The 49,374-nt window shown below is 72.6% G+C and carries 46 protein-coding genes; 28 read left to right on the forward strand and 18 right to left on the reverse strand.

What is annotated here, in order from left to right; all coding sequences use genetic code 11:
* From ACZ53N_RS25040 to ACZ53N_RS25055, 4 genes are all read left to right on the forward strand, one after another.
* Positions 1–243 (forward strand): cytochrome d ubiquinol oxidase subunit II (locus ACZ53N_RS25040; protein WP_469143028.1); only part of this gene is annotated, 243 nt, incomplete at its 5' end.
* 137 nt (positions 244–380) lie between these two features.
* Positions 381–4,166 carry a thiol reductant ABC exporter subunit CydD gene (cydD, locus tag ACZ53N_RS25045; RefSeq protein ID WP_469143029.1) on the forward strand — a complete coding sequence of 1,262 codons (3,786 nt, stop codon included), beginning with the start codon at positions 381–383 and terminating at the stop codon, positions 4,164–4,166.
* A gap of 79 nt (positions 4,167–4,245) precedes the next feature.
* On the forward strand, positions 4,246–5,934 hold the full coding sequence (locus ACZ53N_RS25050; RefSeq protein ID WP_469143115.1) for a GAF domain-containing sensor histidine kinase: 1,689 nt from the start codon (positions 4,246–4,248) through the stop codon (positions 5,932–5,934).
* Positions 5,935–6,032: 98 nt separating this feature from the next.
* Complete coding sequence (locus ACZ53N_RS25055) at positions 6,033–7,196, forward strand: M23 family metallopeptidase (protein ID WP_469143030.1); 1,164 nt, start codon at positions 6,033–6,035, stop codon at positions 7,194–7,196.
* A 187-nt stretch (positions 7,197–7,383) separates the two neighbouring features.
* On the opposite strand, the gene ACZ53N_RS25060 is transcribed toward ACZ53N_RS25055, so the two are convergent.
* Entirely contained in the window at positions 7,384–8,259 is an 876-nt protein-coding gene (locus ACZ53N_RS25060) for a Cof-type HAD-IIB family hydrolase (RefSeq protein ID WP_469143031.1), read from the reverse strand.
* 218 nt (positions 8,260–8,477) lie between these two features.
* Here ACZ53N_RS25060 and ACZ53N_RS25065 point away from each other — a divergent pair, with 218 nt between their 5' ends.
* From ACZ53N_RS25065 to pspAB, 3 genes are all read left to right on the forward strand, one after another.
* The gene (locus ACZ53N_RS25065; protein ID WP_469143032.1) at positions 8,478–9,377 is read left to right on the forward strand and encodes an LLM class flavin-dependent oxidoreductase; all 900 of its coding nucleotides are present in this window, start codon (positions 8,478–8,480) and stop codon (positions 9,375–9,377) included.
* Positions 9,378–9,568: 191 nt separating this feature from the next.
* Positions 9,569–10,471 (forward strand): zinc metalloprotease HtpX, encoded by a 903-nt coding sequence (gene htpX, locus ACZ53N_RS25070; protein ID WP_469143033.1) that lies wholly within the window; start codon positions 9,569–9,571, stop codon positions 10,469–10,471.
* A gap of 38 nt (positions 10,472–10,509) precedes the next feature.
* Positions 10,510–11,100, forward strand: a complete 591-nt coding sequence (gene pspAB / locus ACZ53N_RS25075; protein ID WP_469143034.1) for a PspA-associated protein PspAB — start codon at positions 10,510–10,512, stop codon at positions 11,098–11,100.
* A gap of 133 nt (positions 11,101–11,233) precedes the next feature.
* On the opposite strand, the gene ACZ53N_RS25080 is transcribed toward pspAB, so the two are convergent.
* From ACZ53N_RS25080 to ACZ53N_RS25095, 4 genes are all read right to left on the reverse strand, one after another.
* Positions 11,234–12,223 (reverse strand): MerR family transcriptional regulator, encoded by a 990-nt coding sequence (locus ACZ53N_RS25080; protein WP_469143116.1) that lies wholly within the window; start codon positions 12,221–12,223, stop codon positions 11,234–11,236.
* A 138-nt stretch (positions 12,224–12,361) separates the two neighbouring features.
* Positions 12,362–13,279, reverse strand: a complete 918-nt coding sequence (locus tag ACZ53N_RS25085; RefSeq protein ID WP_469143035.1) for a metal-dependent hydrolase — start codon at positions 13,277–13,279, stop codon at positions 12,362–12,364.
* Positions 13,280–13,373: 94 nt separating this feature from the next.
* Positions 13,374–15,164 carry an SDR family oxidoreductase gene (locus ACZ53N_RS25090; protein WP_469143036.1) on the reverse strand — a complete coding sequence of 597 codons (1,791 nt, stop codon included), beginning with the start codon at positions 15,162–15,164 and terminating at the stop codon, positions 13,374–13,376.
* On the reverse strand, positions 15,161–16,051 hold the full coding sequence (locus tag ACZ53N_RS25095) for a M24 family metallopeptidase (protein WP_469143037.1): 891 nt from the start codon (positions 16,049–16,051) through the stop codon (positions 15,161–15,163). The genes ACZ53N_RS25090 and ACZ53N_RS25095 overlap by 4 nt, the downstream gene beginning before the upstream one ends.
* A gap of 324 nt (positions 16,052–16,375) precedes the next feature.
* On the opposite strand from ACZ53N_RS25095, the gene ACZ53N_RS25100 reads away from it, so the two are divergent.
* Genes ACZ53N_RS25100 through ACZ53N_RS25115 form a run of 4 tightly spaced genes read left to right on the forward strand, consistent with a single transcriptional unit; the run spans position 16,376 to position 19,897 of the window.
* The gene (locus tag ACZ53N_RS25100) at positions 16,376–17,347 is read left to right on the forward strand and encodes an ABC transporter ATP-binding protein (protein ID WP_469143038.1); all 972 of its coding nucleotides are present in this window, start codon (positions 16,376–16,378) and stop codon (positions 17,345–17,347) included.
* A complete protein-coding gene (locus ACZ53N_RS25105) occupies positions 17,337–18,236 on the forward strand; it encodes an ABC transporter permease subunit (RefSeq protein WP_469143039.1) in 900 nt (299 codons plus the stop codon). The genes ACZ53N_RS25100 and ACZ53N_RS25105 overlap by 11 nt, the downstream gene beginning before the upstream one ends.
* Complete coding sequence (locus ACZ53N_RS25110; RefSeq protein WP_469143040.1) at positions 18,233–19,144, forward strand: ABC transporter ATP-binding protein; 912 nt, start codon at positions 18,233–18,235, stop codon at positions 19,142–19,144. The genes ACZ53N_RS25105 and ACZ53N_RS25110 overlap by 4 nt, the downstream gene beginning before the upstream one ends.
* 33 nt (positions 19,145–19,177) lie before the next feature.
* Positions 19,178–19,897: an ABC transporter permease subunit gene (locus tag ACZ53N_RS25115; RefSeq protein ID WP_469143117.1), complete on the forward strand. Its 720-nt coding sequence runs from the start codon at positions 19,178–19,180 to the stop codon at positions 19,895–19,897.
* 300 nt (positions 19,898–20,197) lie between these two features.
* On the opposite strand, the gene ACZ53N_RS25120 is transcribed toward ACZ53N_RS25115, so the two are convergent.
* Positions 20,198–21,460 (reverse strand): CynX/NimT family MFS transporter, encoded by a 1,263-nt coding sequence (locus tag ACZ53N_RS25120; protein ID WP_469143041.1) that lies wholly within the window; start codon positions 21,458–21,460, stop codon positions 20,198–20,200.
* Positions 21,461–21,522: 62 nt separating this feature from the next.
* A complete protein-coding gene (locus ACZ53N_RS25125) occupies positions 21,523–22,233 on the reverse strand; it encodes a FadR/GntR family transcriptional regulator (protein WP_469143042.1) in 711 nt (236 codons plus the stop codon).
* 360 nt (positions 22,234–22,593) lie between these two features.
* On the opposite strand from ACZ53N_RS25125, the gene ACZ53N_RS25130 reads away from it, so the two are divergent.
* Complete coding sequence (locus ACZ53N_RS25130; RefSeq protein ID WP_469143043.1) at positions 22,594–23,301, forward strand: rhomboid-like protein; 708 nt, start codon at positions 22,594–22,596, stop codon at positions 23,299–23,301.
* Here ACZ53N_RS25130 and ACZ53N_RS25135 read toward each other — a convergent pair.
* From ACZ53N_RS25135 to ACZ53N_RS25175, 9 genes are all read right to left on the reverse strand, one after another.
* On the reverse strand, positions 23,243–24,052 hold the full coding sequence (locus ACZ53N_RS25135; RefSeq protein ID WP_469143044.1) for an HAD family hydrolase: 810 nt from the start codon (positions 24,050–24,052) through the stop codon (positions 23,243–23,245). The two genes, ACZ53N_RS25130 and ACZ53N_RS25135, sit on opposite strands and share 59 nt — an antisense overlap.
* 112 nt (positions 24,053–24,164) lie before the next feature.
* Positions 24,165–25,442 (reverse strand): serine--tRNA ligase, encoded by a 1,278-nt coding sequence (gene serS / locus ACZ53N_RS25140; RefSeq protein WP_469143045.1) that lies wholly within the window; start codon positions 25,440–25,442, stop codon positions 24,165–24,167.
* A 671-nt stretch (positions 25,443–26,113) separates the two neighbouring features.
* Positions 26,114–27,043, reverse strand: a complete 930-nt coding sequence (gene pheA / locus ACZ53N_RS25145) for a prephenate dehydratase (RefSeq protein ID WP_469143046.1) — start codon at positions 27,041–27,043, stop codon at positions 26,114–26,116.
* 249 nt (positions 27,044–27,292) lie between these two features.
* Positions 27,293–28,612, reverse strand: a complete 1,320-nt coding sequence (gene efeB / locus ACZ53N_RS25150; RefSeq protein WP_469143047.1) for an iron uptake transporter deferrochelatase/peroxidase subunit — start codon at positions 28,610–28,612, stop codon at positions 27,293–27,295.
* On the reverse strand, positions 28,612–30,537 hold the full coding sequence (locus ACZ53N_RS25155) for a copper resistance CopC/CopD family protein (protein WP_469143048.1): 1,926 nt from the start codon (positions 30,535–30,537) through the stop codon (positions 28,612–28,614). The genes efeB and ACZ53N_RS25155 overlap by 1 nt, the downstream gene beginning before the upstream one ends.
* 6 nt (positions 30,538–30,543) lie before the next feature.
* Complete coding sequence (locus ACZ53N_RS25160) at positions 30,544–31,023, reverse strand: copper chaperone PCu(A)C (protein WP_469143049.1); 480 nt, start codon at positions 31,021–31,023, stop codon at positions 30,544–30,546.
* The gene (locus ACZ53N_RS25165) at positions 31,020–31,676 is read right to left on the reverse strand and encodes an SCO family protein (protein WP_469143050.1); all 657 of its coding nucleotides are present in this window, start codon (positions 31,674–31,676) and stop codon (positions 31,020–31,022) included. Before ACZ53N_RS25165 ends, ACZ53N_RS25160 begins: the two co-directional genes overlap by 4 nt.
* 138 nt (positions 31,677–31,814) lie before the next feature.
* A complete protein-coding gene (locus tag ACZ53N_RS25170; RefSeq protein ID WP_469143051.1) occupies positions 31,815–32,549 on the reverse strand; it encodes a YcnI family copper-binding membrane protein in 735 nt (244 codons plus the stop codon).
* Between the two features lie 100 nt (positions 32,550–32,649).
* Complete coding sequence (locus ACZ53N_RS25175; protein ID WP_469143052.1) at positions 32,650–33,471, reverse strand: hypothetical protein; 822 nt, start codon at positions 33,469–33,471, stop codon at positions 32,650–32,652.
* A 223-nt stretch (positions 33,472–33,694) separates the two neighbouring features.
* Between ACZ53N_RS25175 and ACZ53N_RS25180 the strand changes: the two genes are divergently transcribed.
* From ACZ53N_RS25180 to ACZ53N_RS25250, 15 genes are all read left to right on the forward strand, one after another.
* Entirely contained in the window at positions 33,695–34,171 is a 477-nt protein-coding gene (locus ACZ53N_RS25180) for an ATP-binding protein (RefSeq protein ID WP_469143053.1), read from the forward strand.
* A 461-nt stretch (positions 34,172–34,632) separates the two neighbouring features.
* Positions 34,633–34,890, forward strand: coding sequence for a hypothetical protein (locus ACZ53N_RS25185; protein ID WP_469143054.1), 258 nt, complete (start codon positions 34,633–34,635; stop codon positions 34,888–34,890).
* 91 nt (positions 34,891–34,981) lie between these two features.
* Positions 34,982–36,121: a class V lanthionine synthetase subunit LxmK gene (gene lxmK / locus ACZ53N_RS25190; protein WP_469143055.1), complete on the forward strand. Its 1,140-nt coding sequence runs from the start codon at positions 34,982–34,984 to the stop codon at positions 36,119–36,121.
* Positions 36,118–37,080 carry a T3SS effector HopA1 family protein gene (locus tag ACZ53N_RS25195; RefSeq protein ID WP_469143056.1) on the forward strand — a complete coding sequence of 321 codons (963 nt, stop codon included), beginning with the start codon at positions 36,118–36,120 and terminating at the stop codon, positions 37,078–37,080. The genes lxmK and ACZ53N_RS25195 overlap by 4 nt, the downstream gene beginning before the upstream one ends.
* 71 nt (positions 37,081–37,151) lie before the next feature.
* Positions 37,152–37,346, forward strand: a complete 195-nt coding sequence (locus ACZ53N_RS25200; RefSeq protein WP_356457782.1) for an LxmA leader domain family RiPP — start codon at positions 37,152–37,154, stop codon at positions 37,344–37,346.
* 68 nt (positions 37,347–37,414) lie between these two features.
* Positions 37,415–37,594 (forward strand): LxmA leader domain family RiPP, encoded by a 180-nt coding sequence (locus ACZ53N_RS25205; RefSeq protein ID WP_469143057.1) that lies wholly within the window; start codon positions 37,415–37,417, stop codon positions 37,592–37,594.
* A 2-nt stretch (positions 37,595–37,596) separates the two neighbouring features.
* Positions 37,597–37,776 (forward strand): LxmA leader domain family RiPP, encoded by a 180-nt coding sequence (locus ACZ53N_RS25210; RefSeq protein ID WP_130878494.1) that lies wholly within the window; start codon positions 37,597–37,599, stop codon positions 37,774–37,776.
* Between the two features lie 218 nt (positions 37,777–37,994).
* A complete protein-coding gene (locus ACZ53N_RS25215) occupies positions 37,995–38,969 on the forward strand; it encodes a methyltransferase (protein ID WP_469143118.1) in 975 nt (324 codons plus the stop codon).
* A complete protein-coding gene (locus tag ACZ53N_RS25220) occupies positions 38,962–39,861 on the forward strand; it encodes an ABC transporter ATP-binding protein (protein ID WP_469143058.1) in 900 nt (299 codons plus the stop codon). The genes ACZ53N_RS25215 and ACZ53N_RS25220 overlap by 8 nt, the downstream gene beginning before the upstream one ends.
* On the forward strand, positions 39,858–41,051 hold the full coding sequence (locus ACZ53N_RS25225) for an ABC transporter permease (protein WP_469143059.1): 1,194 nt from the start codon (positions 39,858–39,860) through the stop codon (positions 41,049–41,051). Before ACZ53N_RS25220 ends, ACZ53N_RS25225 begins: the two co-directional genes overlap by 4 nt.
* A 69-nt stretch (positions 41,052–41,120) precedes the next feature.
* Complete coding sequence (locus ACZ53N_RS25230) at positions 41,121–42,926, forward strand: ABC transporter ATP-binding protein (protein ID WP_469143060.1); 1,806 nt, start codon at positions 41,121–41,123, stop codon at positions 42,924–42,926.
* A gap of 20 nt (positions 42,927–42,946) precedes the next feature.
* Positions 42,947–43,939 (forward strand): LLM class flavin-dependent oxidoreductase, encoded by a 993-nt coding sequence (locus tag ACZ53N_RS25235; RefSeq protein WP_469143061.1) that lies wholly within the window; start codon positions 42,947–42,949, stop codon positions 43,937–43,939.
* The gene (locus ACZ53N_RS25240; RefSeq protein ID WP_469143062.1) at positions 43,940–44,575 is read left to right on the forward strand and encodes a flavoprotein; all 636 of its coding nucleotides are present in this window, start codon (positions 43,940–43,942) and stop codon (positions 44,573–44,575) included.
* A complete protein-coding gene (locus tag ACZ53N_RS25245; RefSeq protein ID WP_469143063.1) occupies positions 44,572–45,498 on the forward strand; it encodes a hypothetical protein in 927 nt (308 codons plus the stop codon). The genes ACZ53N_RS25240 and ACZ53N_RS25245 overlap by 4 nt, the downstream gene beginning before the upstream one ends.
* Before the next feature lie 60 nt (positions 45,499–45,558).
* The gene (locus ACZ53N_RS25250; protein WP_469143064.1) at positions 45,559–48,069 is read left to right on the forward strand and encodes a M16 family metallopeptidase; all 2,511 of its coding nucleotides are present in this window, start codon (positions 45,559–45,561) and stop codon (positions 48,067–48,069) included.
* A gap of 44 nt (positions 48,070–48,113) precedes the next feature.
* On the opposite strand, the gene ACZ53N_RS25255 is transcribed toward ACZ53N_RS25250, so the two are convergent.
* Entirely contained in the window at positions 48,114–48,428 is a 315-nt protein-coding gene (locus ACZ53N_RS25255; RefSeq protein WP_469143119.1) for a transcriptional regulator, read from the reverse strand.
* A complete protein-coding gene (locus ACZ53N_RS25260) occupies positions 48,425–48,901 on the reverse strand; it encodes a hypothetical protein (RefSeq protein ID WP_469143065.1) in 477 nt (158 codons plus the stop codon). Before ACZ53N_RS25260 ends, ACZ53N_RS25255 begins: the two co-directional genes overlap by 4 nt.
* A gap of 96 nt (positions 48,902–48,997) precedes the next feature.
* On the opposite strand from ACZ53N_RS25260, the gene ACZ53N_RS25265 reads away from it, so the two are divergent.
* Positions 48,998–49,255, forward strand: a complete 258-nt coding sequence (locus ACZ53N_RS25265) for a hypothetical protein (RefSeq protein WP_469143066.1) — start codon at positions 48,998–49,000, stop codon at positions 49,253–49,255.
* Positions 49,256–49,374 lie beyond the last annotated feature (119 nt).

Below are 49,374 nucleotides of genomic sequence, written 5' to 3' on the forward strand. Positions count from 1 at the left end.
GCCTTCGCGCTGATCTTCCTCGCGCTCTTCCCGGACGTGATGCCGTCGTCCCTCGACCCGGCCTGGAACCTCACGGCGGCGAACGCGTCCTCCAGTCCGTACACGTTGAAGATCATGTCGTGGGTCGCGGTGCCGATGACGCCGCTGATCATCGGCTACCAGGCGTGGACGTACTGGGTCTTCCGCAAGCGGATCGGCACCCAGCACATTCCGGCTGCCGCCGTCACCGGCGCCGCCCACTAGGCCGTGTCGTGTCGTCCCGCACCACCGCTGCGCGGCGGTGTCCTCAAACGCCGGACGGGCTTGATTCGGCTGAGCGCGGCCCGGTCCCGCACGGCGCGCGGCGCCGCAAGCCGCACCGATTCGAGGAGTGATCGCGCATGAAGCCCGTCGACCCCCGACTGCTCAGGTACGCCGCCGCGACCCGCTTCTTCCTGGCCGCCTCCGTCGTGCTCGGACTGGCGGGGGCCGGGCTGGTCATCGCCCAGGCGATGCTGATCGCCGAGGTGGTGACCGGGGCCTTCCAGCACGGGCGCGGCACGGGTGACCTGGCCACGCCGCTCGTCCTGCTGGCGGCCGTGGCCGTCGGCCGGGCGGCCGTGTCCTGGCTCACCGAGCTGGCCGCGCACCGCGCGAGCGCGGCGGTCAAGTCCGAGCTGCGCGGGCGGCTGCTCGCGCACGCGACCCGGCTCGGGCCGTCCTGGCTCGCCACGCGGCGCACCGGCGAGCTGACCGCGCTCGCCACGCGCGGGGTGGACGCCCTCGACGACTACTTCGCCCGCTATCTGCCCCAGCTCGGCCTCGCGGTCGTGGTGCCGGTCGCGGTGCTCGCCCGTATCGTCACCGCCGACTGGGTCTCGGCACTCGTCATCGTCCTCACGCTGCCGCTCATCCCCCTCTTCATGGTCCTCATCGGGTGGGCCACCCAGTCCCGGATGGACAAGCAGTGGCGGCTGCTGTCCCGGCTCTCCGGGCACTTCCTCGACGTCGTCGCCGGACTGCCCACCCTCAAGGTCTTCGGGCGGGCCAAGGCGCAGGCCGAGTCGATCCGTGCCATCACGGCCGACTACCGGCGTGCGACGCTGCGCACGCTGCGCCTCGCCTTCCTCTCCTCCTTCGCCCTGGAACTGCTGGCCACGGTGTCGGTCGCGCTCGTCGCGGTCGGGATCGGCATGCGGCTCGTGCACGGCGAACTCGACCTCTTCACCGGTCTGATGGTGCTGGTCCTGGCGCCCGAGGCGTATCTGCCGCTGCGGCAGGTGGGCGCGCAGTACCACGCGGCGGCGGAGGGGCTGGCCGCCGCCGACGAGGTCTTCGCCGTCCTGGAGACCGAGCCCGCCCCGGCCGGTACCCGGCCCGCGCCGGACGCCCGGGGTGCGGCGCTGAGCGTCGAGGCGCTCGTGGTGCGGCACGCGGGGCGGGCCGAACCGTCGCTGCCGGAGGTCTCGTTCGACGTGCGGGCCGGGGAGACGGTCGCGCTCGTGGGGCCGAGCGGCGCCGGCAAGACGACCCTGCTGAACGTGCTGCTGGGCTTTTCGCGGCCCACGGCCGGGCGGGTGTGCGTGGGCGGTGCGGATCTGTCATCGCTCTCCCCCGAAAGCTGGCGGGACCAGGTGGCCTGGGTCCCGCAACGACCCCGTCTGTTCGCCGGTACGGTCGCCGAGAACGTCCGCCTGGCGCGGCCGGACGCCACGGACGCGCAGGTGCGGGACGCGCTGCGTGCGGCCGGTGCGCTCGACTTCGTCTCCATGCTGCACCACGGCACTGACACCCGCCTCGGCGAGGACGGCGCCGGGCTCTCCGCCGGGCAGCGCCAACGCCTCGCGCTGGCACGGGCGTTCCTCGCGGACCGTCCTGTGCTGCTGCTCGACGAGCCGACGGCGAGCCTGGACGGCGAGACGGAGGCCGCCGTGGTGGAGGCCGTCCGCCGACTGGCCGTCGGCCGCACGGTGCTGCTGGTCGCCCACCGTCCGGCGCTGCTGGCCGTGGCCGACCGTGTGGTCCGCCTGCCGTTGGCCTCCGGCCCGGTTGTGGACCCCGAGGCTGTCGGTATCCGGTGCGGGTCGGTCGCTGCCGGAACTCCGGCGGGGGCGGGTCCGACTGCGTCGGGTGGACAGGACGGCGGCGTGTCTCTCCCGGCTTCGCGGACGGTTTCACCGGAGGCGACGGCTGGGCCCGCGTCCACCGCCAGGGACGGCGGGGCCGGCCCCGGGCCGGAGGCCGACCACCTGACGGGGGCGGGTCCGGCCGCTCCGGCCGACCACGGCGGTGACGCGGCTCGCTCCACCGATGCCCGGGCAGGCGCCGGGATCCCCGCGCCGCACGGCGAGCACGGCCCGGCCTCCCGGGCGGGTGCCCCCGAAAGGGCAGCCGCGCCCGACGAGCCCGGGACCGGGCCGCAGGCCCGGCCCCTCGCCCGGGTGCGGGCCGCCGGCAGGCCCTGGTGGGGGCGGTTCGGGCTGGCGCTGTTGCTCGGGAGTCTCGCGCTCGGGAGTGCCGTCGGGCTGATGGGGGTCTCCGGGTGGTTGATCTCGCGGGCCTCCCAACAGCCGCCCGTGCTCTATCTGATGGTCGCCGTCACCGCGACCCGCGCGTTCGGGATCGGCCGGGCCGTCTTCCGCTACGCCGAGCGCCTGGTCTCGCACGACGCCGTGCTGCGCGCCCTGGCGGGGCTGCGCGTCGAGGTGTACCGGCGCCTGGAGCGGCTGGCACCGGCGGGGCTGCGGGAGACGCGCCGCGGCGATCTGCTGTCCCGGCTCGTCGCGGACGTGGACGAGCTGCAGGACTACTTCCTGCGCTGGCTGCTGCCGCTCGGTGCGGCTGTCGTCGTCGGTGCCGTCTCGGTGGGGTTCACCGCGTGGCTGCTGCCCGAGGCGGGCGCGGTGCTCGCCGTCGGGCTGCTGGCCGCCGGGGCGGCCGTGCCCGCGCTGTCGGCGGCGGTGGCCCGGCGCGCCGAGCGGCGGCTGGCGCCCGCGCGCGGTGCGCTGGCGACGCAGGTGGTCGATCTGCTGGCCGGAGCACCGGAGTTGACGGCGGCGGGAGCGATGCCGTCCCGGCTGGCCGAGGTCAAGCGCGCCGACGGGGAGCTCACCGGCATCGCCCGGCGCGCGTCGGCGGCCGGGGCGCTGGGCGCCGGGCTGTCCGCCCTCGCCTGCGGGCTGACCGTGGCCGCCGCGGCCTGGGCGGGTGTGCGGGCCGTGCACGACGGCCGGCTCGGCGGGCTGTGGCTGGCGGTCGTCGTGCTGCTGCCGCTGGCGGCCTTCGAGGCGGTGTCGGCGCTGCCGCTCGCGGTGCGCCACCGGCAGCGTGTGCGCCGCTCCGCCGAGCGGGTGTACGAGGTGCTGGACGCCCCCCTGCCCGTACGGGACGGCTCGCGGCCCGCGCCGGATGCGCCGTTCCCGCTGCGCGTGAGGGAGTTGACCGCCCGCTATCCGGGGCAGGACGTGCCGGCCCTGGACGGGCTGTCGATGGAGCTGGTGCCGGGCCGCCGGGTCGCGGTCGTGGGCCGGTCCGGTTCGGGCAAGACCACGCTCGCGCAGGTGCTGCTGCGCTTCCTGGACGCCGAGTCCGGCGCGTACACCCTCGCGGGCGAGGACGCGGCCGCCATGGACGGCGACGCCCTGCGGCGGCTGGTGGGGCTGTGCGCGCAGGACGCGCACCTCTTCGACAGCTCGGTCCGGGAGAACCTGCGGCTCGCGCGGCCGGACGCGGACGAGACGGAGCTGCGCGCCGCGCTGCGGGCCGCGCGGCTGCTGGAGTGGGTGGATTCTCTGCCGCGGGGGCTCGACACGCTGGTCGGCGAGCACGGGGCGCGGATGTCCGGTGGCCAGCGGCAGCGGCTCGCGCTGGCCCGGGCGCTGCTCGCGGACTTCCCCGTGCTGGTGCTGGACGAGCCGGCCGAGCACCTCGACCTGCCGACCGCCGACGCGCTGACCGCCGATCTGCTGGCGGCCACCGAGGGGCGTACGACGGTGCTGATCACGCACCGGCTGGCCGGGCTGGCGGCGGTCGACGAGGTGATCGTGCTGGAGCGGGGGCGGGCGGTGCAGCGGGGGGCGTACGAGGAGCTGGCGGCGGCCGACGGCCCGTTCCGCCGGATGCTGGAGCGGGAACGGATGGCGGACACCAGCGGCAACGCTCTTTCCCTGACAAATGGGACTTACTAGGCTCAGGGGCATGGCAGCGACGGAAGAACCCCCCGCGGACTCCGCGGGCACCCCCGGCGGTCGGGAGGCGCCGCGGCGCATGGACCCCCTGGAGATCGCCACCGAGGCCACCCGCAGCCTCCAGGGCATGTCCACGGAGCTGAGCGCGCGCGTGCCGCAGCTGCTGGAGGCGATGCGCTCGGTCGGCACCGGGCTGGAGCTGCACAGCGTCCTCGACCGGATCGCCGCGACCGCCGCCGACCTCGCCGACGCCGAGTACGCCGCCATCGGGGTCATCGACTCCACGGGTGAGGGGCTGGCCGACTTCATCACCTACGGCGTCACCAAGGAGCAGCACGAGCGCATCGGTGCCCTGCCCGACGGCCACCACGGGCTGCTCGGCGCGCTCATCCACCAGCCCGCGCCCGTCATGCTCCAGGACCTGGCCAATGACCCGCGCTCGTCGGGTTTCCCGCCGGAGCACCCGTCGATGCGGAACTTCCTGGGCGTTCCGATCCGCGTCGAGGACGAGATCTTCGGCAACCTCTATCTTACCGAGAAGCGCGGCGGCCGCGAGTTCAGCATCGCGGACCTGCACATGGTGAAGATCCTGGCGACCGAGGCGGGCATCGCGATCGGCAACGCGCGCGTGTACGAACAGGGCCGCCAGCGGATGCGCTGGATCGACGGTTCGGTGGCCGTCACCACGGCCCTGCTGGCGGGCAACGACGCCGAGGACGCGCTCGCGGTCGTCGCCGAACAGGCCCGTCGGCTCGCGGACTCGGCGGCGGGGATCGTGCTGCTGCCGGACGGCGAGGGCGGGCTGGAGATGGTGGCGGTCTCCGCCGACGAGCCGGCCGGGCTGCTGGGCACGGTGATACCGCCGCACAGCCCGGTCGTCTCGCAGCTCCTCGCGGGGGAGCCGGTGTTCATCGACGACTCGGCCACCGACCCGCGCATGATCACGGAGGTCGCGCCCCGGTTCGGGCCGAGCATGCTGCTGCCGCTCAAGAGCGGCGACCGGGTCCTCGGCACGCTCGCGACGCCACGCGCGCGTGGCCGACGGAAGTTCACCGACGCCGAGCGCACCCTGGCCGGACAGTTCGCCGCGCAGGCGGCCCTCGCGCTCGTCATGGCCGAGGCACAGCGCGACCGGGAGCGGCTCGCCGTCTTCGAGGACCGCGACCGGATCGCCAGGGACCTGCACGACCTGGTCATCCAGCGGCTGTTCGCCACCGGACTGATGCTGGAGGGCGCCGCGCGCAAGGCCGTCGTCCCACAGGTGCGGGAGCGGATCGGTCAGGCGGTCGACGAGCTGGACGTGACCATCCAGGAGATCCGTACCGCGATCTTCGCCCTGCAGCAGGGCCCCGGGGAGGCGCCCGCCGGGCTGCGCACCCGGGTGCTGCGGGAGATCGGCACGGCGGCCGTGCCGCTCGGCTTCCAGCCGTCCGCGAACTTCGTCGGACCGGTCGACGCGAAGGTCGGCGAGCTCACCGGCAAGAACCTCATCGCGGCGCTGCGCGAGGCCCTCTCCAACGCCTTCCGGCACGCCCGCGCCTCCCGTATCGAGGTGGTCGTCGACGCGACGGCCACCCTGCCGGACGGGCGGGGCGCGGTCCGGCTGACCGTCGCCGACGACGGGGTCGGCATTCCGGAGGGCGGCCGGCGCAGCGGGCTGCGCAACCTCGCGAAGCGGGCCGAGTCCCTGGGCGGCTCCAGTACGTACGGTCCGGGGATCGGCGAGGGGGGACGCGGCACGCGGGTGGTGTGGGAGGCGCCTCTGTAGGCCGTCCTCGCGATCGGTGCCGCCTTGTAGCGGTATCGGCTCCCCCGAACGGGCCTCTGCGGGGGCGTGCCGGTGGCGGGCGGGCAACGATCGCGTTCATGCGACGCCCATATCGCCCTTCCCGTCGGCCTCACCGGGCCCATTGGGCCCATTGGACCCGTTGGAGCCAGTGGACGACCTACCGGCACCGTCGCGCGGTGCTGTGCGCGCTCTGCGTGGCGGTCTGTACCTCGCCGGCCCCGGACGCCTCGGCCGCCGCCAGGCCACCGGACCGGCTCGTACGCGTCAGTTCCGAGGTGTTCCGCCTGGCGGAGGAGGCGGGGCGGGCCCGGCAGCGGTACGAGACCGGGGTGCGGGAGGCGAAGGAGCAGACGGCGGGCGCCCGCCGGGTCGCCCGGCAGCTGCGTCAGCAGCGGATCGTTTCCTCGGCGCTGCGCGCGGACGCCGGGGCGGCGGCCCGCGCGCAGTACCGCACGGGCGGTTTTACGGCCGTCAAAGCCCCCGCCGCGGCCTCGGACGACCCGATGGAGCTGCTGGACCGCCAGTCGGCCGCCGAGCGCCGCCGGAAGCTGCTGGCGGCATCGCTGGGAGAGACCGACCGAAAGAGCCGGGAGCTGGCGGCCCGGGAGCGGGCGGCGGCGGCCTCCTGGCCCGCCGCCGAGGAGGATCTCGCGCGGCTGCGCGCGGAACGCCGGGTGGCCGACAGACGGCTGGCGGCGGCGCGCGGCAAGCTGGACGCCATGGCCCGGGCCGCCATCGCCCGCGGCCGGTGCGAGCCGCTCGACCGGGAGAAATTCACCGCCGCGGCGGGCGCCTACGGCCCGGCCGCCGTGGACACGGCGGGGGCGGCCGAGGAGGCGGAGTGGGCGCGCCCGGTGCTGGCGTACGAGCTGTCGGCCGGTTACGGCAACTCGGGCGCGAGCTGGGCGCGCGGCCACACCGGGCAGGACTTCGCGGTCCCCACCGGCACCCCCGTGCGGTCGGTCGGGGCGGGGACGGTGGTCTCCGCCGGCTGCGGCGGACCGTTCGGCATCAGCCTGGTGATCCGCCACGACGGGGGCTGGTACTCGCAGTACGCGCACCTGTCGGCGTCGTTCGTGGCACCGGGGGAGCAGGTGCTCACGGGCCAGTGGATCGGGCTGTCCGGGACCACCGGGAACTCGACCGGCCCGCACCTGCACTTCGAGATCCGTACGAAGCCGGGGTACGGGTCCGCTGTCGACCCGGTGGCGTGGCTGCGAGCCCGGGGTGTCCGGTTGTAGGGCGGGCCCTCGGCTGCTGCGGGCTGTCCGGCCGCCTGCGGCGGCGAGCGCCCTGCGGGCGCGTCCTCAAATGCCGGACGGGCTGGATTCGGCTGAGGTCAGCCACATCAAGCCCGCCCGGCGTTTGAGGGCACCGCCGCGCAGCGGAGGTGCGCACGCCACAGCCCATCGGGCGAGGCCGCACCCGTTAGGGGAGACCGTGCAGGATCTGTTCGATGACGGCCGCGACGCCGTCCTCCGTGTTGGCCGCCGTGCGGTTCGTGGTGGACGCGAGCACCTCGGGGTGGGCGTTGGCCATCGCGTACGAGGTGCCCGCCCAGGTGAGCATCTCCAGGTCGTTCGGCATGTCGCCGAACGCCACGACCTCCTCGGGGGATATGCCGCGCTCGGCGCAGCACTGGGCCAGGGTGCTGGCCTTGCTGACGCCGAGGCCGCTGATCTCCAGCAGGGCGGTGGGGCTGGACCGGGTGAACGAGCCGTGCGCGCCGCCCGCCGTCCGGGCCCGGGCGAGGAAGTCGTCGGGGCCGAGGTCGGGGTGGTGGGCTAGCAGCTTGAGGATCGGGCCGTCGGGGGCGTCGCCCGAGGAGCCGTTCGCCAGCAGCTCCTCGGCGGAGTCGATGACCGAGCCCGGGTCGAGGTAGAAGGGCGGGTACCGCGTCTCGTAGAGGATGCCGTTGGTGTGCTCCACGGCGAAGGACACGCCGGGGACGGCGGCGCGCACACTCTCCACGGTGGCCAGGGCATCGGCCCGTTCCAGCGGGCGGACCTCGACGAAGCGGCCCCCGTCGTGCAGATCGACGACCGCGGCACCGTTGGCGCAGATGGCCAGGCCGTGGCCGTGCACGTGGTCGCTGACGACGTCCATCCAGCGGGCCGGGCGGCCGGTGACGAAGAAGACGTCTATGCCTGCCGCCTCGGCGGCGGCCAGTGCGGCGACGGTGCGGTCGGAGACCGTTTTGTCGTCGCGCAGCAGGGTGCCGTCGAGGTCGGTGGCGATCAGCCGGGGCGTGGCGGCTGGCCGGCGGAGGGCCGGGGTCTCGGGCTGCTCGGTCGCTGAAGTCACGGTCCCATTCTCGTTGACAGACGGGCGGGATGGCGCACAAGTGTGCGTTTGGCCCGGCGGACAGCGTCAGGGTGTGCCTCCGCTGCGTGCGTGCCCTCAATCTCCCCCAGCTACCGCTGGGAGGTGCCCCCAGCGGGCGGGCTGCGGTGCGCTTGAGGAGAGACGGCGGGCAAGGCCCCACATTCATGGTCGGCCGGCCAGGCCGTAGGCTCGGTTCCATGCGACTGAGCACCGTGATCCTTCCCGACCGCCGCTGGTCCGAGGGCGGCCGCGAGACCTGGCAGCGAGCCGAGGAACTGGGCTTCCACACCGCTTACACCTACGACCATCTGTCCTGGCGCACGTTCCGTGACGGGCCCTGGTTCGGTGCGATACCGACCCTGACGGCTGCCGCGACCGCGACGTCGCGGCTGCGCCTCGGCACGCTCGTCACCTCCCCGAACTTCCGGCACCCGGTGACGCTCGCCAAGGAGCTCATTTCCCTGGACGACATCTCGGGTGGCCGCGTCACGCTCGGCATCGGGGCGGGCGGCTCCGGTTTCGATGCCACGGCCCTGTCCAAGGACGGCGAGGGCGCGTGGACGCCCCGCGAGCGCGCCGACCGCTTCGCGGAGTTCGTGCCGCTGCTGGACCGGCTGCTCTCCGAGGACGTCGTCACCGCCCCGGGCGAGCACTACTCCGCCTTCGAGGTCCGCAACATCCCCGGCTGCGTGCAGCGGCCCCGGCTGCCCTTCGCGGTCGCCGCGACCGGCCCGCGCGGTCTGAAGCTCGCGGCCCGGCACGGTCAGGCGTGGGTGACCACGGGTGACCCGAAGGTGTCCGAGACGGGCACCCCCGCCCAGTCCCGGGAGGCCATCGCCGGGCAGATCGCGAAGCTCGGCGCGGCCTGCGCCGCCGAGGGCCGGGACGTCGCGGAGCTGGAGAAGGTGATGCTCACGGGCTTCACCCCGGACCGGCCGCTGTCCTCCTTCGACGCCTTCGTCGACTTCGCGGGCAAGCACGCCGAGCTGGGCTTCGACGAGATCGTGGTGCACTGGCCGATCGCGGACTCGCTCTTCGCGGCGGACGTCGCCGTCTTCGAGAAGATCGCCACCGAGGGGCTCGCACAGCTGGGCTGACGGGGTCGGGGCGGGCGCGCCTGGGGGGAGCCCCGGAGGCGTCCGCAGGCGTCCGCGGGGCGTCGCGGGGCGTCGCGGGGCGGGTTTCGGCCCGCTCCGGACGCCTTTACTCCACCAATATCCGGCAAAGAGGGAGAATCGGGGCAGAGGTACTTTCCGCGGGCACCCGCCCGCAGAGCCCTGGAGGCCCCATGCCAGGCACCCGATTCACCCCCGACCGGGGACTGACCACCCGCATGGTGACCACGATGTTCCTCATCGGGCTGCTCTACGTGGTCTTCGTCGGCGTGCTGCTGGCGCTGCTGCGCGGGGCGTGGCCGATCATTCTGCTCCTGGCCGGCGGCCTGTTCATCGCGCAGTTCTGGTTCAGCGACCGGATCGCCGCCTTCGGCATGGGCGCCCGCGAGGTCACCCCGCAGCAGGCGCCCGAGCTGCACGGGGCCGTGGACCGGCTGTGCGCGCTCGCGGACATGCCCAAGCCCCGGGTGGCCATCGCCGACAGCGATGTGCCGAACGCCTTCGCCACCGGCCGCAACCAGAAGAACGCGCTGGTGTGCGCCACGACCGGGCTGTTGCGCAGACTCGAGCCCGAGGAACTGGAGGGCGTCCTGGCGCATGAGCTGTCCCATGTCGCGCACCGCGACGTGGCCGTCATGACCATCGCCTCCTTCCTGGGCGTCCTGGCCGGGATCGTGACCCGGATCGGGCTGTGGGGCGGCTTCCGTCAGTCCAGCGGCCGGGACAGCAGTGCCGCCATTCTGGTGGTCCTGATCCCGCTGATCAGCGCCGTCGTCTACGCCATCAGCTATCTCCTCACCCGGATGCTGTCCCGCTACCGCGAGCTGTCCGCCGACCGCGCCGCCGCACTGCTGACCGGCCGCCCCTCGGCGCTCGCGTCGGCGCTCACCAAGGTCACCGGGCAGATGGCCCGGATCCCGACGCGGGACCTGCGCAAGGCCGAGCCCTTCAACGCCTTCTACTTCGCGCCCGCCTTCTCGAAGGAGGGCATGGGCCGGCTGCTGTCCAGCCACCCGACGCTGGAGCAGCGGCTGGACCAGCTCGGCCGGATCTCGGCCCAGCTCGGCCGGGCCTGACCGGCACCGCCGTCCGCCGACCCGCGAAAGGAGCGCCTGTGGGTTTCCTGGACACCATCCTCGGCCGCAGCAAACCGGTCCGCCCCGACCTCGACCGGCTCTTCGCCCTGCCGTCCGCCGCCGTCACCCTCCAGGCGGGCGCCGGGTTCACTCCGACCGGTCTGGGCTCGGTGTGCTTCGCGAGCGTGGAAGGCGGGGCGTTCCAGCGGCTCCAGCAGGATGTACGGGCCCTGCTGGACGCCGACACGGGGCGCGGCGGGGTTCCGGTGGAGTTCAGGCAGGACGGCTACGGCTACACGTGGCTGCTCGCGCGGCAGGGGGAGGGGCAGGAGGGCATCGCCGCCCTGGTCAACGACTTGCACGCGGTCAATACGCTGCTCCAGGAAGGCGGCTTCGGCCCGCAGTTGCTCTGCTCGCTGCTGGGCTTCCGCGACGCGGAGCGGCGCCCGCTCGCGCTCGTCTACCTCTACAAACGGGGGACGTTCTATCCCTTCGCGCCGCTGCCGGGCGCGGGTGAACGGCGGGACAACGCACTGGAGTTGCGGGTCCGGGCGCTATTGGGCGACGACCTGCCGATCGAGGAGGATCTGAGCCGCTGGTTCCCGGTGTGGGGCGCGCCCGGCCTGTGAGCGCGCGCGGTGTCCGCTGCGCGGTGCTTTGACCTCTGCCGGGTGCGGCGCCGTTTCCCGCTGCGCGGGGCGGTGTCCGCTGCGCAGGCGGACACCGCCCCGCGCAACGGCCCCCAAGATCCGCCGGACAGGCTCAGTGGCGGGTGGCGAGTGCGTCCATGGTGCGGGCGCGGACCTCGCGCTCGGCGGCCGCTGCGATGAACGCGGCGATGTGCTCCGCGCCGACCAGCTCGCGGACGGCCCGCACGGTCGCGGCCGGCAGCGGCACCGGCTCGGCGACGGAGTCAGGAGCGGCATCGGGGCCTGGGGCAGGGGCGGGCGAGGTGGTCGCGGGTGCGGAGTCCGGAGCTTGGGGTATCGCGGCCTCTCCCAGGTGGTGGCGGAGATAGCGGGTGGCCAGGGCGCGCATGGCGCGGGCGAGTTCGGCGTCGACGGTCTGCTGGGCGAGGGGGCGCAGTCGGCGTACGAGCGAGGCGGCTTCCGTGGCCTCCGCGTCGGTCGGGGGGTGGTCGAGGTACTGCTGGAAGACGTACTCGGTGGTGAAGTCGAGGAACCGGCCGGCGATGTGCTCGACCTGCGCGCGCAGCTCCCGCAGATGGCCCGAGATGGCGAGCAGCGGCACCCCGGCGGCGTGCAGCTCGGCGGCGACGGCCAGCTCCTGCGGGCTCGGGACGAGGAATTCGTCCGGGGTCTCCGGCAGGCGGACCAGCACGCCGAGCTCCACCGCGTCCTCCACGGCCGCGTCGTCCCGGGTGCCGCCGAACTTCTCGTTCAGCTCGGCCCGTGTCATCCGCGCGGCTTCCTCGTCGGACCAGGGCCGCTCGACCTCGGCGACCAGACCCAGGACGCCGCCGAGCCCGCGCCCCGCGTCCCAGGCCTCCAGCAGCTCCTTGATGCTGGCCAGGGTGTAGCCCCGGTCGAGGAGGCCCGCGATCTGGCGCAGCCGCGAGAGGTGGGTGTCGCGGTAGACGTTCGCCCGGCCGCGCCGCTCCGGCCTCGGCAGCAGCCCGCGGTCCTGGTAGCCGCGGATCGTGCGGACCGTGGCGCCGCTGTGCCGGGCCAGGTCCTCGATCCGGTACTCGGCGGGACGCGGCGGCTCGGGCCGTGGCCTGGGTCGGTTCACCGGAGCGGACGTCTTCGACGGCTCGGGTCGTCCCGGAAGGTCCGGCTGCCGAGGCTGCTGCTGGGCCTGCTGGGCCTGATGTGGCTGTTGGGCCTGCTTGGGCTGCTTGCTCAAAGGGGCTGGCTCCTTACGAACTCCTCAGGCCAGGGCGGAGCGTCCGATCGCGCCCGCCGCGGCCCGTGCCGCGGGTGAGGTCGCCAGGTAGTCGACGGCCCTGCGCAGCGACCCCTCCTTCGAGGGATGGTACGACCGTCTGAGGTAGCGGGGGACGGCCGAGCCCAGCTCTCCCCAACGGGGCAACAGGCCTTTGGCCACGGCCCGGTTGTGATGGCGGAGTGTGTACCGCAGGCGACCCGCGAGCGGCGGGTCGTTGCGTATGAGATAGCGGGTGCCCCACCCCCATAGGTAGAACAGCACGGGTGCGGTGACCGCCATGCCCAGCACCCGGCGGGCGTAGCGCCCCGCGCCCTCCCCCGCGCAGTGCTCGTACATGTCGAAGGCCACCGCGCGGTGCTCGACCTCCTCCGCCCCGTGCCAGCGCAGCAGGTCCAGCATCACCGGGTCCGGGCCGGCCCGGTCCAGCCCGTCGGCGTGCAGGATCCAATTGCCCATGACCGCCGTGAACTGCTCCACCGCCGCGATCAGCGAGAGCCGGAAGAGCAGCCACTCGCGCTCGGAGAGCGGAAGGCCGAAGGGCGGGGTGTCGCCGAGCAGCCGGTCGAAGAAGAAGTCGATGTGACGGGTGTACGGGGTGGTGTCCAGGCCCTGTCGGGCGAGATGGTCGAGGACGTACGCGTGCTGGACGCTGTGCGTGGCCTCCTGGCCCATGAAGCCCTTGACGTCCCTGAGCAGCGCCTCGTCCCGGACGAGCGGCAGGGCCTCCTTGAAGACCTTGACGAACCACCGCTCACCCGCGGGGAGCAGCAGATGCAGGACGTTCATGACGTGGGTGGCGGTGGGCTCGTCCGGTATCCAGTGCAGCGGGGTCTCCCGCCAGTCGAACGAGACCCGTCTGGGGGCTATCCGATGACTGCCGACCTGGTGGGGGTGGGGCATCTCGGTCCTCTCCTTTGCTGGGGCCTCTGCTGGGGCCTCTGCTGGGGCCTGTGGTGGGCCCTGTGGTGGGCCCTGTGGTGGGGGTGCGGCTCGGTCACAGCCGGGGCTCGATCCGGGCGAGGGCGCGCAGGGCCCGGGGCGAGAGCCGGGACAGCAGCTTCAGGCCCCGGGCCTCCGGGGTGACCGCGACCACGGCCTGGTCGTGGAACACGGCCCGCAGGATGGCGTCGGCGACCTTCTCCGGGGGGTAGTTGCGCCTGCCGTACGCCCGCGCGGTCCGCTCCCGGCGGCGCTGCTGCTCCTCCTCCGGGACACCGGTGAAGCGGGCCGTCGCGGCGATGTTGGTGTTGACGATGCCGGGGCAGATCGCGGAGACCCCGATGCCCTGCCCGGCCAGCTCGGCGCGCAGGCATTCGCTGAGCATCAGGACGGCGGCCTTGGAGGTGCTGTAGGCGGGCAGGGCCCGGGAGGGCTGGAAGGCGGCGGCGGAGGCGGTGTTGACGATGTGGCCGCCCTGGCCGCGCTCGGCCATCTGCCTGCCGAAGGTCCGGCAGCCGTGGATGACGCCCCACAGATTGACGTCGAGGACCTTCTTCCAGTCCTCGGTGGTGGTGTCCATGAAGGAGCCGGAAAGCCCGATCCCGGCGTTGTTGACCAGCACGTCCACCACGCCGTACTCGGCGGCGACCTTGGCGGCCAGCTTCTCCATCGCCTGCTCGTCGGAGACGTCGACGACCTCGCTCCACGCCTCGGCCGCGCCGAGCAGCCGGGCCATCTCGGCCGTCCGGGCGGCACCCGCCGCGTCCCGGTCGACGGCGACGACCCGCGCGCCCGCCTCCGCGAACGCGAAGGCCGTGGCCCGGCCGATGCCGCTCGCGGCGCCGGTGACCAGCACCAGATGCCCGCCGAAGCGTTGCGCGTACGGCCCGGTGGGCGCGGGTCGGCGGGCCGGGGCACCTTCCTCCTGGGCGGTGACGAACTCCGCGATCCAGGAGGACACCTGGTCGGGCCGGGTGCGCGGCACCCAGTGCTTGGCGGCCAGGGTGTGCCGCACGAGCCGCGGCGCCCAGCGCTCCAGATCGTCGTAGAGCCGCTCGGACAGATAGGCGTCACCGGTCGGGACGATCAGCTGCACCGGCACATGGGCGAACGCGTCCGCGCGCGGACGGCGCATTCGGGGCAGCACGTTGTCGCGGTACAGCCAGGTGCCGTGGGCCGCGTCGACCGGCAGCGAGGCCGTGGGGTACGGGCCGCTGGGCAGCTTCTCCAGCCGCGCCACCATCTTGGGCCAGCGCCTGCCGAGCGGACCGCGCCAGAGCGCCTCGGGCAGCACGGGGGTGTGCAGCGCCCCCACGTACCAGGACCGGGAGCCCTGACCGAGGAGTTGGGCCATCCGGCGCGGGGTGGGCCGGGCGACGCGGTCGTTGATCCAATGGCCGAAGTGGTCCAGCGACGGCCCGGAGATGGTGGTGAAGGAGGCGACGCGCCCCTCGGTGCGGGGGACGGTCACGAACTCCCAGCCCTGCACGGACCCCCAGTCGTGCCCCACGAGGTGCACCGGCGCGTCCGGACTCACCGCGTCCGCGACGGCCAGGAAGTCGTCGGTGAGCTTCTCCAGCGTGAAGCCGCCGCGCAGCGGCCGCGGCGCCGTGGACCGGCCGTGGCCGCGCACGTCGTACAGCACCACGTGGAAGCGGTCGCGCAACCGGCCGGCCACTTCGGTCCACACCTCCTTGCTGTCCGGATAGCCGTGCACCAGCACGACCGTGGGCCGCGAGGCGTCACCCAGCTCCACGACGCACAGCTCGACGCCGCCCGTCCGTACCCACCGCTCGCGCGCGCCTTCGAGACCCGCGCCACCCGTGACGTCCGTGCTGCTGCTCATGCGGCCTTCTCCTCCTGCCAGCGCCGCACGTGCGGCAGATCGTCGTCGAGCCAGAAGGCGCTCTCCTCGGGGTCCCGGGAGTCGGTGACCACCAGGAGCTCCTCGAACTTCGCGCCCGTGCCCCGGAATCCGAGGTGGGGTTCGACCGCCCACAGGCCGGGCGTCGGCGGGTGGTCGGAGAAGCGGTACGGGCTCCACAGCGGCGACCAGCCCTCGCGGTGCCCGTGGACGGCGTCGGACGCAAGCCCCTTGAGCGACTGGGTGCCGAACCCGAGCACATGCGGCGACCAACGGCGCTCGCGGACCCGGCCCACCTTGTGCGCGATCACGCCGAACGGGTACGCGCGGTGCCGGTTGGCGTAGCCCTGGTGGGCCATGAGCCGGTCCACGTCCTCGTAGATCTCCCGCAGGGGGCGCCGCTCGCGCACCTCGCGCAGGATCAGCTCGCGGTGGGCCTCGAGATCGGCCAGCAGCCGGTCGTGCAGCGGATGGAGACCGAGGCAGCCCGAGTAGCCGATGTCGGCGGTGAAGCCCTGGTGGATCGGCGCCATGTCGAGGATGAACGGCATGCCCGGCTCCAGCCGCCGCCCGGTGGGGAAGAACTGGAGCGGCACCCGGAAGCCGGTGAAGGCCGTGCGGTCCCCGAACCATGCGAAGGGCAGATGGAACCAGTCCCGCACCCCGTGCCCGCGCAGCCACTCCCGCTGCATCCGGGTGGCGTCCCGCTCGGTCATCCCCGGTGCGAGCTGGGCGGCGACCTCCTCCGCGCAGGTGTACGCCAGGCGCTGCACCGCCCGGAACCCGCGCAGCTCCGCGGCCCCGATGCCCGCCGACCGCCCGGGGCTGTGCCCCCGCCCCTCGACCCGTCCCGCCGCGACAGCCGCCATGCCCACCCGTCCGTCCCTGTGCCGGGCACGGGACCCGGACGGTGAAATCCGGGGACGCGCCCGTGAGTTGACCACGTCCGAAAGTTGACAATGATGAATGTGACAATGTCCGGCGGCTGCGTCAAGGGGCTCGCCCGTGCCTGTGGAAAACCCGCGCACCGCCCGCACGGCCGCTTTCTCCCGCCCCTCACGCACCGCCCGGCACCCGGAGAGCGCCCCCTCCAGGAGTACCGCTCCCCTACGGGCACGTCAGACCCGAGGACTACGCCCATCCAGCCATCTGGTCTGACGACTCCTGTGGCGTGCGCCACTAACGTCGAACACGTGACTGTGATCGCCACCGAAAGCCTCAGCAAGCGGTTCCCCCGGGTGACCGCTCTTGACCGGCTCTCCGTCGACATCGCCCCGGGAGTGACCGGCCTGGTGGGCGCCAACGGAGCCGGCAAGTCCACGCTGATCAAGATTCTGCTCGGGCTCTCCCCGGCCACCGAGGGCCGCGCCGCCGTGCTCGGCCTCGACGTCGCGACCGAGGGCAGCGCGATCCGCGAGCGGGTCGGCTATATGCCCGAGCACGACTGCCTGCCGCCCGACGTGTCGGCGACCGAGTTCGTCGTCCACATGGCGCGCATGTCCGGCCTGCCGGCCACCGCCGCCCGCGAGCGCACCGCCGACACCCTGCGCCACGTGGGGCTCTACGAGGAGCGGTACCGCCCCATGGGCGGCTATTCGACGGGCATGAAGCAGCGGGTCAAGCTGGCCCAGGCGCTCGTCCACGACCCCCAGCTGGTCCTGCTGGACGAGCCGACCAACGGCCTCGACCCCGTCGGCCGCGACGAGATGCTCGGCCTGATCCGGCGGGTCCACACCGACTTCGGCATTTCGGTCCTGGTCACCTCGCACCTGCTCGGCGAGCTGGAGCGCACCTGTGACCACGTCGTGGTCATCGACGGCGGCTCGCTGCTGAGGTCCTCCTCCACCAGCGACTTCACCCAGGCGACCGGCTCCCTCGCCGTGGAGGTCACGGACACGGACGCCTGCCCGGACGGCGTGGCAGCGCTGCACGCCGCGCTCACCGGGGCGCGGCTGACGGTCCAGCCCGCGGGCCGGGCCCCGGACGGCTCGCCCGCCTCCGGGCGGGTGCTCCTCGTGGACGTCGTCGACGAGAGCACCTACGACACGGTCCGCGACGCCGTCGCCGAGCTCGGCCTCGGCCTGGTCCGCATGGAACAGCGGCGCCACCGCATCGCGGAGGTCTTCCGCGACGAGCAGAACGGAGGCGCCCCCGATGCCGCCTGAGACCACCGCCGCCCCGGCGCAGGACGTCATTCACAACATCGGCTACCGCAACTACGCGGGCCCCCGGCTCGGCCGCGCCTACGCCCGCCGCTCGCTGTTCTCGCAGAGCCTGCGCGGCGCGTACGGCCTCGGGCGCTCGGCGAAGTCGAAGGTCCTGCCGATGATCCTGTTCGGCGTCATGGTGCTGCCCGCCGCGATCATCGTGGCGGTCAGCGTGGCGACGAAGATGGACAAGCTGCCGCTGGAGTACACGCGGTACGCGATCCTCCTCCAGGCCGTCATCGGCCTGTACGTCGCCTCCCAGGCGCCGCAGTCCGTCTCGCGCGATCTGCGCTTCAAGACGGTCCCGCTGTACTTCTCCCGCCCCATCGAGCGCGTCGACTACGTGGCCGCGAAGTTCGCGGCGATGGCGTCCGCCCTGTTCATCCTGACCGCCACGCCCCTGCTGCTGCTCTATGTGGGCGCTCTGCTCGCCAAGCTCGACTTCGCCGACCAGACGAAGGGCTTCGCGCAAGGACTGGTCTCCGTGACCCTGCTTTCCCTCCTCTTCGCCGGGATCGGCCTGGTGGTCGCGGCCCTCACCCCGCGCCGCGGCTTCGGCGTGGCCGCCGTGATCGCCGTGCTGACGATCTCCTACGGGGCCGTGTCCACCATCCAGGGCATCGCGCTGTCCCAGGACAACACCGGGGCGGTCAGCTGGATCGGCCTCTTCTCACCGATCACGATCGTCGACGGGGTGCAGACGGCGTTCCTCTCCGCCACCTCCGCCTTCCCCGGCGGTCACGGCCCGTCGGCCGGCACCGGCGTCGTCTATCTCCTCGTCCTTCTCGCCCTGGTCGCCGGCTCGTACGGGCTGCTGATGCGCCGCTACCGAAAGGTCGGGCTGTGAGCTCCATCCGCATCGACAACGTCTCGCGCTGGTTCGGCAATGTGGTGGCCGTCAACGACGTCTCCATGGTCATCGGCCCCGGTGTCACCGGCCTGCTCGGCCCCAACGGCGCCGGGAAGTCCACCCTCATCAACATGATGGGCGGCTTCCTGGCCCCCTCCACCGGCACGGTCACCCTCGACGGAACGGCGATCTGGCGCAACGAGCAGATCTACCGCCACATCGGCATCGTCCCCGAGCGGGAAGCCATGTACGACTTCCTGACCGGCCTGGAATTCGTGCGCGCCAACGCCGAGTTGCACGGCCTGGGCGCGAAGGAGGCGCAGCGGGCGCTCGCCACGGTCGAGATGGAGTACGCCCAGGACCGCAAGATCGCCACGTACAGCAAGGGCATGCGCCAGCGCGTGAAGATGGCCTCCGCCCTCGTCCACGATCCGTCGGTGCTCCTCCTCGACGAGCCGTTCAACGGCATGGACCCGCGTCAGCGCATGCAGCTCATGGAGCTGCTGCGGCAGATGGGCGCGGAGGGCCGCACGGTCCTGTTCTCCTCGCACATCCTGGAGGAGGTCGAGCAGTTGGCGGCCCACATCGAGGTCGTCGTCGCGGGCCGGCACGCCGCGTCCGGCGACTTCCGCAAGATCCGCCGGCTGATGACGGACCGCCCGCACCGCTATCTCGTGCGTTCCAGCGACGACCGGGCCCTGGCCGCCGCGCTCATCGCGGACCCGTCCACGTCGGGCATCGAAGTGGACGTCCAGGAGGGCGCCCTGCGTATCCAGGCCGTCGACTTCGGCCGCTTCACCGAGCTTCTGCCGCGCGTCGCCCGCGCGCAGGGCATCCGCCTCCTGACGGTCTCGCCCTCCGACGAGTCGCTGGAATCGGTCTTCTCCTACCTCGTCGCGGCCTGAAAGGAGCCCTCAGCGATGTCAGCGTCCTCCGGGCTGTACCACCCCACCGTCGCCCGGCTCACCTACCGGGCCCTCCTCGGCCGCCGCCGGGCCGCGATCCTCTTCGCCCTGCCCGCCCTGCTGTTGATCATCTCGGCGGTGATCCGCGTCATGACCGGCGCCGACGACGAGACGGCCACCACCGTCCTCGGCGGCTTCGCGCTCGCCACGATGGTCCCGCTCATCGGCGTCGTCGCCGGTACGGGCGCGATCGGCCCGGAGATCGACGACGGCTCGGTGGTCTATCTCCTGGCCAAGCCGATCAAGCGGCCCACGATCGTCTTCACCAAGCTGATCGTCGCGATCGGGGTCACGGTCGCCTTCTCGGCGGTCCCCACGCTCCTCGCGGGCTTCATCCTCAACGGCAACAGCCAGCAGATCGCCGTGGCCTACGCCGCCGCCGCTGCGGTCGCCTCCATCGCCTACAGCGCGGTCTTCCTGCTGCTGGGCACCGTCACCCGGCACGCGGTCGTCGCCGGACTCGTCTACGCCCTGGTGTGGGAGTCGCTCTTCGGTAACCTCATCCCGGGCGCCCGGACCCTCAGCGTCCAGCAGTGGTCCCTGGCGCTCGCCCAGAAGATCGGCGCGGAGGGTTCCATCAGCTCGGACGTCGGCCTGCCGCTGGCGCTCGTCCTGCTCATCGGCGTCACGGTGGCGGCCACCTGGTACGCGGGCCGCAAGCTGCGCACGCTCACCCTCGCCGGGGAGGAGTGAGGCGGCTGCGGGCCGTCTCGGCCGCCCCCCCCGCTGCGCGGTGGTGTCCTCAAACGCCGGACAGACTGAGTTGGGGCGTTCTGTAGCACCCGGGCCGGCGTCCAGTTCACCGCGCGCCGCCGGTCCAAACCCATGTCTGCCACGTCCCGGACGGCGGCCGCGCAGGAGCGCAGCAGGTCCCGTTCGGCCGGGTCGGCCAGGGCCGGGAGCATGTCCGGCATTCGGCGAGCATGTCGTCCGCGAGCGCGGAGAGGGCGGTGGCCCCCGGTCGTGGGGGGAGCCACCACCCTGTTCAACGTCTCAGATCTTCCGATCGCGCCCGGCGCCGAGCCCGAGCATCACCAGCCCCGCGCACACCACCAGCAGCAGGATGATCGGGACGGTCCATCCGCCGGTCGCCTGGTGGACGGCGCCCAGCGCGAACGGACCGACCGCCGCCAGCAGGTAGCCCCACGTCTGCGCCATGCCGGAGAGCCGGGCGGCGGTGTGGGCGTCGCGGGTGCGCAGCACCATCATCGTCAGCGCGAGGCCAAGCGCACCGCCCTGGCCGATGCCGAGCAGCACCGCCCACAGCCACGCCCCGGCGACGGGGGCCACGAGCAGCCCGGTGATGCCCGCCGCCATGAACAGCACCACGACGACCGCCAGCAGACGCTGCGAGCGCATGCGCCCGGCCAGCATCGGCACGACGAACGAACCGGCCATCTGCACCAGGGTGCTGAACGCGAAGACGAGACCGGCCTCGGCCTTGCTCATGCCGTGGTCCGTGAAGATCGTCGGCAGCCAGGCGATGCAGACGTACGCCACGAGCGACTGCGACCCCATGAAGAGGGTGATCTGCCAGGCCAGCGGCGTACGGACGAGGTCGGTTCCGCCGGTGGCCACGGGGTTCGCCGAGGGCTGTCCGTGGCCGGTGCCCCGGCGGGAGATGACCACCTGCGGGACCCACACGGCGGCGGCGAGCGCCGCGAGCAGCGCCCAGGAGGCGAGGGAGCCCTGCCAGCCGCCGAGGGCGTTCTCCAGCGGCACGGCGGAGGCGGCGGAGACGGTGGCGCCGAGGATCATCGCGGTGGAGTAGAGGGCGGTCATGCTCGCGGCCCGGTCCGGGAAGTCCCGCTTGATCAGACCCGGCATGAGGACGTTGAGCAGGGCTATCGCGGTACCGACGAGCGCACAGCCGACGAACAACGCCACGACGGGCGGCGCGACGCGCAGCACGATGCCGCCGCACAGCAGCGCGAGCGCGCCGCAGAGCACAGCCTCGGTGCCCCAGCGCCGGGCGAGCTTCGGCGCGACGATCGAGCCGAGTCCCATGAAGACGAGCGGAATGGTCGTCACCAGGCTGCTCGCGGCGGCGGCCAGGTGGAAGTGGTCACCGATCTCGCCGAGGAGCGGCGAGACCCCGGCGAGCGCGGCCCGCATATTGAGCGAGGCGAGGACGATGCCGAGCATCACGAGCGCGGGATGGGCGCGCAGCCGCCGTCTCGCGGCGGCCACGGGCGCGGTGGGCGCCAGGGCCTCCTCCGCGTCGATCAGTGGTGCTTCGGACCTCGTCTCGGACATGGTGGTGCCTTTCCCAATGGTGGTGCGGTGGTGCGGGGGCGGCCGGGCCGCCGTTCAGCCGTTCAGCGTTCGGCGAGCAGGGCTTCGACGGCCTGCTTCGGGCGGTCGAGCAGGGTCCGGGCGGCGCGGGCGGCGGCGTCGGGGTCACCGGAGGCGATGGCGTCCATGAGCGCGTGGTGGTCGCCGTGGACGATGCGCGGCATCTCGCGGTCGCCGAGCGCGGTGACCAGCGACTCGCGCACCGAGCTGCTGAACCAGCCGTAGGTGGCGGTCAGCGCGCTGTTGTGCGCGGCTTCGACGACGGCCTTGTGGAACGCGATGTCGTGATCCGCGTACAGCTCCAGATTCCCGGAGTCGGGCTGCCCGTCGGGGTCCTCGAACGCCGTCTGCGCCTCCAGTGCGGCGCGCATCCGCTCCAGGTCGGCGGGCTCGTGGCGGACCGCCGCGAGCCGCGCGGCCTCGGCCTCCAGCGCGATGCGCAGCTCCAGCACGTCCCGCACGCCGGCGCGCTGCAGACCGCGCATGATCTCGCCGGGGTCGGCGGTGGAGACGACGAACGTGCCCTCACCCTGCCTAGAGCGCAGCATTCCGGCGTGCACGAGGACGCGGACGGCTTCGCGGACGGTGTTGCGCCCGACCTGAAGCTGCTCGGCGAGCGCGTGCTCGGTCGGGATACGGCCGCCCACGGGCCACTCGCCGGCGGTGACCTGGGTGCGGAGCTGGTCGACGACGGTGTCCACCAGGGACTGGCGTCCGGCTGCTCTCAAGGTCATTTCGTCCTCCGGACGGTGGGGTCTGGGGCGGAGCGTCTTGCCCGGTTGCCCAGTCATCCTACAACTGCTGTCCTCAATCGCCGGACGGGCTGGATTTGGGTGTCCTCAAGCGCCGGACGGGCTGGGTGGGGTGCCCCGTAGCGTCGGGCGGGCTCGATGGGGCCGGCTGCGGACCGGTGGTGTCCTCAATCGCCGGACGGGCTGGTTTTGGCTGGGGCCGGTGGCTTCCTCAACGCCGTCACGCCCTGGTTTCGGCTGCGCGGGACGGTGGTGTCCCCCAAGCGCCGGACGGCTTGATGGGGCCCGACCGGGGGATTTCGTCGGCGCGCGGAGTTCCGTCGGCCCGGCTACCTTCGAATGGTGACAGCCGCCGACCGGATACGCCGCTGGGTCTGCTCGTCACCCGGTACGCACATCTGGCTGCTGATCATCGGCATCACCAGCCTCGTCATCGCGGCGGCCAGCGAGGGGCTGGAGACGTTCCTGCTCCACCGCACCAGCAGCAACATCCACGCGCTCACCAAGCACCCGTTGCAGTCGCTGCTCATCAGCGGCTTCTGGATCGAGAGCCCGTCGTCGTTCCTGCTCTACGCCGTGCTCTTCGAGGTCTTCCACGCCAACGTCGAACGCTGGATCGGCACCCTGCGGTGGCTGGTGACCGTGGCCGTCGCCCATATGGCGGCCACGCTGATCAGCCAGGAGGTGCTGCTGCTGTCGATCCAGGAGCACGCGGTGCCCCGGTCGATGAAGCACGTTGTCGACATAGGGGTCTCGTACGGGCTCGCCGCTTCCGCCGGGGTGCTGGCCTACCGGGTGGCCCGGCCCTGGCGGTGGGCCTATCTGCTGGCGGTCACGCTGTTCTTCGGGCTGCCGCTCGTCACCGGGGGGACGACGTACACCGACCTCGGCCACGCGATCTCCGTCGCCGTGGGGCTGGCCTGCTGGCCGCTGACGTGCGGCCGCAGGCCCTGGGCCCCCGTGCGGTGGCCGGGACGGCAGCCGGTCGGTGTCAGTCGAACAGCCGCTCAAGAACGGCCGCGATCCCGTCGTTCTCGTTCGAGTCCGTGATCTCGTCCGCGACGGCCCGCAGCTCCGGATGGGCGTTGGCCATCGCCACCCCGTGCGCGGCCCAGCCGAACATCGGTATGTCGTTGGGCATGTCACCGAAGGCGATGGTGTCGACGGCCTTCACGCCCAGGCGGCGCGCGGCCAGCGACAGGCCCGTGGCCTTGCTCAGACCCAGCGGCAGCAGCTCGACGATGCCGGCGCCCGCCATCGTCACGCCGACCAGGTCACCGGCGACCCGACGGGCCACCTCGACCAGCTCGTCGTCACCGAGGTCGGGGTGCTGGAGGTACAGCTTGTTGAGGGGGGTGAGCCACAGCTCGGCCGGGTCCGTGATCGGGACGGCCGGCAGTGGGCCGTCCTGGATGCGGTAGCCGGGGCCGATCAGTACGTCACCGTCCATGCCGTCACGGCTGGCGGCGAGGTGGAGCGGGCCGACCTCGGCCTCGACCTTGGCGACGGCCAGCGCGGCGAGCTGTCGGTCCAGCGTCACCGACGTCAGCAGCCGGTGCTCGCCCGCGTGGTAGACCTGCGCGCCCTGACCGCAGACCGCGAGGCCCCGGTAGTCCAGGGAGTCGAGTATCGCCCGCGTCCAGGGGACGGACCGGCCGGTGACGATGATGTGCGCGGCACCGGCCGCCGTGGCCCGGGCGAGGGCGGCGCGGGTGCGCTCCGAGACGGTGTCGTCGGGTCGCAGCAGCGTGCCGTCGAGGTCGGTCGCGACAAGGCGGTACGGCGGCGGGGCGGCACTCACGGCGTCTTCCTCTTCGTTTCTCCGCCCGCGCGGCACCGTGGCGGCGCGGGCAGGGTGGTCGTGGGCAGCCCGCGCGGCGACGGCGAGGCCGCGCGCGAGCCGCCCGTACGCCTCACTTGGCGATCGGCTCCAGGAACTCGCGACCGCCCAGGTACGGGCGCAGCACCTCGGGGACGCGCACCGTGCCGTCGGCCTGCTGGTGGTTCTCCAGCAGCGCCACGATCGTGCGCGGCACCGCGCACAGCGTGCCGTTGAGCGTCGCCAGGGGCTTGACGTGCTTGCCGTCGCGCATCCGCACGGAGAGCCGGCGGGACTGGAACTCGTCGCAGTTCGAGGTGGAGGTCAGCTCGCGGTACTTGCCCTGGGTGGGGATCCACGCCTCGCAGTCGAACTTGCGCGAGGCGGACGAACCGAGGTCGCCCGTGGCCACGTCGATGACCTGGTACGGCAGCTCCAGGCTGGTGAGCCACTGCTTCTCCCACTCCAGGAGACGCGCGTGCTCGGCCTCGGCGTCCTCCGGGTCGACGTAGGAGAACATCTCCACCTTGTCGAACTGGTGGACGCGGAAGATGCCCCGGGTGTCCTTGCCGTACGTGCCGGCCTCGCGGCGGAAGCACGGCGAGAAGCCCGCGTAGCGCAGCGGCAGCTTCTCCGCCTCGATGATCTCGTCCATGTGGTACGCGGCGAGCGGCACCTCGGACGTGCCGACCAGGTAGAAGTCGTCCTTCTCCAGGTGGTAGACGTCCTGGGCGGCCTGGCCGAGGAAGCCGGTGCCCTCCATGGCGCGCGGCTTGACCAGCGCGGGCGTCAGCATCGGGATGAAGCCGGCGGCGGTGGCCTGGGCGATGGCGGCGTTGACGAGCGCGAGCTCGAGCAGGGCGCCGACGCCCGTCAGGTAGTAGAAGCGGGAGCCGGAGACCTTGGCGCCGCGCTCGACATCGATCGCGCCGAGCGACTGGCCGAGCTCCAGGTGGTCCTTGGGCTCGAAGCCCTCGGCGGCGAAGTCACGGGGGGTGCCGACGGTCTCCAGGACGACGAAGTCGTCCTCGCCGCCGCGGGGCACGTCCGGGTGGACGAGATTGCCGACCTGGAGCAGCAGGCGCTGCGTCTCGGCCGCGGCCTCGTCCTGCTCGGCGTCGGCGGCCTTGACGGCCGCGGACAGCTCGCCCGCCTTCTTCAGCAGCCCGGCCTTCTCGTCACCGGAGGCCTTGGGGATGAGCTTGCCGAGCGCCTTCTGCTCGGAGCGGAGTTCGTCGAAGCGGACGCTGGACGACCTGCGTCGTTCGTCGGCGGAGAGCAGCGCGTCGACGATGTCGACGTCCTCTCCACGAGCGCGCTGGGAGGCGCGCACACGGTCGGGGTCCTCACGAAGCAGGCGAAGGTCAATCACCCCTCCAGGCTACCGTTGCGGGCTGCGCCTGCCGCACGCGATATTCCTCTTCGTGTCGGTATGTCCCATATTGAGGCGGGTGGAAAACGCTGTGAATAAGGAGGGCGGGCGGGCGCCGGGGAATTCGCGCGCATTTGCTGAAAAGGGGCATAGGGGCGGCGTTCGGTGTTGACGCCCCTTGCGGTGGGCGGGAGTTGGCGGCCTGTTGTCCACAGGGGCGAGAGGTTCCGATTCTTTATCCACAGGCTGTGCGTGAAATCTGTGGATTCCGGAAGGGGTCGTTCCGCCTCTACTGTCCTGCGCTGAAGTTTCTCCGGTTAAACGTCGCGTGAGTGCTCATTCGGGTGGTAATTGCTCGCCCTAAAGGGTTATTCGAAGGCGTTCAGGTGACGAAGGGGTGCGGAGGCGGCGGTGGATGCGGTCGGCCGCCCTGTGGACGGCCGACTCGTAGCTAGAGAGATTTGTCGACCTTGACCGATTCGTCGGGTGCGGGGAGGGGTGACCGTGTCGACTTATCCCCAGGTCGAGTCGCAACCTGTGGATAACTCCATCTTCTGTCCACACCACCGCTGACCACCGCTGACCACGCGCTGTGCCGAACGCCACGCTCCGACTGCCGCAGGCGCGCCACCGTCGTACGGGCCCCCGCAGGCCCGCAGCCCGCAGGCCCGTCAGGCCCGGCCGTCCTGGCAGCGCGTCAGCCAGTCCGCGGCGGCCACGAAGTCGTCGTCCGACGTCCCCGGCCGTGGCGGAACCCCGGCGTCCACCCCCGCCTGCGGGTACGAGCCGAGGAACCGCACCTTCGGGCACGTCCGCTTCAGCCCCATCAACGCCTCGCCCACCCGGCGGTCGGTGATGTGCCCCTCACAGTCGATGGAGAAGCAGTACTGCCCCATGCCCTCGCCCGTGGGACGCGACTCGATCCGCATCAGGTTCACCCCGCGCGAGGCGAACTCCTGCAGCAGCTCCAGCAGCGCGCCCGGGTGGTTGTCGCGCAGCCAGACGACGAACGACGTCCGGTCGGCCCCCGTGCGCGCCGCGGGCCGCGCCGGACGGCCGGCCAGTACGAAGCGGGTCTGCGCGTTCTGCGCGTCGTGGATGTCGGTGTACAGCGCCTCGAGCCCGTACGTCGCCGCCGCGAACTCCCCGGCGAACGCGGCGTCGTAGCGGCCCTCCCGCACCAGCCGCGCCCCGTCCGCGTTGGACGCCGACGACTCCCACAGCGCGTCCGGCAGGTGCTGCGCCAGCCAGTTGCGCACCTGCGGCTGCGCGACGGGGTGACCGGTGACGGTCTTGATGTCCGCGAGCCGGGTGCCGGGTCGTACGAGCAGCGCGAAGGCGATCTGGAGCAACACCTCGCGGTAGATCATCAGCGGTGCGCCGGTGGCGAGTTCGTCGAGCGTCGCGGTGACACCGCCCTCCACGGAGTTCTCGATCGGCACGAGCGCGGCGGCGGCCTCTCCGTTGCGCACGGCGTCGAGCGCGGCCGGCACGGAGACCATGGGCACGAGTTCGCGGGTCGCGGCCTCGGGGAGCGTACGGAGCGCGGCCTCGGTGAAGGTGCCCTCGGGGCCGAGATAGGCATAGCGGCTGGGGGACATGTGCGCTCCTCGCGGGTGGTTTGGGGGCAGCGTCGTCACGATATCTTCCGGCCGGGACGGCCGTTTCGTACCGGGGCTCCGCCGTGGCCGGCCTGGGGGCGCTGCGCCGCGGTGGTCCCGGGGGCTCCGCCCCGGACCCCGGTCCTCAATCGCCGGACGGGCCGATTTTCAGCCCGTCCGGCGATTGAGGACAGCGAAGCCGACGGACGCGTGCCCGAAACGCTTCCGACGCCGCGGGCATCGCGAACGTCAACCCTCCAGCAACCGCTGCCCCACGTACTCGCCCGGCGCGCAGCCGCCCGGCACCGCGTACAGCCCACTCGACTCGTGTCGCAGGAAGCGCGACAGCCCGTCCCCCCGGTCCAGCTTCCGTTGCACCGGGACGAAGCCCTTCAGGGGATCCGCCTGCCAGGCCACGAACAGCAGGCCCGCGTCCGGGGCGCCGTCGTCCAGGAAGCCGTCGTGATAGGAGAACGCCCGGCGCAGCATGGCCGCGCCCCGGTTCGACTCGGGGGCCGCCACGCGGATGTGCGCGTCGCCCGCGATGGCGAGCGCGCCGTTCTCCTCGACCTTGTTCAGGTCGACCGGTGTCGTCTCCGTGCCGCCGGACAGCGGGGCGCCGTCCGACTTGCGGCGGCCGATGACCTTTTCCTGACGTTCCAGCGACAGGTGGTCCCAGCTGTCGAGCAGCATGCGGATGCGCCGGACGACGGCGTACGAGCCGCCCGCCATCCAGTCGCCGTCGCGGTCCGGCACGAACACCCGGGAGGCGAAGTCGGGATCCGACGGCTTCGGGTTGTTGGTGCCGTCTATCTGGCCCATCAGGTTGCGGCCGGTCAGCGGTCGCGCGGTCGCGCCGGGCGCCCGGTTGAAACCGTTCATCTGCCAGCGGACGCGTGCCGTCCCGGCGGCCTGCTTCTGGAGCAGGCGCAGCGCGTGGAAGGCGACGAGCGAGTCGTCGGCGCCGATCTGTACCCACAGGTCGCCGTCGCTGCGCTTGCGGTCGAGCGCGTCGGCGGTGAAGTCGGGCAGCGGCTCCAGGGCCGCCGGCCGCTTCGAGGTCAGCCCGGTGCGGTCGAAGAAGGTGCGGCCGAAGCCGAAGGTGACGGTCAGGGAGGACGGGCCCGCGTCCAGGGCGATGCCCGTGTCGTCGCCCTTCGGCGCCTCGCCCGCCGCCAGTTCCGCCGCCGTCGCCGACCAGCGGCGCAGCAGCGCGGCGGCGGCCTTGCGGTCGGCGCCCGGGGCGAGGTCGAAGGCGACGAGGTGGCCGTGCGCCTGCGCGGGCTCCACGATGCCGGCCTGGTGCGCGCCGTGGAAGGGCACGGTGGCGGAGCCGACGCCGGCCAGCGCGGCCGGAGTCTCCCGTACGGCCTCGGCCCCGAACGCGCCGGCCGCGCCGCCCGCGACGAGCCCGGCCGCACCCGCCGCACCGGCGGTCCCCAGCAGACGGCGGCGGCTGATGCCGTGGTGGTCGGCCTGCTCGGCCCGTTCGGCCTGTTCGGAGGACTTGCCCTGTCCGGCCCCCTTGCCCTGGGCAGCCCGCCCGGCCTGTTTCGCCTGTTCAGCCATCAGTTGATCTTCACGTTCTTGATCTCGGTGACCTGGTCGATGTCCGAGGTCCGTACGGTCAGGGACAGCTGCCACTCGCCGGCCATGGGCAGCTGGAAGCCGGTGGCCTGCCAGCGGCCGCCGGAGCGGCGCTCCAGCGTGGCGCGCAGTGGGCCGATCTTCTTCGCCTTCTCGGTGAAGGACACCTCCAGCTCGGGTACGTCCACGGGCCGCCCGGCGGCGTCGGTGACGGCGACGTCGAGGGTATTGCGGCCGGAGCGCCCGGGGTCGAGGGTGATGCGGGCCGTGCCGCGCCCGTTCGTCCCGCCGGTGTCGTAAGGGACGCGCACCTCGGCCGGGCCGGTCGCGGCCGGGCTCGCCGCGCCGGACGCGGCTCGCTGCTGCTCGGCCTCCGCGCGGCCGGGCTGGGTGCCGGTGAGCACGGTGGTGACGGCCAGCAGCACGACCGCCACGGCGGCCTCGGCGCAGACCGAGCGCCGCAGCCCGCTGCGGTTCTCGTCCGCGTCGCGCTGCTTCTTCCCGGCGGCCTTCTCCAGCGCGGCCCGCTGCCGGGCGAGCTGTGCGGACCGTTCGGCGGAGTCGGAGCCGCCACCCTTGGCGGCGGCTCCGACCTTCTGCGCGGTCGGCACCTTCTGCGTGGTCGGCTTGGCCGACTTGGTCTTCTTCTGCTCCGGGGCGTCCGTGAGCCGGGCTGTCCAGCGCCGTGAGAAGTACGCGACGCCGACGAGGACGATCACCAGCCCGGCCTTGATCAGCAGCCACCGGCCGTAGGAGGTGCCGGTGAGCGCGCCCCATGAGCCGACCTGTCGCCAGGACTGGTAGAGCCCGGTCGCGACCAGCGCGCACACCGACGCGAACGCGAGCCGTGAGAAGCGGACCACGGCCGCGCGCCGGACGGGTTCGCCGGAGCGCAGGGTGGCCAGCAGCGCGGCCAGTCCGCCGAGCCACACCGCGACGGCCACCAGGTGCAGCACGTCGACCGGCATCGCGAGCCACGCCTGTATGCCGACCGACGCGTGCTCGGCCATCGCCCATGTCGCCGCCAGCCCGACGGCGACGACGGTGCCGCCGATCCCGAGCCCGTAGGCGACGTCCCGGCGCTCGCCGCGCGTGCGGTCGTCGTCCTCGCGGGCGTACGAACCGAAGAGCACGGCGAGGAAGACGGCCGCGGCGCTCAGCAGCAGCAGCCGTGACAGCAGCGCCGCCCCCGGCTTGGTGGCCAGCACGTCGCCGAGGAGGGCGAGATCGAGGACGTTCCCGAGCCCCTTGCCGCTCGTGTACGCGCCGCGCAGCAACAACAGCGCCGCCGTCGAGGCGAAGAGGGTGATCCAGCCGCCGACCGCGATCCGCTGCACGGACCGCGAGGAGCGGCACACGCCCGCGAAGACGCAGCCGCCGACGAGCAGCACGAAGCCGGCGTAGGCCGCGTAGCGGCCCGCGTCGTAGAGGACCTCGACCGCCGGATCGACCTCGGTGACCGTGGCCGTGGCCTTCACCGTCGTCTTCGACGGCGCCCCGATGGAGAAGGTGAAGGCCCCGGCCACCGGGTGGCTGTCGGCCGAGACCGCCTGCCACGCCACGGTGTAGGTACCGTCTGCGAGCCCGGCGCGCAGCGCGACGGCCGCGGAGTCGGACTTGCCGTCCACGTGCTCGGGACCGCCCTGCTCGACCCGCTCGCCGCCCGGGTCGAGGACCCGTATCGAGTCGGCGTTGAGCAGCACTCCCTCGGAGAAGCGGAGCGTGATCCGCTGCGGCGCCGTCCGCACCACCGAACCGTTCGCGGGGTCGGTGGAGGTGAGCGCGGCGTGCGCCGACGCGGGGGTGGCGCCGAAGGTGAGCGCGCACAACAGGGTGGCGAGCAGGGTGCCCAGGACGGGCAGCACCCGCCTGGCGGTCGGGGCGGGCAGGGCGGTCGGGGTCGTCATCGCACGTCAGTCCTTGGGACGGAAGGTCGCGGTCTCGACCGGCACCTTGATCTTGACGGGTGCCGACGTGGCGAAATGCAGGGTGAATTCGATCCGCTCGCCCACCTTGGGCTTGTGGTCGAGCTTGCCGAGCATGAGGTGGGTGCCGCCGCGGGCGAGCGTCAGCTTGCCCTTCGCGGGCACGTCCAGCTTCGCCGCGTGCTTCATCGCCGTGCCCTCGGTGGTGTGCATGGTGATGTCGCGCGAGAGCGGGCTGGTGACGGACGTGAGCTGGTCGGCCTTGCCGCCGTCGTTGGTGACGGTGAGGTAGGCGGCGGCCATGTCGGTCATGGCGGGCTGCGGCAGATAGGCGCCGCTGACGGACAGCTCGGCCTGGTCGCGGCCCAGCGCGTTCTTCTCCGACTGGCAGCCGGTGACCAGCAGCAGACCCCCGGCGAGCACGAGGGGCAGGACGGCGGCGGTGGCGGCGGTGGACTTGCTGATCACGGGTTCTCCCCCTTGACGATCTTGGGAAGATCCTTGGTGTATTCGGCGGCCGTGGTCGTGGCCGTGTAGATCCAGTGCGCCGCGTCGTCCTTCGGCGAGAAGCCGATGACCGAGGCGCCGTGGTTGACGGTGATGGAGCCGTCCTTCTCCTTCTTCGGCTTCTCCACCAGGATGCCGAGCGGCTTGGCCGCGGCCTCGATCGTCTCGAAGCCGCCGGTCAGGCCGACGATGTCCTGCCCGCCCTGCGCGTCGAGCCACTCCCGCATCCGCTTGGGGGTGTCCCGCTCGGGGTCGGTGGTGACGAAGACGACCTGGAGCTTCTCCTGGTCGGCCTTGGGCAGCTTCTTCTCGGCGGCGGCGATGTCGGCGACCACGGTCGAGCAGACGTCGGGGCAGTAGGTGTAGCCGAAGTAGAGGAGTACGGGCCTGCCCTTGGTCTCCTTGACCAGCTCGTACTTCTTGCCCGCCGTGTCGTCGAGGACCAAGTCCGGCTTGGCCTTCGGGTTGTCGAGGACGATGGCGGCCTTCTTGGGCTCCGCGGACACGTCGGCCGCGGGCTTGTCGCCGTTGTTGTCGTCCCCGCCACCGTCACAGGCGGTCAGGGTGAGCGCGGCGGCGGTTGCCAGTGCCGCGCCCAAAATCTTGGTGCGCATGGAGTTCTTCTCCGGGGTCGGTCTGAGATGCGGGGCGGCGGGCGGTACGGGCCTTTGCCGCCCCGGCCGTTTCCGTGGGACGTCGCGGACGAATCATGCGGGTCGGACGTCCGACGGTCACGCGGTGGGCGGGCCTGCTCAGGCGTTGCGACGGCGCACGGCGACGATGCCGAAGGCGGCACCGGCCACGCCGACGACGATGCCGACGATGCCGAGCACTCGGGCGGTGGTGTCGGACGCGTCCTTGTCACCCGAGGCGGAGTCGGAGGCGGTGGCCTTGCCCTTGTCGTCCTCGGTGTCGCTCTTGGCGTTCTTGTCGTGGTGGTCGGGCGACGTCTTCTCGACGAGCTTGAGGGTCGGCGCCGGGTGCTCGGCCTCGTGCCCGCCCGGCTTGGACTGGTCGATCCAGCGCACCACGTCGTCGTCGGAGTAGGTCTGGAGCGCCTTGAAGACCAGCTCGTCGGTGTCGGTGGGCAGCTGGCCGACCGACAGCGGGAACTGCTGGAACTGGCCCGGCTCGATCTTGCCGCCGGACCAGGTGATCTTGGTGACGGCCTCGGTGATGGTCTTGCCGTGCGTCTGGATCGGCTTGTCGAGCTTGGACTTCTCGACCTTCACGTCCCAGCCGGGGACGGGCTGCGGCATCACGGACGACAGCGGATGCTTCGGGTCGAGGGTGACCTCCAGCTTGACCGTCGAGGCGTCGTCCTTCTCGTTCGGCACCTTGAGGGCGATGGTGCCGTAGCCGCCCTTCTCGGCGGTGCCCGGGATGCTCACGTGCGCGGAGGCGGGACCGGCGAGCAGCAGGACGGAGCCGACGGCGAGGGAACCGGCAAGGGAGAGACGGCGGAGGCGAGTGCTTTTGATGTTCATGGGGGTACTCCACAGGCAGGAGGGGACGGAGAGGGTGATGGCGCGCGTGCGGTGACAACACGACCGCCCTCCCGTCCGAATGCCGGAGTGCGTCGTGTGGTCAGGCCGCGAGGTCGAAGCGCGGCGGTCCCCGCCTGATCACGAAGTGCTGGAGCGCGGGCTCGGTCGCCGGGCGCTCCTCCTCCCCGGATGCCCGCCGGACGGCCGCCACCGGCTGATGGGCCGGCTGGGCGCCCATGGCCCGTACGAGCACGAACGCGGCGCGCAGCGCCCCGACGAGCGCGATCTCCGCGACCCCCCGCGCCGAACGCTGCGACAGCCGTACCAGGCGCCAGAGCGCCTGGTCGCCGCGGCGCAGCAGCCAGCCCGCGGCCAGCGCCGCGAGCAGGTGGCCGAGCAGCATCGGCAGCGAGGGCGGCAGCATGTGCGGGAGCGGGGAGCCGCCGGTGGCGGGGGCGTCCATCGGCGCGGTCATGACCATGCGCGACGGGTGGGCGGCGGGGTCGAGCCCGGCTTCGGTGATGACGCGGCGCGCGTCGGCGCCGGACAGCGGATGGGACCGGTTGCAGATCAGCTGGGCGGCGAAACTGATCAGCCGCCCCTCACCGCCCGCCTGCTCGCGGGTGACCATGGCGCCCTGCTGCCCGAGCGCGACCTGCTGCCCGAGCCCGAAGAGGGTGTGCAGGGCGAGCTGGCCGACGGCCAGTCCGGCCGCGATGCCGGGCAGCGAACGCTCCCGCCCGGCCAGTGGCACGGCGATCGCGAGCACCACGAGGAAACCCGCGCCCAGCGTCCACAGCGGCACGCTCGCACACGAGGCCAGCACGTGCCCGCCCGCGGACAGCAGAACACAGACCGCGGTGAACACCGCGGCCCGGAGCAGTCGCAGATCGGCGCCGACGCGCGCGACGGGGTGAGGCATGGCTGCGCCATCATCCCACCGCCCTTACCCCTTACCTACGGCAGGGGTCGGCCCTTTCGCGCCGCGAACGCGCGCCCGCGTGCGCCGGTGTTCGTCTCACATACACCGGTGCACCGCCACGCCGCGTCGTCCGAATGAGCGGACTCACGCACTCCGGAGGCTTACGAGCCCCCGGCCCTGGCTATACGTATCGGTATGTCGAGCCGCAGCCAGGAGGCTGAGCATGAGCATTTGGTGGTCACTCCACTTGCGGCGCGAAGCTGCGAGCGTTCCGCTCGCCCGGCGGCTTCTGATCGGCACCATGGAGACGGCCGGGGTCGATCCCGAAATCTCGTACGACCTCTCGGTGGCCCTGAGCGAAGCGTGTGCGAACGCCGTCGAGCACGGCGGTGACGCTTCCACGGACTACCGCGTCACCGCCTTCATCGACGGCGACACCTGCCGCATCGAGGTGACCGATTCGGGCCCCGGCTTCGCCGATCGCCCCCGCGAACCCCGCCGCACCAAGCGGCACCTCCCCCCACCGCAGACGAAGACCCCGGTTCCGGCTCACGAGGAGCACGGCCGGGGTCTCTTCCTGATCGAGTCCCTCACCGACCACGTCCGCGTCCGCAACCGGCCGGGCCGGCAGGGCTCGGTGGTGAGCTTCGACAAGATCCTCAAATGGAGAGAAGGCGCGGCGCTGCTCCAGGCGTCGTGACGATTCAGCCCGTCCGGCGTTTGAGGACGCGCCCGCAGGGCGCTTGTCGGCGTAGCCGGCACCGGCGCCCGTGCGGGCGAGGCCGCAGCCGGTGCTGATGGCCACCCTGCCGGGGGGGCGTGATTTCAGCCTGTCCGGCGTTTGAGGACGCGCCCGCAGGGCGCTCGCCGGCGCAGCCGGCACCGGCGCCCGCGCGAGCGAAGCCGCACCCGACACCGGCGCCCCCGCAGGCGAAGCCGCAGCCGCTGCCGATGGCCCCGCCGAGGGGCCGGTCCCGGCGCCGGCCGAACCGCTGCTGACCCCCATGAGCCACCGCCCGGCCAGGGCCTTGCACCAAGCTGCACCGCTCCGCGGCAAACGCTGCAGCAAGCTGACATCAAAGTGCATGGAGAGCGGCCGCGCCCGCTGGCAATCTTTTCTCGTACCCAGAAACGGGTCGGGGAAAACAGCCAGGGGGAATCATGAAGAAGGCAATCCGCAACGCGACCGTCGCTCTCGTCATCACCGCAGGAATCACCGCGGGAACGACCGGGATCGCCGCCGCGAGCGTCGCCGAGCGCACCGATGAGAACTCCACTCACCACACCGCCTCTTCGTCGATTCCCACTGAGCAGAACCCTGCCGCGGAGACGCTGCACCAGGTCAAGAAGATGGTCGCCGACGTCAAGCCGGTCAACGGTTGGCAGGTCAATGGCTGGCAGGTCAACGGCTGGCAGTAGACATCGCCCGACAGGCGATGGGCCGACAGCGATATCCATCCGGTGCGCACTCGAATCCGCGCCCCGCATTCTCTGAGGGTTACGAAAAGTCATGGCAGTGAAGGAAGCGGCGGCGGAAATACCCGCCTACAAGCCGCGCGATCTCGATGAATATCCGGCGGTGGACGCCCTCCTGGAGAGACTGGGCCTCGGGCCCTACCTCCGGGACACGCTCTCGGCGCCCGTAGGCCGCAACGACTGCTGGGCCGGCGAGACGGCCGGCGGCGGCAAGGCCTTCGTCAAGCACCTGGTCGGGCCCGAGGCGGATGTGAAGGCGCGGATGCGGCGGCTGAAGGCGTTCGAGCAGTGCTCGGCGGCGATGCCCAGCTCGGCGCTGCGGGGCCCGCGGTTCCTCGGCTTCGACGAGGAAGCGGATCTGGTGGCCTTCGAGTACGTCGAGGGCGCCCGCAACGGCGCTCAGCTGATGGTCGACGAGACCTTCGACGGCGCCCTCGCACACCGGGTCGGCCGGGCGATCGGACTGCTGCACGAGGCGCGTCCGCCGGGCTGGGAGGACTTCGACGACTCCCCGCCGTCCCAGCCGTCCGTGCGACTGCTCCACGGCATTCCGCTGCCCATGTTCGAGAATTTCAGCTTCGGCGAGGTCCAGAGCTGGCAGCTCATGCAGCAGGACGAGCAGTTGGTCAAGGCCGTCGAGGCGCTCCGGGAAAAGGAGCGGGCGGCGCCGAAGGTGCCCTCGCACTGCGATCTGCGGGTCGACCAGTTCCTGGTGAGCGACGAGGAATTCCATGTCACGGACTGGGAGGAATTCCGGTTGGCGGACCCGGCCCGCGATGTGGGTGCCTTCGCCGGGGAATGGCTCTACCGTTCCGTGCTCGACATCGTCACCGACCGCGGCGACACCGTCTTCCTCGACGTCGAATTCACTCATGAACTCGTCATCGAGCGCGGCGTCGAAAAGATGCAGAGGCTGCTTCCGCTGGTCCGGGAATTCTGGCGGGGATATCGCGAGGTGCGCCCCGTCGTGGACGAGGGACTCGCCCACCGGGCCACCGCGTTCGCCGGCTGGCACCTGCTGGACCGGCTGATGGCGAGCTCGCAGAAGAGCGCCCGGCTGTCGGGCATCGAGCGCGCCGCCGCCGGCATCGGCCGGGCGGCCCTGCTGGCGCCGCACAAGTTCGCCGCGACGTTGGGATTCGACGCGACTTCGGGATTCGAGGAGACGACATGAGCACCGGCACCACCATGCTGCCGCACCGGCTCACGGATGCGCTGAGAGACATCCAGGTATCGCGCGACGGCTCCGAGGCCGTCGTCCACGGCCGGGAGGTGACCTCCGACAACCCCCGTGAGATGCGCCGACTGCTCTCCGAGGCGCTCTACGGCGTGCTGCACTCCGGCCGGACGCTGGAGAAGGGGACCATCTCGTTCCGGATGCGGGACGAGGAGTTCGAACGCGCCCTCGCCCAGGGCGTACCGCACCGTGAGACCACCACCCGGGCACGGGTGTGCGCGGCCGAGGGACACGGCGGGACCGAGACGTCACCGCTGCTCGTCGAGCGGGACGGGGTGCGGGTGTGGGTGCCGCGCGCCCTCGTCGTCGACGGCGACCCCGAGACCCCGGGTGCGGTCGTCACCCTGCGCACCGCCGCGCTGCGCCCCGCGCTGTCGCCCGGCTTCTTCATGGTCGACGGTTCCCGCCCCCGGCCGCCCGGCCGGGACGTGCTGCGGGTGTACGTCAACATCACCTCGTGGCAGGAGGCGCCCGCGGTCTGGGCGACGGTCCTCGGCCACCTGGAGGACACGGGGACGGCGTACCGGGCGAAGGTCCTCTCCGCGAAGCCGCTGTACCCCCGCCGCGACTCCCTCGTGGTCTATCTCGCCGGGGACTCCGCACACGCCGCCCGCGGCATCGCCGACGCCGTCGCCACGACACCCGGCGTGGGCCATGAGACCTCGGTCTACACCGAGGAGCTGGCACCCGGCGTGGCCACCGCCTGGGAGCCGGACGACCGCCGCCCCGGCATGACCGGTCTCAGCTTCGGCCAGCACCGGGCCAGCATCACGGCCCACGCGCTGCTCGATGCCGCCAAGAGCGGAGAGCCCGTCGAGACGCTGCTCACCGCGGCCTTCATCGAGGCCGGTGTCGATCCGGCCAACCCCGCCCGGAATTCCGGGCACCGAGCCTGAAGTGATTGCAGGGAGTGATCCTGCGCACTCCCTGCTTTCAGTTCAGTCCTTACTCAACAAGGAGAAAAATCATGGACAAGACCAACGCGATCATGGACCTCGTCTCGAACTACGACGCCTACGCCGACGTGGCCGAGCTCAACGTGACCGCCGCCGCCGACGCCCCGGCCACCACCCCGGTCTGCGCCGCCACCCTCGCCAGCTCCGGCTGGTGCGCCGCCGGCGCCTCCGCGATCTCCGGCGCCACGTACGAAGCCGGTTGCTGACCCACCCCGCTCCGGGGTGCCCCGCACCCCATGTTTCCCAACTCATCGAAGACAGAAGGGAGATCGCGATGGAGAAGTCCGAGGCGATCATGGATCTGATGGCGGGCTACGACGCCTACAGCTCGGCCGACGAGCTGAACACCACCGCGGCCGCCGACGCCCCCGCCACCTCCGCGCCCTGCGGTGCGGCCGGTGTCAGCTGGCTCGCCAGCCAGTTCACTGTCAAGACCTACAAGGATGGATGCTGATCATGGAGAAGTCCGAAGCGATCATCGACCTGATGGCGGGCTACGACGCCTACAGCTCCGCTGACGAGCTGAACACGACGGCGGCCGCCGAGGCCCCCGCGTCCACTCCGGCATGTGCCGCCGCCACGATGAGCTGGCTCGGTAGCCAGCTGACGGTGAAGACGTACAAGGACGGCTGCTGATCTCAGCGGTCTAGCCGGGAGCCGGGCGCGGTTCCGTCCCCCGCGGAACCCCGCCCGGCCCCGCCGGAACGGCAACACCGGTACGCACATAACCCCGTCGCACGAACATCCGTCGCACGAACACCCCACGCACAACCCCCGTCGCACGCACCTCCGTCGCGAGAAAGGCCGGCGATCGCGCCATGGCTACGACATCACTCCATGAAGACCTCGTGAGAATGGCCGATCTCCTCCAGCCGGCCACGATCCGCGCCGCGGCCACCCTGCGTCTGGTGGACCACATCGAAGCCGGGGCGACCACCACCGCCGACCTCGCGGAGCGTTCGGACACCCACCCCGACCTGCTCGACATGCTGCTGCGCCACCTCGTGCACCTCGGCCTTCTGCGCCGGGACGACGCCGGGAGGTACGAAGTCACCGAACTGGGCGCGCCCCTGCGGGACTCCGACCCGGCCGGGGTACGGCGCCACCTCAGCATGGACGGCCTCTTCGGCAGGACCGACCTGGCCATGGTCAACCTGCTGCACACCGTACGGACCGGTGAGCCCGCCCACGCCTCCCTCTTCGGGCGCGGCTACTGGGAGACGGTCAACGAAGACCCGCAGTTCGCTCAGGCGTTGAGCGAGGAGAGCCCCACGCAGCTCGGCTGGGACGCCGAACTCGTCCGCGACGGCTACGACTGGTCGGCGGTCGGCAGCGTCGTGGACATCGGCGGCCACAACGGCACGCTGCTCATGGAGCTCGTGCTCAGCCACCCCCATCTGCGCGGCGCCGTCCTCGACTTGAAGAACGTCGCCGAGCTCGCCGGCCGCCGCTTCGAGGAGAGCGGTCTCGCCGACCGCTGCACGGCCGTCGTCGGCAGCTTCTTCGACCCGATCGCCCCCGGCTTCGACGTCTATCTGCTCTCCGCGATCCTCGCCGACTGGGACGACGAGAAGGCCGTCGCCATCCTCCGCCGCGTCGCCGAGGCGGCCGGTACCGACGGCCGGATCCTGGTCGCCGACGTGAACATCCCCGTCCCGAGCCCCGGGACCCAGTCCGCCGCGATGGAGCTCTACCTGCGGGTCGTCATGCCCAAGCCGGTGCGCACGGTCGAGGAGATCAAGGCGCTGGGCGCTGCCGCCGGGCTCACGGTCTCCTGGGAGGGGCCCGTCACCCCGGTCAGGACGCTGCTGGAGTTCCGCAATGCTTGAGTTCGACGGTGTGGCCAAGAGCTTCGGCGACAAGCGCGTCCTGCGGGAGCTGTCCCTCGTCGTGAAGCCGGGCGAGCTGTACGGCTTCTGCGGCGCCAACGGCGCGGGCAAGACCACCGCCATGCGCATCGCCCTCGGCGTGCTGACCGCCGATGCCGGTGCCGTGCGCTGGCAGGGCCGGCCTGTGGACGCGGGCTCCCGCCGCCGGTTCGGCTACATGCCCGAAGAGCGCGGCCTCTACGCCAAGATGACGCCCCGCGACCAGCTCGTCTTCTTCGCCGGCCTCAGCGGGGTGGCTCCGGCCACCGCCCGCCGGCGCGCGGACGAGTGGATCGAGCGGCTCGGTGTCGTCCTCGGCCCCAAGGACACCCTCGAGAAGTTGTCGCTGGGCAACCAGCAGAAGGTCCAGCTCATCGCCTCCCTGATCCACGACCCCGACGTGCTGGTCCTCGACGAGCCGTTCTCCGGGCTCGACCCGGTGGCCGTGGACGCCATGGCGGAGGTCCTCCTCGAATTCGCCCGCAAGGGCGTGCCGACCCTCTTCTCCAGCCACCAGCTCGACCTGGTCGAGCGGCTGTGCGACCGGGTCGGCATCATCCGGGACGGCGCCCTGGTCGCCGAGGGAACGGTCGAGCACCTGCGCCGCAGCGCGGGCAACGGACAGTTGGAGATCGCCCTCTCCGGCGCACCCGACGACTGGGCGGCCTCCGTCCCGGGCGTGCGGGTCGTCGCCACGACGGGCGCGAAGGTCACGCTGGAGGTCGAGGACGGCGTCCCGGCCCAGCGGGTCCTGGCCGCCGCCCAGGCGGTCGGCCGCCTGGAGCACTTCGGCCGGCGCGATCCCGCGCTCGCCGACATCTTCCGCGAGTCGGTCGCCGGGAGCGCCCGGTGACCGGCACGGCAGGGGAGGGGACGGCGATGGGAAACGCCGCGCTGATCAGGGTTGTCGCAGCCCGCGAGATCACTCAGCAGATGCGCAGCAAGGCCTTTTGGATCTCGGTGGCGGTGACGGCCTTGATGCTGGCCCTGTCCTTCGGGGCCACCACGCTCTTCCAGGGCGGTGGCGAGGACCGGTCCAAGGTCGGTGTGGTCGGCCGGCAGGCCGCCCTGACGCCCGCCCTGGGCGACCGGGCCGAGGTCAGCCGCTATGACAACGACGAGGCCGCACGGCAGGCGGTGCGCGACGGCAAGGTCGACGCCGCGGTCCTGAGCGGCGACCGGATCGCGGTCCTGCGGGAACTGCCCAAGGACCTGGGCAGGGCACTTCAGGAGGCGCACCGTGCGGTCGGCCAGGCCGGTCGGTTGACGGACCACGGAGTGCCGGCCAAGGACGTCCCCGGGCTGCTCACCGTCGAGCCGCTGAAGGTCAGCACCCTCGACCCCGACGCGGATCGGGTCCAGCAGCGGACCATCGCCGCGGGCACGGGCGTGTTCCTGCTCTTCATGCTGATGCTCGTCTCCGGCCTGGCCGTGGCGCAGGGCGTCGCGGAGGAGAAGGCCAGCCGCATCGTGGAGGTGCTGCTCGCGAAGGTCCGGCCCTGGCACCTGCTCGCCGGGAAGATCACCGGTCTCGGCGCGGCGGCCCTCGTGCAGATGCTGGTGCTGGCGACCGCCACCCTCGGCGCGGCGATCGGCTTCGGCGTCTTCGAGACGCCGTCCGACGCGCTCGGCACCGGCGGCAACCTGCTGCTGTGGTTCATCCCCGGCTACCTCCTCTTCATCACGCTCTACGCGGTGGCCGGCTCGCTGGTCTCGCGTCCCGAGGACGTCAACCACGTCGTCGGCCCGGTCAACGCGCTGCAGATGATCGGTCTCATCGGCCCCGTGCTCGCGGTGTCGGGCAGCACCGACTCGTCCACCGTCCGGATCCTGTCGATGGTCCCCGGGACGTCCTGGGCGTCGATGCCGGTCCGCATGGCGTACGAGGACGTGGCGTGGTGGGAGATCGGCGCCGCTTTCGGGCTCATGGCGCTGGCGATCACCGTCCTGGTCCGCGTGGGCAGCCGCATCTACACCGGTGGGCTCCTGCAGTACGGCGGCATCGTCAAGGTCAAGGACGCCCTGGCGGGCGCGCGGCAGTGACCCCGCCCGTACCGCGGTCCCGATCGAACGTTTCTTGACATTCATTCCAGGCAAGGGAGTTGGGGCGCCATGAGTGGCGTACTGAAGAGCGGGACAGCGGCCGCGGGCCCTGACCCGAAGCTGCGGATCCTCACGGAGCTGTCCCGGGGCAACGGCCCGGCGCTCGTCCTCGTCGGGGTGCTCGCCGTGCTGTCCACGGCGGCCACCCTGGCCCTGCCGATGGTGGTCGGCAAGCTGCTGGCCGCCATCCAGAACGACGAGGGACTGGCCCTGTGGGCCACGGTGATGGTGGGCGTCGGCTTCGGCTCCGCCGCCGCCGGCGCGCTGGCCGCCTTCCTCCTCGGCCGGATGGGCCAGGAGCTGATCTGCCGGCTGCGGGTCCGCACGATGGACCACGCCCTCGGGCTGCGGCTCGCCGACGCGCAGCGGGAGGGCGGCGGCAATCTGACCGCCCGCATCACCGCCGACGCCGCCCGGGTGAAGAGCCTCATCGACATCGGCCCGATTCAGCTCCCCATGGCGGGCGTCACCGTCGTCGGCACGCTCGTCATCATGGGCCTGCTGGACTGGGTGCTGCTGCTCATCACCGTCGGCGCGTTCCTGATAGCCGTCGGCGTCATCACCGTCGTCATCAAGGGGCTGCGCCGCAAGTACGCCGCCCTCCAGGACGAACTCGGCGGGCTCGCCCAGAACTTCGTCTCCGCGATGGAGTCCCTGACCGTCATCAAGGCCTACCGCGCCGAGCGCAGGACCTCCCGCGCCCTCGCCGGCCGCGCGCGCACGCTCGCGGACCTGGAGATCGAGGCCGCCAAGATGGAGTCCCTGATGGTCCCGGTGATCAACCTGGGCCAGCAGATCGCCCTGGTCGCCGTGGTCGTCGGCGGCGGCGCCCGGATGCTCGACGGGCACCTCACCCTCGCCGACTTCGTCGCCTTCCTGCTCTACCTCCTCCAGCTCACCGCCCCCCTGATCATGGCCGCCTCGGGCGTCAGCGGACTCCAGACCGGCCTCGTCGCCCGCAAGCGCTTCGAGGACGTCTTCGCCCTGCCCACCGAGGACACGGACGCCCCCGCCCCCGAGAACGCCGCGCCCCTGCGCAACGCCCCCGCCGTCCGCTTCGAGAACGTCACCTTCGGCTACGGCGACGACCGGCCCGTCCTGCGCGGCGCCGACCTCACCGTCCCCGCCCGCGGCCTGACCGCCATGGTCGGCCTCTCCGGCTCGGGCAAGAGCACCTCGCTCGCGCTCATCGAGCGGTTCGTGGAGCCCGAGTCGGGCCGCGTGTCCGTCTACGGGCGGGACGTCGCCGAGTGGCCGCTCGGCGAGCTGCGCGGCCAGATCGGCTACGTCGACCAGTCCAACACCCTGCTCCAGGACTCCGTGCGCGGCAACCTCACGCTCGGCCGCGACGAGAGCCGGCCCGCCGACGACGAGGAGCTGTACGCCGCGCTGGAGAGCGTCGGCCTCGCCGAGGAGATCCGCTCCCTCCCCGAGGGCCTGGACACCGTGCTCGGCGGCGCCGACAACCTCTCCGGCGGCCAGCGCCAGCGGCTCGCCCTCGCCCGCGCCACCCTGTCCGACACCCGTCTGGTCCTGCTCGACGAGCCGTCCTCGCACCTCGACAGCATCAACGAACAGCGGCTGAGGAACGTCGTCGACTCCCTCGCCGCCGACCGCGCCGTCCTCGTCGTCGCCCACCGGATCTCCACCATCCAGCACGCCGACCACGTGATCGTCATGGACGCCGGCCGGGTCGTGGACCAAGGCGATCACGACGCCCTGCTGCGCCGCTGCCCCGCCTACGCCGAGCTGGTGAGCGGCCAGGTGCTCGCCACCTCTGCCGCCGCCCCCGCCCCGGCCCCCGCGCTCGCGTGACCGACGAGGAGAGAGCAACCGTGTCCGTACCGTCCGCTTCCGTCGCCCCGCGCACCGGCTACTCCGTGCTGATGCCGTTCACCCCGGCCCGGCACGAGCAGATCCTGCCCTTCGCGGCACTCACCCAGTGGAGCGCCGCCCACCGGCTCTGGCAGGGCCAGTCCTCGGTCGGCGACCCGCACCAGACGTTCGCCTACGCGGCGGCCTCCGGCTTCCACGTCCCCGTCGGCACCGGGGTGACCGTGATGCCGCTGCGCCACCCCTTCGAGGCCGCCCTCCAGGCCCAGGCGCTGGCCGTCGCCATGGGCCACCCCGTGGTGGCCGGCTTCGGCCCGGGCGCCGGGGTGTTCCAGCGCAACATGCTCGGTGCCCCGTACCGCAGCCAGCTCGGCGCCTGCCGGGAGTACGTCACCGCCGTCCGCGGCCTCCTCGACGGCGAGGAGGTCGACCTGGACGGCGAGTTCTTCCGCTGCCGCGGCAGTCTGCCCACCCTGCCCCGCCCCGGGATCGAGATCGGCCTCGGCGTGCTGCGCCCCGGCATGGCCCGGCTGGCGGGCGAGGTCGCCGACACGGCCATCACCTGGCTGACCCCGGCCCCCTACCTGCGGGACGTCGTCGTCCCCACGATGCGCGAGGGCGCGGCCGCCGCCGGGCGGCCCGTGCCCCGGCTGGTGGCCATCGTGCCGGTGGCCCTCGACAAGCCCGGCCGGGACCCCGCCGCGGTGGCCCTCGCCAGCAACTCCGGGCACATGAGCATGCCGCACTACACCGACATGCTCCGCCGCTCGGGCATCGAGGTCGACATGAAGGCCGACCCGATGGCCAGTGCCAAGGCGCTGATCGCGGGCGGCGGCTTCCTCAGCGGCGGCCCCGAGGAGATCTCCGCCGGGCTGGAGCGGTACTGGGAGGCGGGCGTCGACGAGATCGTCCTCAACGTCACCGGAGTGCACCTCACCCAGGGGCCGCGCGTCGCGCTGAAGGAGCTCGAAGAAGTTTTGAGAGAGGTGGCGTAAATGACCGAACCCCCGTACCCGCTCGTCCAAGTGCCGGAACTCGGGGTCGAACGCCTGCTGTTGGTGGTCACCGGATCGACCTTCGCCACCGGTGTGCCGTTCTGGGCCGACTGGCTGCGGATGTCCTATCCGCACCTGGAGACGTCCGTGGTGCTCACCCGCAGCGCCCAGCGCTTCGTCACCCGGCAGGCCCTGGCCCACCGGGTCGGTGGCGACGTGCTCACCGATGTCTGGCCGGAGGAGGAGGCCCGCGCCCGGCACGTCGAACTGGCCGAGTGGGCGCAGGCCTTCGTCGTCTATCCGGCGACCCTGCACTACACCGCGCGGCTCGCCCTCGGGCTCGCCGACAGCCCGTCGCTGCTCGCCGCCCAGGTCACCAAGGCCCCCGTCGCGCTGGCCCCGTCACTGCCGCCGGGCGGCCTGGACAGCGCCGCCTTCCAGAACCACTGGGCCGCCCTGTCCGCCCGCCCCAACGTCGTGATGACGGCACCGGAGCCGGGCCGCAGTGCGACGACCGGCCGGATGGAGGCGTGGGTCCCGCCACCGCTGCCCGACGTCATCGAGGCGCTGGAGCACCGCCGCGCCGAACTCGCGGCGGACCGGTCCGCCCACCCCGTGGAGAGGGCCCTGCTGTGACCACCACGACCGTCCGCACCGAGCCGGAGGCGGAGGACACCACAGCCCCGCCGCTGACGGAGTACGGCACCGGCCTGCTCCGCACGACCGTGCTCCCGTTGCCCGACGGCACCTACGAGTGGCGCCGGGCCCCGGGCCCGCTCGCCCCCGCACCCTTCGTCCGGCTGGCCCCGGAGGCCGTCGCCCGCCTCGCGGGCACGGCCGGGCGGCCGGCGCCGGGCGGGGTCCTCCTCGCCCCGGCCCGGCCGGACGGCGAGGCCCGGACCTACCGCGTCGCCGGAGCCGAGTCCGTGGCGTTCGTCCTCCTCACCTCCGGTGTGACGCCCGCCCTGCACGACCCGCTGCGCGGCCTCGGCCGGGCGCTGCGGGCCCTCCACGACACCCCCCCGGGCGAGCTGCCGGCCGGCCGCCGCTCCCGTGGTCTGGACCGGCTCGTCACCTGGCTGGACGGGCACACGCCGAGCCCGCGCGCGGCCCACGCCCAGGCGCAGGTCCGCCGGGCGCTGGGTCCTGAGCGCTGGGCGCGGGTGCGGGGCTGGGCCGAGGAGGTCACGGGCGACGACCGGGTCGTGTTCGCGCACGGCGCGGCGGGCCTCGGCTCCCTGGTGATCGGCGGGCCGCCCGGCACCGCCGCGCTGCTGACCGGCGAGGACGTGTGCGCCGCCCCTTGGTACGTCGACCTCGGCTGGGTCGTCGGCGAACTCGTGGAGCTGAAGTGGCAGCTCGGCGGCGACGGGGCCACCTGGCAGTCGCTCATCGACGCGCTCTTCGACGGCTACGGACGCGACCTCGGCACCGACTGGCGGAAGCTGGCGGCGCTGCGCGTGCTGCTGCACGTCCACGACATCGCGGCCTATCTCGACGACCACCGGGGCGGGTTCGACCACTACTCCTCGTTCCTGAAGTTCCTGACCGACCTGTAACCCCTCGCCCTCACACCCGACCCCGATGCGCCCGACCCCGATGCGGAGGACCTCTCCACCATGACGGAAAGCCGCGGACACTCCGCGCTGTGCCGATTCACGCTGCCCAACGGTCTGCGTGTCCTTCTCGAGCCGCAGCCCGGAGTGCCGCGCGCTGCCGTCTCCGTGCACTACGGGGTGGGTTTCCGCTCCGAGCCGCCGGGCCGTGAGGGATTCGCCCATCTCTTCGAGCACTTGATGTTCCGCGGCAGCGCGAGCCTGCCCGACGGGCGCTTCTACGACCATGTGCACCGCCTCGGCGGGCAGGCCAACGGCACCACCCACCAGGAGTACACCGACTACTACCAGGTCGCCCCGGCCTCCGCCCTGGAACAGGCGCTGTTCGCCGAGGCCGACCGGATGCGCGCGCCGACCTTCACCCCCGAGGCGCTCGCCGAGCAGCTCGACGGGGTCGCGGAGGAGATCCACCAGGCCGTGGCCGGGCGCCCGTACGGCGGTTTCCCGTGGCCGCTGCTGCCGGGCGTCCTCTTCCGTTCCTTCGCCAACGCCCACGACGGGTACGGCGACGCGGAACGGCTGCGGCGCACCACCCCGGCCGACTGCGCCGAGTTCTTCGACGCGTACTACGCGCCCGGGAACGCTGTGCTGACCGTGGTCGGTTCGGTCGATCCCGTGCACACGCGGGCCCTGATCGAGCGGCACTTCGGTGACATCCCCGCCCGGCCGGTGGCGCCCGTCCCCTCCCGCGACGAGCCGCTGCCGACCGCCGACCGCTGGGCCACCTGCACCGAGCCGGGTGTGCCCGGCACGGCCCTGGCCCTGGGCTACCGCCTTCCCGACCCCGAGCAGGACCTGCCCGGCTATCTGGCGCACACGGTGCTGGCCCGGCTGATGAGCCGGCACGGAGGCGCGGCGCTGCGACTGCCCGCCGTCAGCGCCGGCTGCGGTTTCTTCGGCCCGCTGGACGCCAAGGACCCCGACGCACTGGTCGTCACGGCCGTCCTGCCCACCGGTACCCGGCCCGAGGACGCAGTGGGGGCCGTCGCCGGGCAGTGGGCGGCCTGGGCCGCGGACCCGGGCCTGCCGGACGCGGTCGCCCGGACCGCTGCGGCCCTCGTCTCCGAGCACCACCGGGCCCACGCCGACATCCAGACCAGGTCCCGCGCGCTCGGCCGACTGGAGATCCTCTTCGGCCGCGCCGAACTCCTGGACGAACTACCGGTCCTGCTCGCTGGACTGGATCCCCGACGGGTCGCCGAGGCGGCCCGTTCGCTGTCTTCCGTGCCCAAGGCCGTGCTGGTCATGGAGCCGGGCGAGGTCCGCACCCGCCCCCGGCCGACCGAGGCCGAGCCCGCCGCCCGCCCGGCGGCCGCGGCGGTCCGTACCCCCGGCAGGGCGGAAGGCCCCCGCCCCGTGCCCGGCCCCGGCCCCCAGCCGGCGCCCGCCCACGCCGGGCTGCGCGACACCGTCCTCCCCGGCGGCCTGCGGGTCGTCGCGGTGGCCGACCGACGGGCCCCCTTGGTGGAGCTGCGTCTGCGGCTGCCGCTCGGCGCGGCGGGCTGGAGCCGCCCCGGGCAGAGCGCCGCGCTGCTGCGCGCGCTCGCCACGCACTCCCGGGCGGCGGTCCGGGCGGCGGCGCTCGGCGGCAGCTTCGAGCTGTCGACGGACGGCGAATGGGCCGATGCCACCGGCTACGTCCCCGTCGGTGGCGCCGAGAGCTGGCTGGAACTCCTCGCGGAGGTCCTCAACGGCGCCCGCGAGGTGCCGTCCTGGCCCGCCGCCGCGGCGCGCACCCCCGATCAGGCCCTGGACGACGCGGTGCGGTCCCGGTGGCTCGGCGCATCAACCACGGACGCCGCTTTCCTGTCCCCGGCGGGCGGCTCGCTCGTGGCCGTCGGCGACCTCGACCCCGAGGGGTTCGCCGACCTCGCGGCCCGTGCCCTCTCCGCCTGGCAGGGCGGCTTCGCGCACCTGTCCGACGTCGCGTCGCCGACCCGCGCCGACGCCGCGTCGGGCCCGGGGGAGCCGCTGGTCCTGCGTGACGACCGGCAGCCGGACGTCCAACTGATCGTGGGAACGGCCGAATCCGCGGGGGCGGGTGAGGAAGCCGCGCGCTTCCTGGCGACGGCCGTGCTCGGCGGTTGGTTCCGGGCCCGTCTCGCGGAGCGCTTCGCGCGTCGGGCCGACGCGGGCTTCGAGCTGTACGCGGGCCGGGACACCGTCGTCGGCATACCGCGCGCCTATGTCCGGGGGAAGGTTCCGCTGGGCATGGAGGACGGGGCACTCGCCGGGATCCACGCGGAGCTGGCCCGCCTGGCCGAGGTGCCCATCGGGGCGGCCGAGTTGGATCCGGCGCGCGATTTCTGCGCCGCGCAGTTGCTGGGTGCCTTCGACTCTCCCGAGGCGCACGCCGATCTGTTGCGGCGGGCCGTCGGGGCGGGCGGGAATCCGCTGGAGCTGTACGGGCTTCCGGAGCGGCTGCGGACCGTATCGGCCGACGAGGTCGCGAAGGCGGCGGTGGAGCTTTTCCCGGTGGGCGCGTTTCCGGCTGTCGTGCCGGTCCGGCGGTGACGAGCAGAGGACCCGTGGGGCCCGGGTGGGTGGGGTCGGCCGGGTCAGAGCCCGGCGCCCGCGGCCCCACCGGCCAGGTCCGCGATCCGCCGCAGCTCGGCGAGGTGTCCGGCCAGGGCCTCGCGGCCGGCCGGGGTGAGGGAAAGCCACGTGTGCGTACGGGACTTCAGCGGTGCCTTCTTGACCGCCACGTATCCGGCGGTCTGAAGGACCTTGACCTGCTTGCTGAGTACGGAGTCGCTCACCCCGAGGGTGTCCCGGACCACCGAGAACTCGAGTGCGTCGACGGATGCCAGGCTCGCGCAGATCTGCAGCCGGTTGGTGGGATGGATGATCTCGTCGAGTGCCACGGCGGTCAGACCCCGGCCCGGACGTCCTGGCTCAGCGCGTCGTCGGCTCGACGGCTGACCACGGTGGTGAGGACGAAGGCGAGCACCCCGGCGACGCTCATCGGTCCGTCCAGGTCGAAGCCGATCTGGAGCACCAGACCGATGGTGGCGAGGACGCCGAGCAGCAGCAGGTAGAGGCCGTAAAGGCCGCGCGCGCCAGGGGTGTTCAGCGGGTTGGCGATCGCGACGCCACGGGAGCGGGCCGCGGACCAGGCCAGCGCGGGCGGGGCGAGCACGGCGCCGACGATCAGACCGGAGGGCATCATGCTGCCGCCCACGTCGATCGAGGTGAAGGCGAGCGCGACGGACGCGCCGAGCCCGACGTGGTACCACCAGGGGCCTTCGACCCGGCCCGCGACCTGGGCGCGGGTGGCGGAGACGCTGTCGAGGGCGGCTTGGGCGGCTTGGGCGGCGGTCGCGGAGTACGTCTTGTCGTTTTCCATGATGGAAAGCGTAGCGGCGACTTTCCATCATGGCAAGTGTGTGGACGGTGTCGCGTGAGAAGTCATAGTGAGAAGGGCGCAAGGGAGTTGAGCGAGATGAATGACCGTCATGAGCCGCAGGTGGTGATCACCGCGGTCCGGCACGACCCCGGTGCGGCGCCGGGCCAGACCACGGTGATCAGGGTGCTGAGCATGCTGCCCGCCCACTGGGTGTGCGCACCGGTGGCGGACCAAAACAGCTTCGAACTGCGCGTCCGGCGCACGTCCGGCCCGGAGGGCACCGGAGAGGTGAGCGCGTGCGTGGCCGCCGTCTTCAAGGACCCGGCCCTGCGCGGATGGCGACAGTCCGGCTGATCGGGCGGTGTCCTCAAGCGCCGGACGGGCTGGTTGTTGGTTGGGTTCGCCCCAACCCACCCCCCCCTGTCTTTTGGAGGAGTCCCCCAGGGTACCCCCCCCCCCCAGGGTAGAAACAG

This window comes from Streptomyces sp. NPDC033229 (assembly GCF_055576875.1).

What these genes read in the sequence shown, in the direction of transcription:
- ACZ53N_RS25050 (WP_469143115.1), top strand. Translation starts at nt 4,246, where the DNA reads ATGGACCCCCTGGAGATCGCCACCGAGGCCACCCGCAGCCTCCAGGGC.
- htpX (WP_469143033.1), top strand. Translation starts at nt 9,569, where the DNA reads ATGCCAGGCACCCGATTCACCCCCGACCGGGGACTGACCACCCGCATG.
- ACZ53N_RS25200 (WP_356457782.1), top strand. Translation starts at nt 37,152, where the DNA reads ATGGACAAGACCAACGCGATCATGGACCTCGTCTCGAACTACGACGCC.
- ACZ53N_RS25175 (WP_469143052.1), bottom strand. Translation starts at nt 33,471, where the DNA reads ATGCCTCACCCCGTCGCGCGCGTCGGCGCCGATCTGCGACTGCTCCGG.
- ACZ53N_RS25215 (WP_469143118.1), top strand. Translation starts at nt 37,995, where the DNA reads ATGGCCGATCTCCTCCAGCCGGCCACGATCCGCGCCGCGGCCACCCTG.
- ACZ53N_RS25210 (WP_130878494.1), top strand. Translation starts at nt 37,597, where the DNA reads ATGGAGAAGTCCGAAGCGATCATCGACCTGATGGCGGGCTACGACGCC.
- ACZ53N_RS25250 (WP_469143064.1), top strand. Translation starts at nt 45,559, where the DNA reads ATGACGGAAAGCCGCGGACACTCCGCGCTGTGCCGATTCACGCTGCCC.
- ACZ53N_RS25125 (WP_469143042.1), bottom strand. Translation starts at nt 22,233, where the DNA reads ATGACCTTGAGAGCAGCCGGACGCCAGTCCCTGGTGGACACCGTCGTC.
- ACZ53N_RS25220 (WP_469143058.1), top strand. Translation starts at nt 38,962, where the DNA reads ATGCTTGAGTTCGACGGTGTGGCCAAGAGCTTCGGCGACAAGCGCGTC.
- ACZ53N_RS25265 (WP_469143066.1), top strand. Translation starts at nt 48,998, where the DNA reads ATGAATGACCGTCATGAGCCGCAGGTGGTGATCACCGCGGTCCGGCAC.
- ACZ53N_RS25055 (WP_469143030.1), top strand. Translation starts at nt 6,033, where the DNA reads ATGCGACGCCCATATCGCCCTTCCCGTCGGCCTCACCGGGCCCATTGG.
- lxmK (WP_469143055.1), top strand. Translation starts at nt 34,982, where the DNA reads ATGGCAGTGAAGGAAGCGGCGGCGGAAATACCCGCCTACAAGCCGCGC.
- cydD (WP_469143029.1), top strand. Translation starts at nt 381, where the DNA reads ATGAAGCCCGTCGACCCCCGACTGCTCAGGTACGCCGCCGCGACCCGC.
- ACZ53N_RS25180 (WP_469143053.1), top strand. Translation starts at nt 33,695, where the DNA reads ATGAGCATTTGGTGGTCACTCCACTTGCGGCGCGAAGCTGCGAGCGTT.
- ACZ53N_RS25240 (WP_469143062.1), top strand. Translation starts at nt 43,940, where the DNA reads ATGACCGAACCCCCGTACCCGCTCGTCCAAGTGCCGGAACTCGGGGTC.
- ACZ53N_RS25170 (WP_469143051.1), bottom strand. Translation starts at nt 32,549, where the DNA reads ATGAACATCAAAAGCACTCGCCTCCGCCGTCTCTCCCTTGCCGGTTCC.
- efeB (WP_469143047.1), bottom strand. Translation starts at nt 28,612, where the DNA reads ATGGCTGAACAGGCGAAACAGGCCGGGCGGGCTGCCCAGGGCAAGGGG.
- ACZ53N_RS25195 (WP_469143056.1), top strand. Translation starts at nt 36,118, where the DNA reads ATGAGCACCGGCACCACCATGCTGCCGCACCGGCTCACGGATGCGCTG.
- ACZ53N_RS25085 (WP_469143035.1), bottom strand. Translation starts at nt 13,279, where the DNA reads ATGCCCCACCCCCACCAGGTCGGCAGTCATCGGATAGCCCCCAGACGG.
- ACZ53N_RS25260 (WP_469143065.1), bottom strand. Translation starts at nt 48,901, where the DNA reads ATGGAAAACGACAAGACGTACTCCGCGACCGCCGCCCAAGCCGCCCAA.
- ACZ53N_RS25090 (WP_469143036.1), bottom strand. Translation starts at nt 15,164, where the DNA reads ATGAGCAGCAGCACGGACGTCACGGGTGGCGCGGGTCTCGAAGGCGCG.
- ACZ53N_RS25105 (WP_469143039.1), top strand. Translation starts at nt 17,337, where the DNA reads ATGCCGCCTGAGACCACCGCCGCCCCGGCGCAGGACGTCATTCACAAC.
- ACZ53N_RS25230 (WP_469143060.1), top strand. Translation starts at nt 41,121, where the DNA reads ATGAGTGGCGTACTGAAGAGCGGGACAGCGGCCGCGGGCCCTGACCCG.
- ACZ53N_RS25155 (WP_469143048.1), bottom strand. Translation starts at nt 30,537, where the DNA reads ATGACGACCCCGACCGCCCTGCCCGCCCCGACCGCCAGGCGGGTGCTG.
- ACZ53N_RS25165 (WP_469143050.1), bottom strand. Translation starts at nt 31,676, where the DNA reads ATGCGCACCAAGATTTTGGGCGCGGCACTGGCAACCGCCGCCGCGCTC.
- ACZ53N_RS25185 (WP_469143054.1), top strand. Translation starts at nt 34,633, where the DNA reads ATGAAGAAGGCAATCCGCAACGCGACCGTCGCTCTCGTCATCACCGCA.
- pheA (WP_469143046.1), bottom strand. Translation starts at nt 27,043, where the DNA reads ATGTCCCCCAGCCGCTATGCCTATCTCGGCCCCGAGGGCACCTTCACC.
- ACZ53N_RS25205 (WP_469143057.1), top strand. Translation starts at nt 37,415, where the DNA reads ATGGAGAAGTCCGAGGCGATCATGGATCTGATGGCGGGCTACGACGCC.
- ACZ53N_RS25065 (WP_469143032.1), top strand. Translation starts at nt 8,478, where the DNA reads ATGCGACTGAGCACCGTGATCCTTCCCGACCGCCGCTGGTCCGAGGGC.
- ACZ53N_RS25095 (WP_469143037.1), bottom strand. Translation starts at nt 16,051, where the DNA reads ATGGCGGCTGTCGCGGCGGGACGGGTCGAGGGGCGGGGGCACAGCCCC.
- ACZ53N_RS25120 (WP_469143041.1), bottom strand. Translation starts at nt 21,460, where the DNA reads ATGTCCGAGACGAGGTCCGAAGCACCACTGATCGACGCGGAGGAGGCC.